The 52,714-nt window shown below is 68.7% G+C and carries 55 protein-coding genes and 6 pseudogenes; 24 read left to right on the top strand and 37 right to left on the bottom strand.

What is annotated here, in order from left to right; translation table 11 throughout:
• Nucleotides 1–38: 38 nt before the first annotated feature.
• The 4 genes from MBELCI_RS07945 to MBELCI_RS07935 form a co-directional block, all read right to left on the bottom strand.
• On the bottom strand, nucleotides 39–656 hold the full coding sequence (locus MBELCI_RS07945; RefSeq protein WP_045319858.1) for a glutathione S-transferase family protein: 618 nt from the start codon (nucleotides 654–656) through the stop codon (nucleotides 39–41).
• A 212-nt stretch (nucleotides 657–868) separates the two neighbouring features.
• Complete coding sequence (locus MBELCI_RS19835; protein WP_021693674.1) at nucleotides 869–1,036, bottom strand: YdcH family protein; 168 nt, start codon at nucleotides 1,034–1,036, stop codon at nucleotides 869–871.
• Nucleotides 1,037–1,163: 127 nt separating this feature from the next.
• Nucleotides 1,164–1,928 carry a tRNA1(Val) (adenine(37)-N6)-methyltransferase gene (locus MBELCI_RS07940; protein ID WP_200861258.1) on the bottom strand — a complete coding sequence of 255 codons (765 nt, stop codon included), beginning with the start codon at nucleotides 1,926–1,928 and terminating at the stop codon, nucleotides 1,164–1,166.
• Nucleotides 1,906–2,121: a putative signal transducing protein gene (locus tag MBELCI_RS07935; protein WP_045319857.1), complete on the bottom strand. Its 216-nt coding sequence runs from the start codon at nucleotides 2,119–2,121 to the stop codon at nucleotides 1,906–1,908. The genes MBELCI_RS07940 and MBELCI_RS07935 overlap by 23 nt, the downstream gene beginning before the upstream one ends.
• Before the next feature lie 50 nt (nucleotides 2,122–2,171).
• Here MBELCI_RS07935 and MBELCI_RS07930 point away from each other — a divergent pair, with 50 nt between their 5' ends.
• Nucleotides 2,172–3,170 carry a polyprenyl synthetase family protein gene (locus MBELCI_RS07930; protein WP_045319856.1) on the top strand — a complete coding sequence of 333 codons (999 nt, stop codon included), beginning with the start codon at nucleotides 2,172–2,174 and terminating at the stop codon, nucleotides 3,168–3,170.
• On the opposite strand, the pseudogene MBELCI_RS22925 reads toward MBELCI_RS07930, so the two are convergent.
• The 3 genes and pseudogenes from MBELCI_RS22925 to MBELCI_RS07915 form a co-directional block, all read right to left on the bottom strand.
• Nucleotides 3,163–4,022 (bottom strand): annotated as a pseudogene (locus MBELCI_RS22925) (4-(cytidine 5'-diphospho)-2-C-methyl-D-erythritol kinase). The gene MBELCI_RS07930 and the pseudogene MBELCI_RS22925 overlap by 8 nt on opposite strands.
• 2 nt (nucleotides 4,023–4,024) lie before the next feature.
• The gene (locus tag MBELCI_RS07920; protein WP_045319855.1) at nucleotides 4,025–5,731 is read right to left on the bottom strand and encodes a tetratricopeptide repeat protein; all 1,707 of its coding nucleotides are present in this window, start codon (nucleotides 5,729–5,731) and stop codon (nucleotides 4,025–4,027) included.
• Between the two features lie 101 nt (nucleotides 5,732–5,832).
• On the bottom strand, nucleotides 5,833–7,503 hold the full coding sequence (locus MBELCI_RS07915; protein WP_045319854.1) for an electron transfer flavoprotein-ubiquinone oxidoreductase: 1,671 nt from the start codon (nucleotides 7,501–7,503) through the stop codon (nucleotides 5,833–5,835).
• Between the two features lie 243 nt (nucleotides 7,504–7,746).
• On the opposite strand from MBELCI_RS07915, the gene greA reads away from it, so the two are divergent.
• Nucleotides 7,747–8,217 carry a transcription elongation factor GreA gene (gene greA, locus MBELCI_RS07910; protein ID WP_021693667.1) on the top strand — a complete coding sequence of 157 codons (471 nt, stop codon included), beginning with the start codon at nucleotides 7,747–7,749 and terminating at the stop codon, nucleotides 8,215–8,217.
• Between the two features lie 28 nt (nucleotides 8,218–8,245).
• Entirely contained in the window at nucleotides 8,246–9,196 is a 951-nt protein-coding gene (locus tag MBELCI_RS07905) for a hypothetical protein (RefSeq protein ID WP_021693666.1), read from the top strand.
• Between the two features lie 4 nt (nucleotides 9,197–9,200).
• Here MBELCI_RS07905 and MBELCI_RS07900 read toward each other — a convergent pair whose 3' ends face one another.
• From MBELCI_RS07900 to MBELCI_RS07885, 5 genes are all read right to left on the bottom strand, one after another.
• Complete coding sequence (locus MBELCI_RS07900; RefSeq protein ID WP_439645922.1) at nucleotides 9,201–9,629, bottom strand: GNAT family N-acetyltransferase; 429 nt, start codon at nucleotides 9,627–9,629, stop codon at nucleotides 9,201–9,203.
• Between the two features lie 148 nt (nucleotides 9,630–9,777).
• A complete protein-coding gene (gene mobA / locus MBELCI_RS07895) occupies nucleotides 9,778–10,380 on the bottom strand; it encodes a molybdenum cofactor guanylyltransferase MobA (protein WP_021693664.1) in 603 nt (200 codons plus the stop codon).
• Between the two features lie 167 nt (nucleotides 10,381–10,547).
• The gene (locus MBELCI_RS07890) at nucleotides 10,548–11,048 is read right to left on the bottom strand and encodes a hypothetical protein (RefSeq protein ID WP_369385399.1); all 501 of its coding nucleotides are present in this window, start codon (nucleotides 11,046–11,048) and stop codon (nucleotides 10,548–10,550) included.
• A gap of 4 nt (nucleotides 11,049–11,052) precedes the next feature.
• On the bottom strand, nucleotides 11,053–11,199 hold the full coding sequence (locus MBELCI_RS19825) for an aa3-type cytochrome c oxidase subunit IV (RefSeq protein ID WP_021693662.1): 147 nt from the start codon (nucleotides 11,197–11,199) through the stop codon (nucleotides 11,053–11,055).
• A gap of 58 nt (nucleotides 11,200–11,257) precedes the next feature.
• Nucleotides 11,258–11,773: a hypothetical protein gene (locus MBELCI_RS07885; protein WP_021693661.1), complete on the bottom strand. Its 516-nt coding sequence runs from the start codon at nucleotides 11,771–11,773 to the stop codon at nucleotides 11,258–11,260.
• 128 nt (nucleotides 11,774–11,901) lie between these two features.
• Between MBELCI_RS07885 and MBELCI_RS07880 the strand changes: the two genes are divergently transcribed.
• Complete coding sequence (locus MBELCI_RS07880; RefSeq protein ID WP_021693660.1) at nucleotides 11,902–12,864, top strand: acetyl-CoA carboxylase carboxyltransferase subunit alpha; 963 nt, start codon at nucleotides 11,902–11,904, stop codon at nucleotides 12,862–12,864.
• A gap of 51 nt (nucleotides 12,865–12,915) precedes the next feature.
• Here MBELCI_RS07880 and MBELCI_RS07875 read toward each other — a convergent pair whose 3' ends face one another.
• The 4 genes from MBELCI_RS07875 to MBELCI_RS07860 are packed head-to-tail and all read right to left on the bottom strand — an operon-like array spanning nucleotide 12,916 to nucleotide 15,849.
• Nucleotides 12,916–13,521: a pyridoxamine 5'-phosphate oxidase family protein gene (locus MBELCI_RS07875; RefSeq protein ID WP_021693659.1), complete on the bottom strand. Its 606-nt coding sequence runs from the start codon at nucleotides 13,519–13,521 to the stop codon at nucleotides 12,916–12,918.
• Nucleotides 13,521–14,273, bottom strand: coding sequence for a lysophospholipid acyltransferase family protein (locus MBELCI_RS07870; RefSeq protein WP_021693658.1), 753 nt, complete (start codon nucleotides 14,271–14,273; stop codon nucleotides 13,521–13,523). The genes MBELCI_RS07875 and MBELCI_RS07870 overlap by 1 nt, the downstream gene beginning before the upstream one ends.
• Nucleotides 14,270–15,178 (bottom strand): cell division protein FtsX, encoded by a 909-nt coding sequence (locus tag MBELCI_RS07865; RefSeq protein WP_021693657.1) that lies wholly within the window; start codon nucleotides 15,176–15,178, stop codon nucleotides 14,270–14,272. Before MBELCI_RS07865 ends, MBELCI_RS07870 begins: the two co-directional genes overlap by 4 nt.
• Entirely contained in the window at nucleotides 15,175–15,849 is a 675-nt protein-coding gene (locus MBELCI_RS07860) for a cell division ATP-binding protein FtsE (protein ID WP_021693656.1), read from the bottom strand. Before MBELCI_RS07860 ends, MBELCI_RS07865 begins: the two co-directional genes overlap by 4 nt.
• Before the next feature lie 166 nt (nucleotides 15,850–16,015).
• Between MBELCI_RS07860 and MBELCI_RS19260 the strand changes: the two genes are divergently transcribed.
• Nucleotides 16,016–17,620, top strand: a complete 1,605-nt coding sequence (locus MBELCI_RS19260; protein ID WP_021693655.1) for a zinc-ribbon domain-containing protein — start codon at nucleotides 16,016–16,018, stop codon at nucleotides 17,618–17,620.
• A gap of 26 nt (nucleotides 17,621–17,646) precedes the next feature.
• Here the strand turns inward: MBELCI_RS19260 and MBELCI_RS07850 are convergent, their stop codons facing one another.
• From MBELCI_RS07850 to argH, 5 genes are all read right to left on the bottom strand, one after another.
• Nucleotides 17,647–20,199 (bottom strand): TIGR02302 family protein, encoded by a 2,553-nt coding sequence (locus MBELCI_RS07850; RefSeq protein ID WP_081698507.1) that lies wholly within the window; start codon nucleotides 20,197–20,199, stop codon nucleotides 17,647–17,649.
• A gap of 70 nt (nucleotides 20,200–20,269) precedes the next feature.
• Nucleotides 20,270–21,535 carry a diaminopimelate decarboxylase gene (gene lysA, locus MBELCI_RS07845; RefSeq protein ID WP_021693653.1) on the bottom strand — a complete coding sequence of 422 codons (1,266 nt, stop codon included), beginning with the start codon at nucleotides 21,533–21,535 and terminating at the stop codon, nucleotides 20,270–20,272.
• A 78-nt stretch (nucleotides 21,536–21,613) separates the two neighbouring features.
• On the bottom strand, nucleotides 21,614–21,919 hold the full coding sequence (locus MBELCI_RS07840) for a DUF2834 domain-containing protein (protein WP_021693652.1): 306 nt from the start codon (nucleotides 21,917–21,919) through the stop codon (nucleotides 21,614–21,616).
• A complete protein-coding gene (locus MBELCI_RS22270; RefSeq protein ID WP_021693651.1) occupies nucleotides 21,916–22,044 on the bottom strand; it encodes a hypothetical protein in 129 nt (42 codons plus the stop codon). The genes MBELCI_RS07840 and MBELCI_RS22270 overlap by 4 nt, the downstream gene beginning before the upstream one ends.
• Nucleotides 22,041–23,429, bottom strand: a complete 1,389-nt coding sequence (argH, locus tag MBELCI_RS07835) for an argininosuccinate lyase (RefSeq protein ID WP_021693650.1) — start codon at nucleotides 23,427–23,429, stop codon at nucleotides 22,041–22,043. Before argH ends, MBELCI_RS22270 begins: the two co-directional genes overlap by 4 nt.
• A 24-nt stretch (nucleotides 23,430–23,453) precedes the next feature.
• Between argH and MBELCI_RS07830 the strand changes: the two genes are divergently transcribed.
• Complete coding sequence (locus tag MBELCI_RS07830) at nucleotides 23,454–24,011, top strand: TlpA family protein disulfide reductase (protein WP_021693649.1); 558 nt, start codon at nucleotides 23,454–23,456, stop codon at nucleotides 24,009–24,011.
• Nucleotides 24,012–24,117: 106 nt separating this feature from the next.
• Here the strand turns inward: MBELCI_RS07830 and MBELCI_RS07825 are convergent.
• Nucleotides 24,118–24,686 (bottom strand): annotated as a pseudogene (locus MBELCI_RS07825) (YqgE/AlgH family protein).
• 117 nt (nucleotides 24,687–24,803) lie between these two features.
• On the opposite strand from MBELCI_RS07825, the gene MBELCI_RS07820 reads away from it, so the two are divergent.
• Entirely contained in the window at nucleotides 24,804–25,598 is a 795-nt protein-coding gene (locus MBELCI_RS07820; protein WP_021693647.1) for a protein-disulfide reductase DsbD domain-containing protein, read from the top strand.
• Between the two features lie 12 nt (nucleotides 25,599–25,610).
• On the opposite strand, the gene moaB is transcribed toward MBELCI_RS07820, so the two are convergent.
• The 7 genes and pseudogenes from moaB to ubiA form a co-directional block, all read right to left on the bottom strand.
• Entirely contained in the window at nucleotides 25,611–26,138 is a 528-nt protein-coding gene (moaB, locus tag MBELCI_RS07815; RefSeq protein ID WP_021693646.1) for a molybdenum cofactor biosynthesis protein B, read from the bottom strand.
• A gap of 2 nt (nucleotides 26,139–26,140) precedes the next feature.
• Nucleotides 26,141–26,761: a LysE family translocator gene (locus MBELCI_RS07810; protein WP_021693645.1), complete on the bottom strand. Its 621-nt coding sequence runs from the start codon at nucleotides 26,759–26,761 to the stop codon at nucleotides 26,141–26,143.
• Nucleotides 26,758–27,545: pseudogene (locus MBELCI_RS07805) on the bottom strand (uracil-DNA glycosylase). Before MBELCI_RS07805 ends, MBELCI_RS07810 begins: the two are co-directional and overlap by 4 nt.
• A gap of 81 nt (nucleotides 27,546–27,626) precedes the next feature.
• A complete protein-coding gene (locus MBELCI_RS07800) occupies nucleotides 27,627–27,953 on the bottom strand; it encodes a hypothetical protein (protein WP_021693643.1) in 327 nt (108 codons plus the stop codon).
• 9 nt (nucleotides 27,954–27,962) lie between these two features.
• Nucleotides 27,963–28,577, bottom strand: a complete 615-nt coding sequence (locus MBELCI_RS21550; RefSeq protein ID WP_235047594.1) for an OmpA family protein — start codon at nucleotides 28,575–28,577, stop codon at nucleotides 27,963–27,965.
• 680 nt (nucleotides 28,578–29,257) lie between these two features.
• Nucleotides 29,258–29,929, bottom strand: coding sequence for a BON domain-containing protein (locus MBELCI_RS21545; protein ID WP_235047593.1), 672 nt, complete (start codon nucleotides 29,927–29,929; stop codon nucleotides 29,258–29,260).
• A gap of 59 nt (nucleotides 29,930–29,988) precedes the next feature.
• Nucleotides 29,989–30,957 carry a 4-hydroxybenzoate octaprenyltransferase gene (gene ubiA / locus MBELCI_RS07790; protein WP_045319853.1) on the bottom strand — a complete coding sequence of 323 codons (969 nt, stop codon included), beginning with the start codon at nucleotides 30,955–30,957 and terminating at the stop codon, nucleotides 29,989–29,991.
• Between the two features lie 12 nt (nucleotides 30,958–30,969).
• Between ubiA and MBELCI_RS07785 the strand changes: the two genes are divergently transcribed.
• From MBELCI_RS07785 to MBELCI_RS07775, 3 genes and pseudogenes are all read left to right on the top strand, one after another.
• Nucleotides 30,970–31,689 carry a 16S rRNA (uracil(1498)-N(3))-methyltransferase gene (locus MBELCI_RS07785; RefSeq protein ID WP_045319860.1) on the top strand — a complete coding sequence of 240 codons (720 nt, stop codon included), beginning with the start codon at nucleotides 30,970–30,972 and terminating at the stop codon, nucleotides 31,687–31,689.
• Nucleotides 31,690–31,758: 69 nt separating this feature from the next.
• A complete protein-coding gene (locus MBELCI_RS07780; RefSeq protein ID WP_021693640.1) occupies nucleotides 31,759–32,274 on the top strand; it encodes a hypothetical protein in 516 nt (171 codons plus the stop codon).
• Between the two features lie 136 nt (nucleotides 32,275–32,410).
• Nucleotides 32,411–33,780, top strand: a pseudogene (locus tag MBELCI_RS07775) (glutamate--cysteine ligase).
• A gap of 34 nt (nucleotides 33,781–33,814) precedes the next feature.
• Here MBELCI_RS07775 and MBELCI_RS07770 read toward each other — a convergent pair.
• From MBELCI_RS07770 to MBELCI_RS07755, 4 genes are all read right to left on the bottom strand, one after another.
• On the bottom strand, nucleotides 33,815–34,126 hold the full coding sequence (locus MBELCI_RS07770) for a TM2 domain-containing protein (RefSeq protein WP_021693637.1): 312 nt from the start codon (nucleotides 34,124–34,126) through the stop codon (nucleotides 33,815–33,817).
• Nucleotides 34,127–34,226: 100 nt separating this feature from the next.
• Nucleotides 34,227–34,832: a glycerol-3-phosphate 1-O-acyltransferase PlsY gene (gene plsY, locus MBELCI_RS07765; protein ID WP_021693636.1), complete on the bottom strand. Its 606-nt coding sequence runs from the start codon at nucleotides 34,830–34,832 to the stop codon at nucleotides 34,227–34,229.
• Entirely contained in the window at nucleotides 34,832–36,106 is a 1,275-nt protein-coding gene (gene pyrC / locus MBELCI_RS07760) for a dihydroorotase (RefSeq protein WP_021693635.1), read from the bottom strand. Before pyrC ends, plsY begins: the two co-directional genes overlap by 1 nt.
• Complete coding sequence (locus tag MBELCI_RS07755) at nucleotides 36,103–37,059, bottom strand: aspartate carbamoyltransferase catalytic subunit (protein WP_021693634.1); 957 nt, start codon at nucleotides 37,057–37,059, stop codon at nucleotides 36,103–36,105. Before MBELCI_RS07755 ends, pyrC begins: the two co-directional genes overlap by 4 nt.
• A gap of 169 nt (nucleotides 37,060–37,228) precedes the next feature.
• Between MBELCI_RS07755 and MBELCI_RS22530 the strand changes: the two genes are divergently transcribed.
• Nucleotides 37,229–37,678: an ion transporter gene (locus tag MBELCI_RS22530; protein WP_021693633.1), complete on the top strand. Its 450-nt coding sequence runs from the start codon at nucleotides 37,229–37,231 to the stop codon at nucleotides 37,676–37,678.
• Nucleotides 37,678–38,001 carry a potassium channel family protein gene (locus tag MBELCI_RS22525; RefSeq protein WP_021693632.1) on the top strand — a complete coding sequence of 108 codons (324 nt, stop codon included), beginning with the start codon at nucleotides 37,678–37,680 and terminating at the stop codon, nucleotides 37,999–38,001. The genes MBELCI_RS22530 and MBELCI_RS22525 overlap by 1 nt, the downstream gene beginning before the upstream one ends.
• A gap of 15 nt (nucleotides 38,002–38,016) precedes the next feature.
• Here MBELCI_RS22525 and MBELCI_RS07745 read toward each other — a convergent pair whose 3' ends face one another.
• Both MBELCI_RS07745 and MBELCI_RS07740 read right to left on the bottom strand, forming a co-directional pair.
• Nucleotides 38,017–38,376: a YigZ family protein gene (locus MBELCI_RS07745; RefSeq protein ID WP_021693631.1), complete on the bottom strand. Its 360-nt coding sequence runs from the start codon at nucleotides 38,374–38,376 to the stop codon at nucleotides 38,017–38,019.
• 53 nt (nucleotides 38,377–38,429) lie between these two features.
• Nucleotides 38,430–39,377, bottom strand: a complete 948-nt coding sequence (locus MBELCI_RS07740) for an L-threonylcarbamoyladenylate synthase (RefSeq protein WP_021693630.1) — start codon at nucleotides 39,375–39,377, stop codon at nucleotides 38,430–38,432.
• Nucleotides 39,378–39,476: 99 nt separating this feature from the next.
• Between MBELCI_RS07740 and MBELCI_RS07735 the strand changes: the two genes are divergently transcribed.
• The 5 genes and pseudogenes from MBELCI_RS07735 (at nucleotide 39,477) to MBELCI_RS07715 (ending at nucleotide 44,540) form a co-directional block, all read left to right on the top strand.
• Entirely contained in the window at nucleotides 39,477–41,174 is a 1,698-nt protein-coding gene (locus MBELCI_RS07735; protein WP_021693629.1) for an acyl-CoA dehydrogenase family protein, read from the top strand.
• A gap of 131 nt (nucleotides 41,175–41,305) precedes the next feature.
• Complete coding sequence (locus MBELCI_RS07730; RefSeq protein ID WP_021693628.1) at nucleotides 41,306–42,328, top strand: MBL fold metallo-hydrolase; 1,023 nt, start codon at nucleotides 41,306–41,308, stop codon at nucleotides 42,326–42,328.
• Entirely contained in the window at nucleotides 42,325–43,287 is a 963-nt protein-coding gene (dgcA, locus tag MBELCI_RS07725; protein WP_021693627.1) for an N-acetyl-D-Glu racemase DgcA, read from the top strand. The genes MBELCI_RS07730 and dgcA overlap by 4 nt, the downstream gene beginning before the upstream one ends.
• Nucleotides 43,288–43,348: 61 nt before the next feature.
• A pseudogene (locus tag MBELCI_RS07720) lies at nucleotides 43,349–44,208 on the top strand (D-amino-acid transaminase).
• A gap of 17 nt (nucleotides 44,209–44,225) precedes the next feature.
• Entirely contained in the window at nucleotides 44,226–44,540 is a 315-nt protein-coding gene (locus MBELCI_RS07715) for a DnaJ family domain-containing protein (protein WP_021693625.1), read from the top strand.
• A 4-nt stretch (nucleotides 44,541–44,544) separates the two neighbouring features.
• Here MBELCI_RS07715 and MBELCI_RS07710 read toward each other — a convergent pair whose 3' ends face one another.
• The gene (locus tag MBELCI_RS07710) at nucleotides 44,545–44,865 is read right to left on the bottom strand and encodes a DUF1244 domain-containing protein (RefSeq protein WP_045319859.1); all 321 of its coding nucleotides are present in this window, start codon (nucleotides 44,863–44,865) and stop codon (nucleotides 44,545–44,547) included.
• Nucleotides 44,866–44,886: 21 nt separating this feature from the next.
• On the bottom strand, nucleotides 44,887–45,630 hold the full coding sequence (locus MBELCI_RS07705; RefSeq protein ID WP_021693623.1) for an N-formylglutamate amidohydrolase: 744 nt from the start codon (nucleotides 45,628–45,630) through the stop codon (nucleotides 44,887–44,889).
• Nucleotides 45,631–45,801: 171 nt separating this feature from the next.
• Between MBELCI_RS07705 and pyk the strand changes: the two are divergent.
• From pyk to mscL, 7 genes and pseudogenes are all read left to right on the top strand, one after another.
• Nucleotides 45,802–47,246 (top strand): annotated as a pseudogene (gene pyk / locus MBELCI_RS07700) (pyruvate kinase).
• Between the two features lie 127 nt (nucleotides 47,247–47,373).
• Nucleotides 47,374–47,574 (top strand): 50S ribosomal protein L35, encoded by a 201-nt coding sequence (gene rpmI, locus MBELCI_RS07695; protein WP_021693619.1) that lies wholly within the window; start codon nucleotides 47,374–47,376, stop codon nucleotides 47,572–47,574.
• A 12-nt stretch (nucleotides 47,575–47,586) separates the two neighbouring features.
• Complete coding sequence (rplT, locus tag MBELCI_RS07690; RefSeq protein ID WP_021693618.1) at nucleotides 47,587–47,949, top strand: 50S ribosomal protein L20; 363 nt, start codon at nucleotides 47,587–47,589, stop codon at nucleotides 47,947–47,949.
• Between the two features lie 114 nt (nucleotides 47,950–48,063).
• Entirely contained in the window at nucleotides 48,064–49,122 is a 1,059-nt protein-coding gene (pheS, locus tag MBELCI_RS07685; RefSeq protein ID WP_021693617.1) for a phenylalanine--tRNA ligase subunit alpha, read from the top strand.
• A gap of 4 nt (nucleotides 49,123–49,126) precedes the next feature.
• A complete protein-coding gene (locus MBELCI_RS20695; protein WP_131505514.1) occupies nucleotides 49,127–49,576 on the top strand; it encodes a hypothetical protein in 450 nt (149 codons plus the stop codon).
• 66 nt (nucleotides 49,577–49,642) lie between these two features.
• On the top strand, nucleotides 49,643–52,036 hold the full coding sequence (gene pheT, locus MBELCI_RS07680; RefSeq protein ID WP_021693616.1) for a phenylalanine--tRNA ligase subunit beta: 2,394 nt from the start codon (nucleotides 49,643–49,645) through the stop codon (nucleotides 52,034–52,036).
• A 157-nt stretch (nucleotides 52,037–52,193) separates the two neighbouring features.
• Nucleotides 52,194–52,631 (top strand): large conductance mechanosensitive channel protein MscL, encoded by a 438-nt coding sequence (gene mscL, locus MBELCI_RS07675; RefSeq protein WP_021693615.1) that lies wholly within the window; start codon nucleotides 52,194–52,196, stop codon nucleotides 52,629–52,631.
• The last annotated feature ends 83 nt before the right edge of the window (nucleotides 52,632–52,714 follow it).

Here is a 52,714-nt window from a genome sequence, read left to right as displayed (position 1 = left end):
GCAGACGGCGCGCCGTCTGCCCGGACCCGCCAAGGGCCTTAGCGGGTCGGAAAGAACGCCTCCGGGCTCCGCATGGCGTCCAGACCCCGCATCCGGCCGAGCCAACCCGCCATCGAAGGCGTCGGCATAACCCCCGCCGCATCGAGCCATTGTGCATAGCCCCAGACCGCGCAGTCGCCCACGCCCGGTCTGTCGCCGTGAAGGAAGGTAGTGTCACCGAGCAGCAGGTCGAACCGCCGGGCATCCGCGGCAAAACGCATGCGCAACCAGTCCAACACGTCGGGGGCGAAAACCTCACCGCCGGGCCTTTGCGCTTCCTTGAGCTGTGGCAGGCACATGCCGATGCGGTTCGCCTCCCAGATCACCAGTTCGCGCGCCCGCCGCATCCCTTCGGCGCTCTCGCCGCCGAGGCAGGCGAATCGGCCGGCGATCTCGAGCAGGATCGCCCCCGACTGAACATGCGCCGCCCCGTCGAGGATAAGGACCGGCACCTCTGCGGCGGGGTTGGCCGCGAGGAACGCGGCCGGGCGCGTCGCGGGGACGGCCCAGATGTCGACGCGGTGGACCCGGTGAGCGAGGCCTGCCAGCCCAAGCGCCAGCGCCACCTTGCAGGCATGTCCCGACTCTGGGTGACCGTAGAGTTCGACATCTGGCATGGTCCGGCTCCCACTGTGCCCGATTCGGGCCGTGATCTGTTGCACGACACGGAGCAGAGCCCACGCGCCGGGGCCAGCAGGAACTCTGTACCGACTTCATGAAAAAGGCGCCTGACGCGGATGCGGCAGACGCCTTGGACGAAGGGGGCACTGTTCTTGACCGTGCCACTTCGGTGGGGAGAGCCGGGATCATGTCCCGGCATCCGTTCCTTCTAATGTGGGCTGAGTCGCGCGATCTCTTCCTTCAGCATGAGCTTACGCTTCTTCATCTGAGCGATTTCGAAGTCGCTGGTGGCGGGCGCCCTTTGCGCCATCTCCACCTCCTGCGAGAGCGACTGGTGTTTCCTGCGCAGTTCTTCCAGATGCGATGTCAGGCTCATAGGCTGTCTCCTGTGTCTGGTTGCGACGAGTTCAGTCGAGCACGGTTTTACAATTCTGTCACCTGAGAGATGCGACGCATTCGTCCTTTTTGCACAGTATCGGCGAAATCTTGCGCCGCTAGTTGTGCTAGATGCGCAATTTTCCTCCATGACGGAAAATGACCTCTGCCTCCGGGGTGAAATCGCCTGCATCCGACAGGTGCCGCTCGCCCTCATGAAGCACCAATGGCGCGGCGAGTCGAAAGGCGGCCCGCCCGCTCTGGCGCGCGGTGACGATCACCCTCTCGGCGTCGCGTCCCTTGCGCGACACCAGCGGCTGCACCGCGAGGCCGCCCATGCGCCCATGCAGCGCCGCGACGATCTCGGGCAGGCGGTCGGCCTTCTGGATCAGGGTCAGCCGTCCCAACGGCGCGACCCGTCGCGCCATGGCGTCGATCCAAAGCGCCAGCGACCCGGGCGCGCCGAAAGCGGTCTCCTTAGCCGGGTCAGGGGCGGGGCGTGACCGGGCCCGATCGAAATAGGGCGGATTGGCGATGACGTGATCGAAACGGCGCGCCTTGATCTCGGGCGGCAGGGCGCGAAGGTCGGCGGTGTGGACCGTGACGCGGGCGTCGTTCAGCCCGGCATTGCGACGTGCCAGATCGGCATAGCCGGGTTGGATCTCCACCCCCCACAGATCGAGGCCCGGCACCCGCGCGGCAAGACAGAGCATCGCCGCCCCCGCGCCGCATCCAAGTTCGAGCACGCTCTGGCCCGGCTCGGCCTCGACCGAGGCGGCGAGCAGGACGGGGTCGGTGCCCGCCCGATAGCCGCGCCGAGGCTGCAACAGCGTCACCCGCCCGCCGAGAAAGGCGTCGCGGGTCAGGTCGTCATCGGCCCAGATCAATGTCATTGTCGCGCATCGCACGTTCGGCGGCGGCATGATCCGCGTCGCGCACCATCAGGCGGCGAGGCAGGATGCCGATCGATCCTTCGAGGATGCTCGTGTTTACGTCCCACTCGAAGCAGTCTATACCCTCGCCGTTCAGAAGGGCGGTGGCAAAGGCGAAGACCGTCGGGTCATTGCTGCGCAAAAGCTCTTTCATCCGCAACCTGCTAGGGCGTTTCGGCGCCCTTGTCGAGAAGACCGCCGCCCATGGATCTTGCCACTTCCACCGCCAAGCCGCACGATCGCCTCGCGCAGGCCCTTTCGGGCGACATGCAGGCCGTGAACGCGATGATCCGCGAGCGCATGGCCTCGGAGCACGCGCCGCGCATCCCGGAGGTGACGGCGCATCTGGTCGAGGCGGGCGGCAAGCGGCTGCGCCCGATGCTGACCCTCGCCGCGGCACGGCTATGCGGCTATGACGGACCTTACCACGTGCATCTTGCCGCGACGGTGGAGTTCATCCACACCGCGACATTGCTGCATGACGACGTGGTCGACGACAGCAAGCAGCGGCGCGGCCGTCCGACGGCGAACCTGCTGTGGGACAATACCTCATCGGTGCTGGTCGGCGACTATCTCTTCGCGCGCTCGTTCCAAGTGATGGTCGAGACCGGCTCGTTGCGGGTGCTGGGCATCCTCGCCAACGCCTCGGCCACCATCGCCGAGGGCGAGGTGCTGCAGCTCACGGCGGCGCGCAACCTCGCAACCACTGAGGCAACCTATCTGCGGGTGGTGCGCGGCAAGACCGCGGCGCTGTTCTCGGCGGCGACCGAGGTGGGCGGCATCATCGCCGGCGCGCCAGAGCCGCATGTCGCGGCGCTGCGCGCCTATGGCGACGCGCTCGGCATCGCCTTCCAGATCGTCGACGACCTGCTCGATTACGGCGGCACGGCGGCGATCGGCAAGGCGCTTGGCGACGACCTGCGCGAGGGCAAGCTGACGCTGCCGGTGATCCGGGCGCTGGCGCAGGCCGACGTCGACGAGCGCGCCTTCTGGGCCCGCACCATCGGCAAGGGCCGCGTCGAGGACGGCGATCTGGAGCAGGCGCAGGCGATCCTTTCGCGGCACGGCGCGTTGGAAAGCACGCGCCAGACCGCGCTCGACTGGGCCGAGCGGGCGCGCCAGAGCCTGCGCGAACTGCCGCGCCATCCCTTGGGCGACATGCTCGAGGATCTGGCGAGCTACGTGGTCGAACGGATCAGCTGAGCAGCGGCGCAGGCGCGACCCACCAGCCCATTTCCGACAGCTGGATCGCGCGGGCGACCTGCCGCGCGCGGCCCATGTCGCGGGTCAGGCCGATGCAGGTCGCGCCAGAGCCCGACATCAGCGCGAGATCGACGCCGGGCATGGCGCGCAGCCGCTTGAGTGCGCGGGCGATCTCCGGCGCGATCGCCTCGGCCGGAGCCTGCAGATCGTTGCGCTGGGTTCGGAGCCATTCGAGGAACCCCTCGTAATCGAGGCGGTCCGGCAGTTCCGCCATGCCCGGATTGTCCGAACGCTCCAGCTTGTCGAAGACCCGGCCCGTCGGCACCTCGACGCCGGGATTGACCAGCACCAGACCGCAGGAGGGCAGGGCGGGCACCGCCGTCAGGGTCTCGCCGATGCCGGTCATCCGAGTCGGCAGAGGCGCGTTCAGGCAGACCGGCACATCCGCGCCCAACTCCAGCACCTCGGCGTCGCCGGGGGCGAAATTCTCGACCCCCCAGACTGCGACAGCAGCCGCAGCGCCGCGGCCGCGTCGGAGGAGCCGCTGCCGATCCCGGCGGCATGGGGCAGTGTCTTGGTGAGCTTGATTCGCGCGCCCTGCGTGACGCCACGCGCCGCCTGCAGCGCCCGGGCCGCGCGCAGCACGGTGTTGCTCTCATCCACCGGCACGCCGGAAGAAAACGGCCCCGTTACCTCGAGCGTCAGATCTGTGGCGGGTAGGGCGGTGAGCTGATCTCCGACGCCGGCGAACGCCACGAGGCTGTCGAGCAGGTGATAGCCCCCCGCCCGAAGCCCGGTGACATGCAATGCGAAATTGATCTTGGCCGGGGCCAATCCCTTGTCGAGCGCCATGATCAGTCGCCCTGCGCGACCTGCCGGAGCGGCGTTCCACCCTCGTCGGTGATCACCGCGTCGAGTCCTTTTTCAAGCTTGGCACGGATCCGCTCGGCCTCATCCGGTGCGGGATCGAAGGACAAGGCGCGCTGCCACTGGAACCGCGCCTCGATGAACCGCCCCACCGCCCAGTAGCCGTCGCCCAGATGGTCGTTGACGATCGGGTCCACCGGCTCCAGCTCGGCGGCGCGTTCGAGATGTCCTACCGCCTCCTCGTAGCGGCCAAGCTTGAACTGGGCCCAGCCGAGGCTGTCGACGATGGCGCCGTTGGCAGGCTGGGCGCGCACCGCCCGCTCGATCATGTCGAGCGCCTCGTCCAGCGCTTCGCTCCGCTCGACCAGCGAATAGCCGAGGAAGTTGAGCACTTCGGCGCGGTCGGGATCGACCACGAGGGCGTCGCGGAAATCGGCCTCGGCTCCGGGCCAGTCGTTCTGTGCGTGCCGCGCGATGCCGCGCATGTAGTAGAGCCACCAGGCGGCGTTTTCCCCGGTGAGACGGATCGCCTCGCCATAGGCGGTCTCGGCGGCGGCATCCTCACCCTGTGCCCGGTGCAGATCACCGATCGCGATCCGCACGCCCGGCAGGTCGGGGGCCGTGCGCGTCAGCTGTTCGAGCACCTCGAGCGCGCGAGCCGGCTCACCGGACCGGCGCAGCACCTCGGCGCGGCCCAACTCGGCGGAGACATATGCGGGATCGTCCTTGGGCACGCGCGCATAGGCCGCCTGCGCCAGATCGAGCCGCCCGGTCTGTTCCAGAAGATTGGCCGTCGTCAGCAACCCCTCGACCCGGTCGGGGTCGAGCGCCAGCGCCGCGCGGGCGTAAAGCAGCGCGAAGGAGCCGGGCAGCTCGTCACCCAGAGCGCCCGCGACGGTGATGTAGAGATCCGCGAGGCCCTCGACGGCATTGGTGACGAAGCTCCATTCCGGCTGCGGCGTCGTCGCGATCCGGGCACGCAGCGCCTCGAGGATCGGATCACCCCGTCCGGCCTGATCGAGAAGCGCCAGCGCATCCTCGTGCCGGTCGAGCTGTTGCAAAATTTGCGCGTGGGCGGTGACGACCGGGCGGGTGACCGGCAGGCCGTTGCTCGGTGCGGCCCCAAAGATGTCGTCGGCGGCGGCGAAATCGCCCGCCACGGCCAAGGCCAGCGCCTTGTGATAGAGGCCGAAGCCGCGCAGGCCGGGGGTTTCGATCACCTCGTCGAAAGCCGAGAGCGCGAGGTCCATGCGACCCTCTCCGAGCCGGGCCCAAGCGCGGGTCAGCCCGTCGATCAGCGGCCCGACGCCGCGACCTTCCTCCAGAAGCGCGAAGATCATGTCCCAATCGCCGCGCCGGGCCGCGTCGATCTGCAGCACCATGTCGGCGATCTGGCTGCGCGTCTCGATCTCGCGCAGACGCTCGGCCAATGGAAGGGCTTCGTTGATTTCTCCAGTGGCGAGAAGCCCGGCGATCGCGCCTTCGAGCAGATCCGGATTGCGCGGATCTGCTCCGAGAGCGGTCTGAAACCAGTCGACGGCGGCCTCGTAATCCTGTGCGGCGGCGGCGGCGCGAGCGGCGAGATAAGGTCCCGCATCGGTCTGTCGGCTCTGTGCGGTTGCCGACACGGGGCCCAAATGGACCGCGACGAGTCCGGCCATAACGGCCAAGACCCGCAGGTTTCGAGTCACCATCGTTCTGCTCCTGCCGTTCCGGTCATCACATTGGCGGGCACGCTAGTGAACGCAACGTGATCGCGCAACTTGGGTTCCCGACGGCAGGCGGATATCCGCGATCACATATTTGGGTAGTTCGGCCCGTCACCGCCCTGCGGCACCGTCCAGACGATGTTCTGGCTGGGGTCCTTGATGTCGCAGGTCTTGCAGTGAACGCAGTTCTGGAAGTTGATCACGAATTCCGGCCCGTCATCCTTCTCGACCACCTCGTAGACCCCTGCCGGGCAGTAGCGCTGCGCCGGCTCGGCATAGACCGGCAGGTTGCGGTCGATGGGGATGCTCGGGTCCTTGAGCTTGAGATGGCAGGGCTGGCTTTCCTCGTGATTGGTTCCCGAGAAGCTGACGCTGGTCAGCCGGTCGAAGCTCAGCACGCCGTCGGGCTTGGGATAGACGATCTCGGCGTGATCCTTCGCCGGTTCCGTCGCCTCGGCGTCGGATTTTCCATGGCCCAGCGTGCCCAGAAGCGAGAAGCCCAAGGTGTTGGTCCACATGTCGAAGCCGCCCAGCGCCATTGAGGCGGTCAGCCCCCAGCGCGACCAGATCGGCTTCACGTTGCGCACCTTCTTGAGGTCTCGACCGATCGCGCCCTCGCGTACCGCCGCGTCATAGCTTTCGAGGACGTCACCCGTGCGGCCTGCGGACATCGCCTCATGGGCGGCCTCGGCGGCGTGGATGCCCGACAGCATGGCGTTGTGGTTGCCCTTGATGCGCGGCACGTTGACCATGCCCGCCGCGCAGCCCAGAAGCGCGCCGCCCGGGAAGGCGGTCTTCGGAAGCGACTGCCAGCCGCCCTCGGTGATCGCACGCGCGCCGTAGGCCACGCGTTTGCCACCCTTGAGCAGCTCGGCCACCATGGGATGGTGCTTGAAGCGCTGGAACTCCTGATAGGGGCGCAGATAAGGGTTGGCGTAGCCCAGATGCACAACGAAACCGACATAGACCTGATTGTTGTCGAGGTGGTAGATGAACGACCCGCCGCCCGCGTTCTTCTCGAGAGGCCAGCCCATGGTGTGCACGACGCGGCCTTCGGAATGCTTGGCCGGGTCGATCTCCCAGATCTCCTTCATGCCGAGGCCGTATTTCTGCGGCTCGCGGCCTTCCGAGAGGGCGAAGCGTTCGATCACCTGCTTGGACAGCGACCCGCGCACACCCTCGCCGAGGAAAACGTATTTGCCCAAAAGCTCCATGCCCGGCTCGTAGCCCGGCCCCGGCGTGCCGTCGGGGTTGCGGCCGAACTCACCCGCGACCACGCCCGCGACGCAGCCATCCTCGCCCCAGACGATCTCGGAGCACGACATGCCCGGGAACACCTCGACGCCCAGCTCCTCGGCCTTTTCGGCCATCCACCGACAGACATTGCCCAGCGAGACGATGTAGTTGCCATGGTTGTTCATCAGCGGCGGCATCGCGATGTTGGGGATGCGGACCGATCCGCCTTCGCCCAGCATGTAGAAGCGATCCTCGCGCACGGGCACGGTGATCGGCGCGCCCATCTCGCGCCAGTCGGGCAGCAGCCGGTCGAGGCCGCACGGGTCGAGAACGGCGCCCGACAGGATGTGGGCGCCGACCTCGGAGCCCTTCTCCAGCACCACCACCGAGATCTCGGGGTCGAGCTGCTTTAGGCGGATCGCCGCCGAGAGGCCCGCCGGCCCCGCGCCGACGATCACCACGTCGTATTCCATCGCCTCGCGCTCGGGCTTGTCCTGAATCTGGCTCGCGGTGTCGGTCATGTCGGATCCCTGCTGGCTCTCCTGCTCCGGACCAATGGCTATCGCATGCGCCGCGCACGCACAATTGCGACCCCGCGCCACGCTCCCCGAAGCGGCCCTGACGACGATTGCCCGCGCGCCGACGCGATCGCGCATTGCCTCGCGGCGGCGCGGGCGCTCGGGGGCGGGCTTGACTTCGGGCCGCCCCACGGGGTTAGAACGTCCGGTGTTGCACGGCCCCGCACGGGGGAAAGGCTAGAGAATATGGAAAAGATCCCGCTGACGCGCGCCGGTTTCACCAAGATCGACGCGGAGCTCAAGCACCTGAAATCGGTCGAGCGCCCGGCGATCATCGCGGCGATTTCGGAGGCGCGCGCGCATGGCGACCTCTCGGAGAACGCCGAGTATCATTCCGCCAAGGAAAAGCAGAGCTTCATCGAGGGCCGGATCAAGGAACTCGAGGGGGTGATCGGCCTTGCCGACGTGATCGACCCGTCGAAGATGAAGGGCTCCATCAAGTTCGGGGCCACGGTCAAGCTCGTCGACGAGGACACCGACGAGGAAAAGACCTATCAGATCGTCGGCGAATACGAGGCCGACATCGAGGCGGGACGTCTCAACATCAAGTCGCCGCTGGCGCGCGCGTTGATCGGCAAGGATGAAGGCGACAGCGTCGAGGTGCGCACGCCGGGTGGCGAGAAGTCCTACGAGATCCTGAGCGTCAGCTATTCTTGAGGCCGCAGGCGCGGCAAGGGCGGACGGCATGAGCGACGATTCCGACATCATCCCGGAGGTCCCCGAGGCCCGGCCGGAGCCCGCTGGCGCGCCGTGGGAGCTGATGGGCCGGGCCGAGCGTATCGCCGCCGGGGCGAGCCTCGGCTGGGCGGTGATCGCGGGGCTGGCCATGGCGCTTGGCGGCCAATCGCTGGTGGGGCCGGTGCTGGTCGTCGTGGTGCCGGTGGCGCTGATCTGGATCGGGCTGTTCGCGAGCCACGCATCGCGCAGCGCGCGCGAGGAATCGCACCGCCTCAGGGCCGAGATCCAGACCTTGCAGCGCAGCCTGCGCACGCAGGCGCGCGGCGGCGGCCTGCCCGCCGAGCTTGACCGCCGCCTCGCGGGGATCGAACGCGCCGCGCGGCAGACCGAAACGGCGCTGGCGGGGTTCGGTGTGATGCGCCCCGAGCCTGCGCCCGAAGCCGAGGCCGAGGTGCGCGAGCCCACCCCCGCACCGCCGCCGCCCATGCTGGGCCGGGCCGAGATGGCGCGGGCGCTGAACTTTCCCGACAGCGATCAGGATCTCGAAGGCTTCGCCGCCCTGCGCGCGGCGCTGCGCGACACCCGCGCGCGCCAGCTCATCCAGGCGAGCCAGGACGTGCTGACGCTTCTGAGCCAGGACGGCATCTACATGGACGATCTCGCGCCGCCGCCCGCGCCGGCGGAGGCCTGGCGCGCGCTGGCGCGCGGCGAGAGAGGGGAGCCGCTCGCTCCGCTGGCGATCGGGCTCGACGCCGACGGCATGGCCGAGGTCGCGGCGGCGCGGATGGGCGAGGACACGATCTTTCGCGACACGTCGCAGCATTTCCTGCGGCTGTTCGACCGGATGCTCGACGACTATTGCGACGGCGCGCAGGACGAGGAGATCGCGCTTCTGGCCGAGACCCGCACCGGGCGCGCCTTCCGGCTGCTCGGGGCGGCGGCAGGCAACTTTTCCTAAAGGATCAGCCGAGGCGACGGATCATCGTCGTCGCCGCGCGAAACCCGAAGACGATGCGCAGCACCCCGAGCGGCCGACGGCCCACGGCACGAAAGCCGCGCCGCTCGTAGAGCGCGCGGGCGCGCAGGTTCTCGTCGATCACCTCCAGCCGGATCTCGCGGTAGCCGCCGGAACGTGCCTCCTGCGCCAGCGCCTCGATCAGCCGCGAGCCGACGCCGCGCCCGCGCGCTTCGGGTGCCACGAAGATCCCGTCGATAAGAAAGCGGCGGTTGTCCACGTCACTGTCGAGCAGCGCCAGCAGCCCGCCGCGCCACGCCGCGCCCAAAATGCCGTAGGCCGCGCGCATCTCACGCCGCCCGCCCAGGACCAGCGCCCCGCGCGCGGTCTTGAACCCGGCCACCCCGAGCAGCGTGCCATCGGCGCGCGCGCGCAAAGTGCATGGGCCGGATCGAGAGCGGCCGCGATGAAGCGCTGCGCGTGGGGGCGCGGCCCAAGAACCCGACCGAGTTTGGCTCCGAACGCTTCCCAGTAGAGCGCCGCGATCTGCGCGCGTTCGCTCTCCGAGAAGCCATGGGAGATCTTCACCCCACCGCTCCGGGCGGATCGAAATCGGCGGGAGTATTGAGATTGGCGAAGGGGTCAGGAGACCCGGCCGGAAATTCTGCCCGCGCCGCACCTTGCGACAGCGCCCAGTCGCCGATCCGCCGCGCCCCGGCCGCAAGATCGGTAGCGAGCGTTGCGCGCAGCCGTACCGGCCAGAGCCCGCAGACCGGATGCAGCCGACCACCGGAGGCGGCCACGGCGAAGCCCTCCGTGGCCTCGCCCGCGAGGATCAGTCTCGGCACGAGATCGCCCGGCAGCCAAGGCGTGTCGCCGGGCACGGTGATCACCCAAGGCGCGCCGCCCGCTTCGGCCCAGCCCATCGCCGCCAGCACCCCGGCCAGCGGACCGGGGTGGCCCGGCACCGGGTCCGGCACGACCTCGATGCCGAACCGCGCGAATCGGGCCGGATCGCCATTGGCGTTGAGCGCGATGGCAGGAAGCTGCGGCGCCATCCGGTCGATGACATGCGAAAGAAGCGGCCGGCCCGCGAAGGGCACAAGGCCCTTGTCGCCGCCGCCCATCCGGCGCGACAGCCCGCCCGCGAGGATCATCCCCGGTGGCGCATCGAAGGGATCGGGCATCGGTTCGGCTCCCGCCGGGTTCGGGTCTCGCATGGCGCCCGCCGTCGCGGCAGGGCCTCAGCCTTCCAGTTGACGCGCAACGGCGCGGCTGGCGTCGCGCAGGCTGTCGCTGTCGTTCTCATTGTGCTCTGTCGTCACCACGCCGGGCAGCGTGCCGAACCGGGCCATCAGCTTGTCGGGAAACCATGTCGTCCCGAGGCCTCGAAGCCGGGCAGCTGCCCCAGAAGCCGCGAGGTGGCGCGGGTGCAGTAGGCCTGCGCCGTGGGGCCCGCCGCCAGTGCCAGCCGCAGCGCCGTCTCGGCGGTGGCGGCGCGCACTTCGAGATATTGCTCAACCGTCACGTAGGAGGCGCGCGAGTGATAGGAGACGTAGCTCGCCACCACCTGCGGGGTCATCCCGAACAGCACGTCGTTGCGCTCGGGGATCGACGGGTGGGCATAGCTTCCGGCCGGATCGAACAGCACCCTTTGGCTGGCATTGATCAACAGCGCGGTATGCGCGCCGTTGCCGGTGCCGAGGTTGTTGACCGTGAACAGCGTGAGGGCAGGCGGACCTTCATGCCGATAGCGGGCCCGAAGCACGTCGGCTTCCGGCGCCCAGACAGCTTCGCCGCTGCCGCAGCCTGCCAGCGCCAGCGGCGCGGCCATGAGAAACGCGCGCCGCTGCATATGATCAGGCGTTGACCAGAGCGAGCAGGATCAGGGCGACGATGATCGCGATCACCGCGCGGATCGTCAACTTGACGAAGCCCTCATAGGTTCTTTCCTGATCGGTGATGTCCATGGTTCCGGGAACATGGTGGTGCTGATCGTCGGCCATCTGGGGCTCCTCGCATCTGGCGTATCGGGCCGGGAGTTAGCCCGAATCCCGCCCCTTGTCACGATGTCTCGGGCGCGGCATCGGGTCCCTGTGGCGTCATCTCCTCCCCGCTCTCGATTTCGTCCTCCTCCAGCTCCCGCGCAAGCTGGAAGCCGATGCGTTCGGGCGGCGTTTCGGGGCGCGGCCGGGGCAGGGCGCGCAAGATCACCGAAAGCTGGGTGACGTGCTGGATCAGCTGCGTCTTGGCCCCGCTTGGGTCAGTGCCATAGAAGGTCACGATGTCGGGATCGAAATAGCCCATGCCCTGAATGCGCAGCACGCCCGAATGCCCGCCGGTCATCGCCATCGCGACCTCCTCGCCCGGCGCAAGCCCGTCCTCGAAGCGCTTGATGTAGTGGATCAGCCGCTCATAGGCCCAGCGCGCCGGGCTCTTGCCCTGCGCGGGTTTGCGCAGCGCGGGCGGCAGCACCTGCGCGTCGGTCTGCGCGCCTTCGCCCGCATGGACCTCGCGCAGCCGGGGCAGGGCCTCGGCCTCCAGCGCCTCGGCGGCGGTGGCGATGATGTCGTCGGCCATGACAGTCCTTTCCTCTGGGCGGAAGCCGTAGGGTGGCACGCCCGCGCCCCGCGTCAAGCGGCGGCGAGTTGCACGGGGCCTCCCGACGCGTCATATACGCACCGACGCGCAACCGCAGGGGCCTTCGCATGACCATCTATCTCGAATTCGAAAAGCCGCTCGCCGAGATCGAGGGCCAGGCCGAGGAACTGCGGGCTCTGGCGCGGCGCAGCCCCGAGATGGATGTCGAGAAGGAGGCCGCGGCGCTCGACCGCAAGGGCCACGACATGCTGGTCCAGCTTTATGGCAACCTGACGCCCTGGCGGAAATGCCAGGTCGCGCGCCATCCCGAGCGGCCGCATTGCAAGGATTACATCGAGCGCCTCTTCACCGAGTACACGCCGCTCGCGGGCGATCGCAACTTTGCCGACGATCATTCGGTGATGGGCGGTCTGGCGCGCCTCGACGGCCGCCCGGTGGTGGTGATCGGCCACGAGAAGGGTCATGACACCAAGAGCCGGATCGAGCGCAATTTCGGCATGGCCCGCCCCGAGGGCTATCGCAAGGCGATCCGCCTGATGGACCTCGCGCATCGCTTCGGCCTGCCGGTGGTGACGCTCGTGGACACGCCCGGCGCCTATCCCGGCAAGGGTGCCGAGGAGCGCGGCCAGTCCGAGGCGATCGCACGCTCGACCGAGAAATGCCTGCAACTCGAGGTGCCGCTGGTCTCCGTGATCATCGGCGAGGGCGGCTCTGGTGGCGCGGTGGCCTTCGCCACGGCCAACCGCGTGGCGATGCTGGAGCATTCGATCTACTCGGTGATCTCGCCCGAGGGCTGCGCCTCGATCCTGTGGAAGGACGCCGAGAAGATGCGCGAGGCCGCCGAGGCGCTGCGCCTGACCGCGCAGGAGCTCAAGGAGCTGGGCGTCTGCGACCGGATCGTCGCCGAGCCGCTGGGCGGCGCGCATCGCGACGTGGACTCGGCGATCGACGCCGTGGGCCGCGAGATCGGCAAGATGCTCGATGAGCTCAAGGGCATGGACGGCAAGGCGATCCGCGCCGACCGCCGCAAGAAATACCTCGATCTCGGCTCCAAGGGGCTGGCGGCCTGAGGCACGCCGCCTAGCGCAAGAACGCCCGAGGCCCGGCCGGAACGCCGGGCCTTACCACATGGTCGTCTTCGCCCGCTCCGGCCACTCGGTGTCATAGGCCGCGCCGTCGAACCCCGCCTTGGCCTCGGCCACCAGCTCGCCGACGCTGGGCAGCGCGCCGCTCTCGTCGCCGCGGGTCCACAGACCCGCGCGCAGCACCGCGCGGGCGCATTGCGGATAGACCTCGTTCACCGTCACCACGATCACCGAACGCGGATGCGTGTCGCCTTGGGCAAAGCGCCCGGTGATCGCGTCGTCGCAGCTTAGCACGGCGCGGCCATTGACGCGCATGACGCTGGTGGCGCCGGGGACGAGGAACATCAGGCTTACCCGGCCGTCGCGGATGATGTTGCGCAGCGAATCCATACGGTTGTTGCCGCGCCAGTCGGGCAGCAGCAGCGTCTGGCTGTCCATGATCTGCACCACCGGGCCGTCGTCGCCGCGCGGGCTGGCGTCGGTGCCTTCGGGGCCCACGGTGCTGAGGATGCAGAACCGCGACGCGGCGATCCATGCCGACTGGCCCGGTGTCAGCCGGTCGGTCACCTTGTCGAGGGCGGCCCCCGAGGGCTTGCGCTCGTAAAGGGCTTCGAGTGCCTCGATGCTTTCGACGATGCGCATCATGCCTCCTTCACCGAGAGGGGAAACCCGGCCTCGGCCATGAGCGCGTTCGAGCGCGGCTCGATCACGGCCTCGAGCTGCTTCATGAATGCGGAGGGCGGCAGTCCCGGCGGGATCTCGGGCAGGAACTCGATGATGGCGGTGCCGGGGCGGCGCAGCACACCGCGCCGGGGCCAGAACAGGCCGACATTGCAGGCCACCGGTACGCAGGGCTGGCCCAGCTCGCGGTAGATGGCGGCGGTGCCCGTCTTGTAGGGCGCGTCGACCCCCGGCAGCACGCGGGTGCCCTGCGGGTAGATGATGAGCTGGCCCGGATCGGCGCGGCCCGCGCGCACCTCGGCCATCATCTGCTTCATCGCGGCGCCACGGCGGCCCCGGTCGACCGGCACGCAGCCCATGCGCAGCGCAATCTGGCCCAGCACCGGCGTGTAGACCAGCTCCTTCTTCATGATGAAGCGCCCGCGCGGCACCGCGCCGTAGATCAGGATGATGTCGAGAAAGCTCTGATGTTTCGCGGCGATCATCACCTCGCCCGTGGGCGGCGTGCCGCGCACCTCGCAGCGCAGCCCGACGAGCACCCGCGCCAGCCAGACGACGAAACGGCACCACAGATGCGCCGCCGCCACCGCGCCGTCGCGGCTCCGGATCGCCCAAGGGGTATAGGCCAGCCCGATCGGCAGCATCGCGGCATAGATCAGGCCGTTGAACAGCAGGCTGCGCAGCCAGCGCCAGCCATAAGCCAGCCCGCTCATGACTGACGCTCCAGCATGCGGCGGGCGGCACCGCGCGTGGCGGCGAAGGCCACGGCGGCGGTCAGCGGCGGGATCAGCACGAGCCAGAGCCAGTCGCCCCCCGAAAAACCGATGCCGGTCAGGAAGCTGTCGCCGCCTTGCGCGCCGCCGGGAAGCAGTGCCACCAGCACTGCACCCAGAAGCGTGCCCACCGCCGCACCCGACAGGGCGCGCAGGGTGAAGCGACGCACGAAGGCGCGTGCGATGTAGCTGTCGCGCGCGCCGACCAGCCGCAGAACCCGGATCACCTGCGCGTTGGCCGAGAGCGCCGATTGCGCCGCCAGCGTGATCATCGCCGCCGTCGAGGCGCCGATCAGCATGATCGCGAGCGCCCCGAGGCCCCGCAGCTTGCCGGCGGCGGCGACAAGCGGTTCGCGCCAGCGGGTATGATCGTCGAGCACGGCGCCTGGCACCTCGGCCTGCAGCCGGGCGCGCAGCCCGGTGGCGTCATAGCCGCCGCCCTGTTCGTTGATCTCGATCAGCTGGGGGATCGGCAGCGCGCCGAGCGGCAGGTCCGGTCCGAACCATGGGGTGAGCAAGGCCTGTTCCTCTTCCTGGGTGAGTGCCCGGGCCGAGGCGATGCCCGGCGTGGTGCGCAGCACCTCGAGCGCCGCGGCGGTCTGCGCGGCCATCTGTTCGGCCGGGGCCGAGATCCTGAGCGTCGAGCTTTGCGCCAGATCGTCGGACCAGCGCGCGGCGAGCCGCGCGCTCGCCAGAGACAGCGACAGCGCGAAGACCGCCAGCAGCGCCATGGCGGCGGCGGTGAACAGCGTCAGCCGCGCGGTGAAACCGGTGGGCGGTACGCTGCGATCGGCCTGCACGTCACCTGCCAGAAACGACAGCGCGGTCCAGAACGCGCGCTTCACAGTTCGGCCCCCGCAGCGAGAAGCTGGCGATCCTTGAGCCTGAGCGTGCGCACCGCGACCTGCGCCTTGGCGGCGCGGATCAGGTTCATGTCATGCGTGGCGACCAGCACCGCCTTGCCCATGCGATTGAGTTCGACCAGAAGCGCCAGCAGGCGTTGCGACATCTCCCAGTCGATGTTGCCGGTGGGCTCGTCGGCGATGATCACCTCGGGCGACATGATCACGGCCCGCGCCAGCGCCGCGCGCTGCCGCTCGCCGCCTGAAAGCTCGGGCGGACGGCGGTTCGCATGGCGCGTCAGCCCGACCCAACCGAGCAGATCGGGCAGGTAGGCCTCGGCCTCGTGGTGGCGTCCCGCGACGGTGAGTGGCAGCGCCACGTTGTCGCGCAACGGAAGATGGTCGAGGAACTGACAATCCTGATGCACCACGCCGATGCGGCGGCGGTTGAGCGCCAGCGCGTCGCGCGCCATGCCCGTCGTGGCCTCATCCCACAGCGCGACCTCGCCCGAGGTGGGCACCAGATCGCCGTAGCACAGCTTCAGGAGCGTCGTCTTGCCCGCGCCGGAGGGCCCGGTGAGGAAGTGGAACGACCCCGGCGCAAGCGAGAGCGACAGGCCGGAGAACAACTCTCCGCCGCCATAACTATAGGCCACGTCCCGAAGCTCGATCACCTGCTGCCCCCTGTTGCGTCCCCCTTCTGCCCGACCGGGGCCGGGGTTGCAATTGCAGCGCTGCATCAGCCGCGCCGCCTGCGCATCGCGCGTTCTTGGCGCGACGGCGGCGGGCCGCTAGGTTGGCCCGGCAGTGGCCCTGCCCGGGCGCGAGGGGATGAGACGGATGCGATTGACCTGCCCGAATTGCGGAGCCCAGTACGAGGTGGCCCGCGACGCCGTCCCGACCGAGGGGCGCGACGTGCAGTGCTCGAATTGCGGGCTCACATGGCTCGCCACACCACAGCCCGAGAGCGAGGCCGATACCGGGGCCGCCGCACCCTCGCCTCGCAGCACGATCACCCCGGAGATCGCCGAGATCCTGCGTGCCGAGGCCGAGCGCGAGGCCGCGGCGCGCCGCCGGGAAGGGGCCGCGGAGCCGGAATCCGCGGAAGCCGCTGCCGATGCGCCCAGCGTGCCGTTCGAACCGGATCGAGAAACCGATACGGAACAAGACGATCCAGCGGCGGTCATGGAGGCCGAAGCGGGGCGGGATCTTCGCGAGGCGGGGGAACTGCCCGATGAAGATGACGAGGATGACCCGCAGGCCGAGGCTCCTCATATCGCCGAAGGGACGAAGGAGGGCGCGCCGGACAATTTCGACCGGCATCTGGATGAGGTCACCGAGGCTCTGCGCGCGTCTGACGCCCCCGACGACGCGACGCCCCCGGAGGCCGAGCCACGCTTCGACCCCTTCGACGAGGCGGAGGACGAAGAGGAGATCGACTTTGCCGCGGTCCTGTCGGCAAGCGCGTCTGCGGCCCCCGTTCCATCGCGCATCGACAGCCGCGATCTATGGGAGGAAGACGACGAGATCGACCTGACGCAAATCGCCCACGAGGACCTGCCCGATCCCACGCCCGCCGCATCCCGCCCGGACGAAGCGCAGGAGCGCGACGCCGAAGGTGCGGATGTCGGGGACAAGGATGATGACATCGGCGAGGGCGACGCGCCGGCCGATCCTGTCCCGGACGACTTGACGGAGCAGGGGGAGCCCGGCCTCCGCGATGAGCCGGTCGTGGTTCGAGGCGAAGCCCTGGGCGGGCCGGATGAGGATGACGAGGACTCCGAGCACGGCTTTGCGCGCGAGCGCGGGTATGAGCACGAGTTCGACGACGAAGACGGGTACGAAGACGCGGGGGACGAGGACGACCGGGCGAACGAGGAGGAAGAGGATCTCGCCGATCCGACCCTGATGGCCAGCCTCTCCGCCGAAGATCTGGAAGAGGTCGGCGTGTCGGACCCCCATCGCCCGGACCTGCCTTTGCAGGGTGACGTTGCGCATGGGGCTTTCGATGACGAGGATCGCGAGAATCACGGCGATCTCGCTGATACGACGGAGGCGCCCACGCCCCCAGCTCCGGTTACCGCGCATGAGACCGCGCGGGAGCGCGCAAGCATGGCCGCCGCCTCGACCGGGGCGGTGACGCGGCGCGACCTGCTGCCCGACATCGAGGAGATCAACTCCAGCCTGCGCAGCACCGCGATGCGAAGCGGTCCGCCCCGGTCGACCGAAAATACCGACGTGCAGCGCGGTCGCGGGTTCCGGCTGGGGTTCGGCACGGTGCTGCTGATCGCAGTGGGTCTGGCGCTGATCTATGGCCATGCCGGGCGCATCGGCGCTGCGCTGCCGCCGCTCGAAGGCCCGCTCGAAAGCTATGCCATGGCGGTCGACGGGTTGCGCGGCCGGCTCGACACGTGGCTGCGCGGCCTGCTCGACACGATCGGCTAAGGCACGCCGGGTCGAGGCGTGTGCGATCAGAACAGGTCGAGCAGCCGTTCGAGGTAATCGCGCTCGGCCTGCGAGCGTTCGCGCTCGGCGGCGCGGCGGCGGATCTCGCCCAGAAGCTCCTCGGCCCGGCGGGCCGGATCGGTCCCGTCGAGCATGTCCTCCTGGGAGCCGACGCCGCCGCGGTCGGCGGTGTCACGGCCCAGCGGGTCGCGGCCGCCCGCGCCGTCGCCCGGCTGCGCGCCCTGTCCCGGCTGATCCGGTGTCTCGCTGTCGCCGCGGGCCAGCGCCTCGCCCAGTTCGCGCGCCGCGCCGCGCAGCGCCTCGGTGGCCTCGGCCTGCCGGTCGATTGCGCGGGCCAGATCGTCGGCACGCAGCGCCTCCTCGGCCTCGTCCATGGCGCGGCCCGCCCGGTCGAGCGCCGCGCCCGCCCGTTCGCCCGCCTCGCCACCAAGCCGCGGCAAAGCCCCGCGCTGGCGCGCCAGCTCGTCGCGCAGTGCCTGCTGGCGGTCCGCGAGGCTGCCCTTGCCGCCGGGCTGCTGGTTCTGGCCTTCACCGGGTTGGCCCTGGCCGGGCTGTCCTTGACCAGGTTGACCCGGCGGCTGACCGGATTGCTGCCCCGGTTGCCCCTGACCCTGCTGTTGCCCCGGATCACGGCCGTTGAAGCGGTCCTGCAGCTGGCGGAAGGCCTCGTCCGACAACTCCTGCTGGTCACGCAAGCTGTCCTGAAGCTCCTGCATCGAACGCTGGCCCGGCGTCGGCGGGCCCGAGCCGCCTTCGCCCTGTGCGACCTGCAGGTTCTCCATCATCCGGTTGAGCTGCTCCATCAGCTCCGCCGCCTCGGCCATGCGGCCCTCTTCCATCAGCTCCTGGATCCGGTCCATCAGCGCTTGCAGCTCGTCCTGCGTGACCTGCATGCTCTCGCCTTGGCTGGCCTGCGGCTCGTCGGTGCCGTCCTCGGGGGGCTGCGCGTTCTGGGCCAGCATGGCGAGGTAATCTTCGGTCGCGGCGCGCAGCTCGTCCATCAGCTCGGCGATCTCGTCGGCGCTGGCCCCGTCGCGCATCGCCTGCGCCAGACGTTCCTGCGCGCGCTGCAGGCGCGCCCGGGCATCCGCCAGCGTGCCGTCCTCGAGCTGCACGGCGAGATCCCACAGCGCCTGCGCGATCTCCTCCTGCGTCTCGGCCGACAGACCCTCGGGTGCCCGGTGGGCCCGGTCGAGACGGCGCAGTGCCACGCGCAGCCGCAGATAGGTGGCGCGGTCGGGAAACACCTCGTCGGGGCGATGCGACACGGCGCGCAGCAGGTCGACGACGCGGCCCGCATTGGCGCGCGACCACAAGAGATCGCGCCGCTGCTCGGCCACGGCGCGGGCCACCGGCTGAAAGAAGCGGCGACCGGGCAGGGTGGTCGGATAGGGCTCCGACGCGCCGGTCTGGCCTGCCGCGTCGGTCACATCGAGGGTGATCCGCACGGGCAGGTTGGCGAAGGGATGCTCAGAGAAATCGCCCGTGAGGATTTCCTCGAATTCGGCGCGGTCGCCAGTATAGGGCATCGGCAGATCGACGGTCAGCGCGGGGCGTGGGTCCGGGGCGGTGCTCAGCCCGTGGCGGCGCTCGACCCCTTGGGCGTCGAGCGTGATCGTGGCGCTGCCCGAGACGACGCCATGATCGTCGTTCGCCCGGAAAGGTAGAGTCATCTGCCCCAGCCCGGCGGTCTCGACCGGGCCCGCGACCGAGACCCGCGGCGTCGCGTCGGGGATCGCGCGAAGCTGCCACTCCGCGCCGCCCGGTCCGTTGACACGGATCTCTCCGTCGCGTGCCACAACAAAGCTCTGGGCCGGGTCGGAGGCGGCCGGAACCTCGCCGGTGCGCCCCGAGACGGTCTCGGACAGGGTCAGCGCCCCGACCTGCCCGTAAAGCCGCAAGGTGATGGTGCTGCCCACCGGGACCGCGAGCGGTCCGGGTGGCTGGTCGGGCAGGTAGAGCACCGGCTGGCCGGTATGGGCGGGCGGTTCGATCCAGCCTTCCCAGACCGGGCCCTGCGCCAAGGCATCACCGCCGCCCGGGGTAAGGCTGCCGACGCTGCCCAGCCGCCAGACCGAGCCGAACAGCAGCGCCACCACGAGAAACAGCAGCGCGATATAGCGCAGGCCGAAGGGATCGCGCGCGGCGAGGCGCAGATCCGGGCGGGCGGCGGGCGCGTCTTCGCTGCGCGCGCGCATCCGCGCCAGATGCGCGGCCCAAAGCGCCTCCGCGCCCACATCGCCGCGCCCGGTCGCCTGCGCATCGGTCAGGGCCGAGACCGGGCGGCCCGGCAAGCTGCGGTCGAGCCGGTCGATGGCGGCGGCGCGCGAGGGCCAGCGAAACCGCCATAGCCCCCAGCCCAGCCCCCCGAGCGCGCCCAAGATCGCCAGCACCCCCCAGCCCCAGAACGCCTCGACCGGCAGCCGATCCTGCCAGCCCGCGATCAGCGGCGCCAGCGCGAGGGCGATCACCGTCCAGAGCGGCCAGAAGGCGCGCAGCAGGCGTTCGGCAACCATCCCGGCGCGGGTGAGCGCGACGGGGCGTTTCAGATGCGACAGGGGATCGCGTGTCTCGGTCAGGGTGCCGGTGCTCCGTGTGGCGCGTCGAGGCGCGGTGGGTCCGTCTCCATCATAGCCATTCGGGAATGCTATCGCGCGCGATCATTTCCTCATAGCTCGGACGGCGGCGAATAACCGCGAATTGATCGCCCTGCACCAGCACCTCGGGCACCAGCGGTCGGGCGTTGTATTCGCTCGCCATGGCCGAGCCGTAGGCCCCGGCGGAGCGGAACGCCACCAGATCGCCTTCGCCCACAGGTGGCAGCTCGCGGCCCCGCGCGAAGGTGTCGCCGGTCTCGCAGACGGGGCCGACGATGTCCCATGGCCTGGTCTCGGCCCCGGCCTCGGGTTCGATCACCGGCACGATGTCGTGATGCGCCTCGTACATCGCGGGGCGGATGAGGTCGTTCATCGCGGCGTCGAGAATGAGAAAATCGCGGCCTTCGCCGGACTTGGCATAGGTGACACGGCTCACCAAAAGGCCCGCGTTCCCCGCCACGAGGCGCCCCGGCTCGATCTCGATCTCGCAACCCAGATGCCCGACGGTGCGCCGGATCAGTGCGCCATAATCGAAGGGCAGCGGCGGCGCCTCGTTCACTCGCTCGTAGGGGATGCCGAGGCCACCGCCGAGATCGAGGCGGCGGATGTCATGCCCGTCGGCGCGCAGCGTTTCGGTCAGCTCGGCCACCTTGGTGAAGGCCGCCTCGAAGGGCGCGAGCTCGGTCAGTTGGCTGCCGATATGCACGTCGATGCCGATCACCTCGATGCCCGGCAGCTTTGCTGCCATGGCATAGACCTCGCGGGCGCGGGCGATCGGGATGCCGAACTTGTTCTCGGATTTGCCGGTGGCGATCTTGGCGTGGGTTTTCGCATCGACGTCGGGGTTCACGCGGATGGTGATGGGCGCGGTCCGGCCCAGCGCGCTGGCCACGTCCGAGAGCGCCAGAAGCTCGGGCTCGCTCTCGACGTTGAACTGGCGGATGCCGCCCTCCAGCGCCATGCGCATCTCGTCGCGGGTCTTGCCGACGCCCGAGAACACGATGCGCTCGCCCGGCACGCCGGCGGCACGGGCGCGGGCGTATTCGCCGCCCGAGACGATGTCCATCCCGGCCCCGGCCTCGCCCAGAAGCTTGAGCACCGCGACATTGCCGAGCGACTTGACCGCGAAGCACACCAGATGCGGCATCCCGTCGAGCGCGTCCTCGAAGAGCTTCAGGTGCCGCAGCAGGGTGGCCGAGGAATAGACATAGACCGGCGTGCCGACCGAGGCCGCGATCTCGGAAATGGCGACGTCCTCGGCCATGAGCTGGCCGTTGCGATAGAGGAAATGGTCCAAGGTCTCGGCTCCGCTGGAATGGGTCCGCCGCGTCTTAGCAGATCGTGCCGCGATCCCAAGCCCCGCGATGGAGCCGGATCAGAGCGGCCGGGTGCGCAGGAACAGGTAGAGCGGCAGGCCGCAGCCCACGCCGATCAGCAGCGTCGCCGGGATCGCCAGCAGCGCTTCCCAGTTGCGGCGTACGCGCACCTCCGACAGGACCCACAGGACGAGCGCCACGGCGGCGATGGTCGCGTCCCACAGCAGCCCCGTGGTGGCCGGGTTAGCCCGCCACGCGGAAAAGAGCCCGGACAGGGAGTAGCCGTTCTGAGCGACCCAGACGATGAACCAGCGCAGCGGGTGCAGCGCGCCCCAGACCGCCAGCGCCAGCCAGACCCACCTCACGGCGCGACCCCGAGGCGACGGCCGGTGTCGGTCTCGCCATACTCCAGCACCGCGCCCGGTGCCTCGGGCGCGCCGCCCGCGCCGCAGCCCGCCAGCAGCGCCAGCGCCAGAAGCGCCAGCCTCACTTCAGCGCGTCCCGCCAGCGCGCGATCTGGGCGCGGACATTGGCGGGTGCGGTGCCGCCATAGGCGGTGCGCGAGGCGACCGAGTTCTCGACTGTCAGCACGCCGAACACCTCATCGGTGATGCCGTCATGCACGGCCTTCATGTCATCGAGCGTGAGGTCGGGAAGGTCGCAGCCCTTTTCCTCGGCCCGCGCCACCAGCGATCCGGTGACGTGATGCGCGTCGCGGAAGGGCAGGCCCAGCGCCCGCACCAGCCAGTCGGCGAGGTCGGTGGCGGTGGAAAAGCCCGAGGCCGCGGCGGCGCGCAGATTGTCGGGCTGCGCGGTCATGTCGGCGATCATCCCGGTCATCGCGGCGAGCGACAGCATCAGGTTGTCGGCGGCGTCGAAGACCTGCTCCTTGTCCTCCTGCATGTCCTTGCCATAGGCGAGCGGCAGCCCCTTCATCACCGTGAGCAGCGCGACATTGGCGCCGAGGATGCGGCCGATCTTGGCGCGGATCAACTCGGCGGCGTCGGGGTTGCGCTTTTGCGGCATGATCGAGGAGCCGGTGGACCAGCGGTCGGACATGGCGACGAAGCGGAACTGCGCCGAGGACCAGATCACCAGCTCCTCGGCGAGGCGCGACAGGTGCATGGCGCAGATCGTCGCCGAGGACAGGAATTCGAGCGCGAAGTCGCGGTCCGACACGGCATCGAGGCTGTTGGCCATGGGCCGGTCGAAGCCGAGCGCCTGCGCCGTCGCCTCGCGGTCGATCGGAAAGGAGGTCCCGGCGAGAGCCGCAGCCCCGAGGGGGCTTTCGTTCATCAGCGCGCGCGCATTGGCGAAACGGGTTCGATCGCGGCCGAACATCTCGACATAAGCCATCATGTGATGGCCCCAGGTGACGGGCTGCGCGGTCTGCAGATGGGTGAAGCCGGGCATCACCCAATCGGCCCCGGCCTCGGCCTGTCCGAGCAGCGCCTCGATCAGCGCGGTGAGCGCGTCCTGCGCGGTGTCGCATTGATCGCGCACCCAGAGCCGCAGGTCGGTCGCGACCTGATCGTTGCGCGACCGCGCCGTGTGCAGGCGCCCCGCAGGCTCGCCGATCAACTGCTTGAGCCGCGCCTCGACATTCATGTGGATGTCCTCGAGCGCGGTCGAGAATTCGAAACTGCCGGCTTCGATCTCTGACAAGACCGTGAGAAGGCCTTCCCTGATCGTTTCCGCATCCTTAGGCTCGATGATGCCCTGCGCCGCGAGCATCGCGGCATGGGCCCGGGATCCTTCGATGTCCTGCGGCGCAAGACGCCGGTCGTAGCCGATCGAGGCGTTGATCGCCTCCATGATCGCGTCCGGCCCGGCGGCGAAACGGCCGCCCCACATCGCGTTGGAGCTCTCGGTCATTCTATCGTCCTTGAAGGAAGTCACATGCGCAGCGTCGTTCTCATCGGTCTTTACATGGCGGCAACGAGCCTTGCAAACGCCGCCCCCGCCGACATCGAGGCCCTGCGCAAGGGCGACATGCGCAAGCTCGCGGTGCATGCCGAACCGCAGCGCGGCTCGGACGTGCCTTTCGAGAGCGAGGATGGCGGTGAGATCACGCTCGCCGATTACGAGGGCAAGCCGGTGCTGGTGAACTTTTGGGCCACGTGGTGCGCGCCCTGCCGGATCGAGATGCCGCAGCTCGCGGCGTTGCAGGACGAATATGGCGGCGCGGATTTCGAGGTCGTCACCATCGCCACGGGCCGTAATGATGCGGCCGGGATGGAGCGGTTCCTCACTGAAATCGGCGCCGAGGCCCTGCCGCGCCACAAGGACCCGCGGCAGGCGCTGGCGCGCGACATGGGTGTGCTGGGCCTTCCGGTGACGCTTCTTCTGGATGCCGGAGGGCAGGAGATCGGGCGGCTTCAGGGCGAGGCCGACTGGTCCTCCGACAGCGCGCGCGCCATCGTCGAGGCGCTGATTGCCCAAGGGCAGGACGGTTGAGGCGCCGAGGTCGAGTATTGCTGGAGTGAAGTGGCCCGAGGTCGCGGCCACTCCGCTCTGAAAATACTCATGGCGACCAAGCCGGGCCAGTCGCGCCGGTCGCTACTCAGGCGGTGCCCGAGGTGGGTGACAAGCTCAGCGGGTCTATGCCGAGCCCTTTGAGCGCGGCGGACCACTTGTGCTCGTTGGCGCGGCCGAAGACCACCGCGTGCTGCGCCTCGCCGATGAGCCAGCCGTTCTGCGCCAGCTCGTCCTCGAGCTGACCCGGCCCCCAGCCGCGTAACCCAGCGCCAGAAGCGAGGATTTGGGCCCACGCCCATGCGCGATGTCCTCCAGCACGTCGAGCGTCGCCGTCATCGCCGTGCCCTCGTCGACCTGCAGCGTGCCTTGGTCCGAGGAATAGTCGGTCGTGTGCAGCACGAAGCCGCGGCTCTCCTCGACCGGGCCGCCGATATGCACGCGGATGTCGCGTATGCCGGGATCGGAGGCGATTTCCAGCTGCTCCAGCAGATCCGAGAATCGCACCTCGGTTGCGGGCTTGTTGACGATGAGCCCCATCGCGCCTTCGTCGGAATGGGCGCAGATGAAGATCACCGCGTGATCGAAACGCGGATCGGCCATGCCGGGCATTGCGATGAGGAGCTTGCCGCTCAGATCGGGGTTCAGGGCTTCCATGCTTTCAGAATGCGGTGCGCGGGCAGCACGATCAAGGGGGTGCGCACGCGGCTCTCGCAGCGACGTGACTTTCCTTCGCTCCGCACCGGGGGCATCAATGCGCCCATGACCTGTCGCATGCCCCTTGCCCCGCTCGCCATCCTGCTTGCCCTCGCCACGCCCGTCGCAGCTCTTGCCGGTCCGGTGGACGACATCGTGCGGCTCGACATGCTGCCGGGCTGGCGGGCCGAGGATGGCACGCAGATGGCCGGGTTCCGGATCACCCTCGCGCCGGGCTGGAAGACCTACTGGCGCGCGCCGGGCGAGGCGGGAATTCCGCCACAGATAAACTGGAGCGGTTCCGAGAACGTCGCGGGGGCGGCGTTTCATTGGCCGGTGCCCGAGATCTTTCATATCGGCGGCTACGAGACCTATGGCTACTCCGATCAGGTGGTGCTGCCGGTCGCGATCGCGCCTGCGCGGACGGGGGCCCCGATGCGGATCGCGGGCCAACTCGAGATCGGCGTGTGTCAGGATGTCTGCGTGCCGGTGACGCTCGATTTCTCGGCCGATCTTCCGACCGGGGCGCGCCGCGATCCGGCCTTGGCGCTGGCGTTGGCCGACCGGGCGAAGACGCCTGCCGAAGCGGGGCTCGATCCGGCGCGCTGCGCCTTCGCCCCCGGTGCCGACGGCCTGTCGCTCACCGCGACGCTTCCCGCCGGGGCCGACGCCGAGGCGGTGGTGATCGAGACAGGCGATCCGTCGCTCTGGGCCGCGCCGGTGCAGTTGCGCCGCGAGGGCGGCGCCATCGTCGCCAGCACGCGCATTTCGCATATCGCCCGCGCCCCGGTGGCGATCGACCGCTCGGCCCTCGTCCTCACGGCGATCGGCGGTGGCAAGGCGGTCGAGTTCCGAGGTTGCGCGCCCGCCTGAGGGCGGGCCGCCTCACTTGCGCCGCAAATGCTCGTCGAGGCGGGGCAGGATCTCTACGAAATTGCAGGGCTTGTGGCGGTAGTCGAGCTGGCGTTCGAGGATATTGTCCCAGGCGTCGCGGCAGGCGCCGGGGCTGCCGGGCAGGGCGAAGAGATAGGTGCCGTTCGCGACACCACCGGTGGCGCGGCTCTGCACGGCCGAGGTGCCTATCTTGTTCATCGAGACGATGGTGAAGACCGTGCCGAAAGCGTCGATCTCCTTTTCGTAGACGTCGCGATGCGCCTCGACCGTCACGTCGCGGCCCGTCAGGCCGGTGCCGCCGGTGGAAATGACCACGTCGATGGCCGGGTCGGCGCACCAGTCCCGGAGCTTGGCGGCGATGGCGGCGCGGTCGTCGCGCAGGAGGTCGCGCGCGGCGAGGATGTGCCCGGCGGCCGTCAGCCGCTCCACCAGCGTGTTGCCGGAGCGGTCGTCGGCGGCGTCGCGGGTGTCGCTCACCGTGAGGATGGCGATGCGGATGGGGAGAAAATCACGGTCCATGGTCAGGCCTTGTTCAGGAGAGCGAGCCGTAGCGCCAGCCCGGCGAAGATCGAGGCCGAGACGCGTCCCAGCCAGCGGTTGAACGCCGCCGAGCCGGCAAGGCGGCGGCCGACGCCGCCCGCGAAGACGCCCACCGCGCCATTGACGATGAGCCCGCCCAGCGACAGCACAGCACCGAGAGCGAGGAACTGCGGCAGTACGGGGCGCGCGGCGTCGGTGAACTGTGGCAGGAAGGCCAGCACGAAGAGGATCACCTTGGGGTTGGTGAGGTTGACGACGAAACCCTGCCGGAAGGCGCGCGAGGGGCGCATGGTGCCAAGATCCTGCTGCGCCGCGTGGCCGCCGCGCAGCGTGGCGAAGGCAAGCCAGCCCAGATAGGTCACCCCGATCCAGCGGATCGTATCGAAAAGCCATGGCATTGCCGCCACGGCGGCCCCGAGACCCAGGCCCGCCAGCGTCACATGCCCAAGGACCGCCACCGCGATGCCCGCATCGGCGGCAAGCGCCACGCGCGGCCCACCACGCAGGCCCTGCCCGAGGCAGAACATCATGTCGGCCCCGGGGGTGAGGTTGAGCGCCAGCGCCGCCGGGACGAAAGCCAGAAGCACGAGGGGGTCGATCATCGCGCCTCTCCGTCGAGCAGGGACCTTAGCAGCAGAAGGTCCGCCCAGGCCTCGCGCTTGGCGAGCGGGTTGGCCATCAGATGCGCGGGAGAGAAGATCGGTAGGGCGGGTCGGCCCAGCACCTTGTCCCAGCGGCCCCGCAGCCGGTGCAGCCCGCCGCCCTTCATCAACGCCGCGCAGGCGACCGATCCCATCACCACGAGGATCTCCGGGCCGGCCAGCTCGATGTGCCGATCGAGAAAGGGCCGCATCATCGCGAGATCCTTGGGGTCGGGCGCGCGGTCGCCGGGGCTGCGCCATGGCAGGACCGGGGCCATGTAGACCGCGCTGTCGGTATCTGGCGCCTCGACGGAGAGGCCGATGGCGCCGAGCATCCGCTCGAGCAGCACAGCGGCGGGGCCCGCCACGGGCACGCCCGCGCGGTCCTCCTCGCGGTGCGGCGGATCAAGGAGCAGCATGACGCGGGCCTGCACTCGCCCGCCCGCGAAGACAAAGCTGCGCGCGCCGCGCCCGAGATCGCAGAACTCGAACCTTCCATCGCGTCGGCGAGCGCCTCGAGATCGGGCGCGGCGTCGGCGGCGGCGCGGGCGATGGCCACGGGATCGGGCTCTTCGAGCCGCGGGGGCGCGTGAGGGGCCGCTTGCTTGGTCGCGGCCATGGCGGGGCGCGCATCGGTGAGCGTATAGCGGTCGAGGGGCGCGTCGAGCATCGCCTCATCCGCGCCCATCTCGATCTGCCAGTCGAGCAGCGCCCGCGCGCTCCAGTAGTCCAGTGCCGATTCCATGCCGCGCAGGCTATGCCGGATCGCGGCGGGATGGCAGGGGGCTGTTGCGTCCCGGCGCGAGCGCGGCCCCGCGAGGACGCATCAGGCGTCGTTGTGCCGTTCGATCCAGCCGCGCAGGTCCTCGGCCTCGTGGCGCGCCTCGCGCAGCGCCTCCATCGCAGCGCGCAGTTCCGCCTCGGACTGGCGCAACTGGCCGGTCAGCTCGGCCTCGCGCTCCTCGACATAGGAGATCGCCTGATCGCGGGTCTCCTCCGCCTCGTGCAGCGATTGCGCCATGCGGTCCAGCTCGCCGATATCGGCGCGGGTGACGCGGGTGAAACGGTTCACCAGCCAGCTGGCGAACCAGCCGAGCGCGAAGGCGGCAAAGAGGATGACCGCCGTGGCGATGATGAACTCGGTTCTGTTCACGTCCTGTCCTTATTCGTCTGAAGCGTCGGACGGCCGCGCCCTCGGGCCGGTCGCGGGCCTGTCCATGACCTGCGGCGCGTCGGCGTCGGCGGTCTCGGGCTCGGGCTCGGGTCTCGTTTCGCCCTCCGGGGCATCCTCGTCGTCGTTCGACGCGGTCTCGTCCTCGCTCTGCGCACCGCTGAGCCGGAACTCGATCCGGCGGTTGGCCTCGCGGCCCGCCGAGGTGTCGTTGTCGTCGATCGGATCGGCTTCGCCGTATCCCACGGGGGTGAAGCCCGCCACCGGCACGCGGGCGCGGCGCAACGCCTCGACCACCGCGTCGGCGCGCTTCTGGCTCAGTTCGAGGTTCATCTCGTCGCGGCCCTGGCTGTCGGTATAGCCCGCCACCTCGATCTCCAGCTCCGGGCAGCGGCGCACGATCTCGGCGATGTCGTCGACCACGGGACGCGCCTCGGCGGTGATCGAGGCCGAGCCCGCATCGAAGGTGATCTTGGTATCGGCGGTGACGAAGGCGATCTGGCGCAGGCATTCCTCGGGGCTGGGCAGCCCCGCGATCGGGTCGAGCGATTCGCGATACGCCACGTCGATGTCGAAGCTGGCCCCTTGGCCCAGCTTGTCGGCCATCAGCCGCGCGATGTCGGCGCTCGCGGTCTTGCGTCCGGTGAGACCGGTGAGCGACACGCTGTCGGGGCCGACCGCGAGCTCGCCCTCGGCCAGAAGCGACAGCGCCTCGAGCCCGGTCAGCACCCGCACCGACCAGTCTCCCGGCAGGCCGCCGGTGACGCGCGTCGCCATCACGAGACCGTCGCCGCCGAACCGGGCACGGGCGAAATTCTCGACCGTGGTGTTAGCGAGCTGGTCGGCCAGCCGCCCCGACAGGCGCAGCTGCTTGTCCTTGGCAAGGGTGGCGGCGAACTCGGGCGCGCCCTCGGGACGGGCCTCGGGGGCCTCGGGCAGCACCGCTTCGAGCGCGAAGAGATCGGGCAGATCGTTCTCAAGCCGCCCCGCGATGCGCTCGAACGCCGCGGCGTCGGTGCCCTGCGCCGCGACGAGGGAGACATCCGCATCCGAGAAGGTGACGCTGCCCGCGCCAAGCTCGGCCAGCGCGGCAATGCCGCGCGCGACCGCCTCACCCCATTGGCCCGATGGCACGCCGAGCCCGAGGGTGCAGTCGATCTCGGCCTCGGCGCCCGCCGCCTCGGCAGCGCCGGTGATGCGGCCCATCGCCTCGGCTGTGTCGGCCGAGCAGGCGTCGAAGCGCGCGCCGGCTTCGTCGATCACGAAGCGCGCGGTGAACGGCGTGATCACCGGGCGCGGCGCGCTGATCCTGAGCGCGAGCCGCACCGTGTCTGGCTTGAGCCGCGCCAGCTCGGTTTCGAGCTTGCGCTGCGCCTCGGGGCTGTCGGAGATCGCTTCGATGCGGACCCGGCCGGGCCGCACCGAGAGCTTGGAATGCGGCAGTGCCTGAAGCGCGCGCCCGCGTAGCGCAGCGCCGCGGGCCATTTTTCGGGCACGGGATGGTCGGACACGTCGAGAAGATCCGACACGGGCAGGCCGCCGGCCGCCTCTTCCACCATCTCGATCAGCGCGGCGCGGTCGGTTGCGGCCGGGATCAGCCCGATCAGCGACACGCCGCTGTCGTTGCGCAGGATCTCGATCGCGAAATCGGGCGGCGGCGGGGTCTCGGCCTCGACCACCTGCATGTTGTCGATCACCCGGCTGGCATCGACGATGCCGCTCGCCGCCGAAATGGCGCGGAACCGCACCGCTTCGGTCGGGGCCGCGCCTTCGAGGATCACCTGCAGCCCGTCGGCCTGCACCTTTGCCCAGTCATGGCCCTGCGCGGCGAGGGCGTCGCGCACCTGCTCGACCGAGACATCCTCGATCACGACGACGGCGGTGCGGGCGGCGATGGCCGACACCCCGCCGGCAAGGGCGAAGGCGGCGATGGCGGCGGCGAGGGGTGGGAGGCGCATCCGGGCTCCGGAAACTGTTGCGACCCGCGCCTTCTAGGGCGCGGGGGCGGCCAGATCAATCACAGTGCCAGAGCGGCGGCGGAAAACAGCACGGGCAGCAGCCCCGCATCGCGATTCGAACGAAACAGCCGTAGCAGCCCCGCATTGTCCGATGCATCGAATCGCGACAACTGCCATGACATGTGCCAGCCGATCGCCCAAGGCCCGCCCAGCGCCACCACCAGCGACAGCATCGAGCGGTCGCGCGCCGCCAGCAGAACCGCGAAACCCATCAGCAGCACGGTCGCCACGAGAAAACCGCGCAACCATGTCTTCGTGCGGTCGCCGAACAGCCGCGCGGTGGATTTCACGCCGATCAGCGCGTCGTCCTCGGCGTCCTGATGGGCATAGATCGTGTCGTAGAACAGCGTCCACGCGATGCCTGAGAGATAAAGAACGAGCGGCGCGAGGGAGAGCGAGCCGGCCAGTGCCGCCCAGGCCAGCAGCGCGCCCCAGTTGAAGGCGAGGCCGAGGAACACCTGCGGCCACCATGTGAACCGCTTGGCGAAGGGATAGATCGCCACGGGGACCAGCGAGGCGACGCCGAGCCAGATCGCGGCCCAATCGAAGGTGAGCAGGATGACCAGCGAGACCAGCGACTGCGCCGCCATCCAGATCAGCGCCTGCACCACCCGCACCTGTCCCGCGGGGATGGGCCGCGAGCGGGTCCGCGCGACCGCGCCGTCGATATGCCGATCGGTCACGTCGTTCCATGTGCAGCCCGCACCACGCATCAGGAACGCGCCAAGCGCGCATCCAAGGGCAATCCATGCTCCCTCCCAACCGAACCGCCCGGTGGCGAGCGCGGCCAGCGCGAGACCCCACCAGCAGGGCAGCAGCAGCAGCCATGTGCCGATCGGCCTGTCGGCCCGGCTCAGCCGCAGATAGGGCCGCGCGGCGCGCGGGGCCCACCGGTCCACCCAGTTGCCCTGCACCGCATCCGCGACGGCTCCGCTTTCGGCCTCTGGCATCCGATCCGCCGGTTTCATATGGTCCGCCCCATGGCATCAAAAGTCCGGCTGTTTGTAGATCACCCTCTGGCCGAAGGGCAAACCGTTCCGCTGGAGGCGGCGCAGGCGCACTACCTCTCGGGGGTGATGCGACTTCCGATGGGGAGCGTCATCTCGGTCTTTGACGGGCGATCGGGCGAATTCGACGCCACGCTCGCGCAGGCCAACAAGCGCGGCGGCAGCCTCGAGATCGGCGCGAAGACCAAGGCGTTCATGCCGCCGCCCGACCTGTGGCTGTGTTTCGCGCCGATCAAGAAGGCACGCACCGACTTCATCGTCGAGAAGGCCGCCGAGATGGGCGCGTCGCGTATCGTCCCGGTGCTGACCGAATTCACCAATTCCGAGAGGGTGCGCACCGACCGGCTGCAGGCCCATGCGATCGAGGCCGCCGAGCAATGCGGCGGCACCTATGTGCCGCAGGTGGCCGAGCCGGTGAAGCTGGCCAAGCTGCTCGACGGCTGGCCCGAGGGACGTCGCCTGATGTTCTGCGACGAGGCGCTGGTGGGCGAGAGCGGCGCGCTGCCCGACGCGCCGGGGCCATGGGCGGTGCTGATCGGGCCGGAGGGCGGGTTCTCGGACACCGAGCGCAGCCGGCTGCGCCGCCTCGATCATGCGCATCCCGTGAGCTTGGGCCCGCGCATCCTGCGCGCCGATACCGCCGCCGTGGCGGCGCTGACGCTGTGGCAGATGCGCTTGGGGGACTGGCAGTGACACGTTCTGAGCCGAAGCGCGCGGCCTTGGCCGGGCATGAGTATTTCAAGTGTAAAGTCGGGCGGGGCGATGGCCGATCTGTTGCGCCCTGAGGCCCGCGCGGCGCTGTGGCGCGGGCGCGAGGTGATTGCGGGTCTGGCCGTGCTGGGCCTCGGGCTGTGGTGGGCGCTCACGAGCTTTGGCATCCTGCAATGGCTGGGCTGGGGCCTTGCCGCGCTGGGCGCAGGGTTGATGGTGGGCGGCGTGCAGCGCTGGCGCTTTCGGCAGGAAGGGCGGGGGCCGGGCCTTCTCAGGATCGATGAGGGGCGCGTGGCCTATATGGGGCCGCTCACCGGTGGCACGATGGATCTCGACGCGGTGCGCCGCCTCAGGCTCGATCGGCGCGCCAAGCCCGCGCATTGGCTTTTGGAGAGCGGGAGCGAGGTGCTGGCGATTCCGGTGACCGCCGATGGGGCCGAGACGCTGTTCGATGCCTTCGCGGCGCTGCCGGGGCTCAGGCATGGTCGCATGATCGAGCTTCTCAATGGCGAGACGCCGGACGTGGTGACGGTCTGGACCCGGCCCGCCCGGCTCACCGTCGTCTGAGGATCGCGGGCGATCGATGGGGGATTCTGTGCGGGGGCGCAAAGACCCCGCGCGCGAAACCGCGCGGCCTCTCCATTGACTTATGGCCCCATGCGCGACACCTGTAGCCCCGCCTCGCACGATAGGAGCCAGCGCCATGTCCATCCCTCAATCCGGCGGCGGGCCGATCGAGCACCATTCCCAACTCGCCGAATATCTCGCCTCCGGCTGCAAGCCCGAGAGCGATTGGCGCATCGGCACCGAGCACGAGAAGTTCGGCTATTGCCGCGACAGCCTGAAGCCGCTGCCCTATGAGGGGCCACGCTCGATCCGCGCCATGCTCGAAGGGATGCGCGACCGCTTCGGCTGGTCGCCGGTCGAGGAGCAGGGCAAGCTGATCGGGTTGGAGCGCAACGGCGCCAATATAAGCCTCGAGCCGGGCGGGCAGTTCGAGCTGTCGGGCGCGCCGCTCGAGACGATTCACCAGACCTGCGACGAGGTGAATAGCCACCTCGCCGAGGTGAAGGAGATCGCCGACGAAATCGGCGTCGGCTTCATCGGGCTGGGTGCCGCGCCCCAGTGGTCCGAAGACCAGATGCCGATGATGCCGAAAGGCCGCTACCGGCTGATGACCGATTACATGGACCGCGTCGGCACCCATGGAAAACAGATGATGTACCGCACCTGCACGGTGCAGGTGAATCTCGACTTTTCCTCCGAGGCGGACATGGTCAAGAAACTGCGCGTGGCGCTGGCGTTGCAGCCGGTGGCGACCGCGCTTTTCGCCAACTCGCCCTTCTTCGACGGCAAGCCCAACGGCATGAAATCCTGGCGCTCGCGGATCTGGCGGGGCCTGGACGATTCGCGCACCGGGATGCTGCCCTTCGCCTTCGAGGAGGGCATGGGCTTCGAGCGCTATGTCGATTGGGTGCTCGATGTCCCGATGTATTTCGTCTACCGCGACGGGAAATACATCGACGCGCTGGGCCAATCCTTCCGCGACTTCCTCAAGGGCGAGCTTCCGGCGCTGCCGGGTGAAAAGCCGACGCTCTCGGACTGGGCCGATCACCTGACCACGGTGTTCCCAGAGGCGCGGGTCAAGAAGTTCATCGAAATGCGCGGCGCCGATGGCGGTCCGTGGCGCCGGCTCTGCGCGCTGCCCGCCTTCTGGGTCGGGCTGACCTATGATCAGGGCGCGCTCGACGCGGCGTGGGACATGGTCAAGGGCTGGGACGCCGAGACCCGCGAGGCGCTGCGCGTGGCGGCCGCCGAGCAGGGGCTTCAGGCGCGGGTGAACGGCCTGTCCATGCATGATCTGGCGCGGCAGGCGGTCGAGATCGCCGAGGCCGGTCTCAAGGCGCGGGCCCGGCCCGGCGCGGGCGGCTGGTGCCCGACGAGACGCATTTCCTGAACGCGCTCAAGGAAAGCATCGAGACGGGCCGCACGCCCGCGGATGAACTGCTTGAGGAATACCATGGCGCATGGGGCGGCGATCTGGACCGCATCTATGCCGCGCATTCCTACTGAGAGATCCGCGGCCCGTTCCGGCGGGCCGCGCGCTTCAGTTCAGGCGCGGAAAGCCGTGGGTTTCGGAGCGGTGGTCGAGCATGCGCCGCCGGTCGATCGCCGCGTTGTGGCGGCGGATCATCACCGGCAGCCGCGGCAGGTCGATCAAAAGCCACAGCACGGTCACCGCCAACCCCACGACGGTGACGGCCAGCATCAGCATCATCGCGCCTGACCCGGTCCGGCCCATGTAGAATCGATGCGCGCCCAGCGGCCCGAGAAAAATTGCCAGCAGCATGGCAGTGGTGAGGTTCTTGTGCCGCTGCGGCTCCTCTGCCGGGGGAGGCTGTTTCCAGTCCTTGGACATTGCTGGCAAACTCGTGACTATCGTTACCTGTCGTGCGTATGAACGACCTCAGGATCATCCCCCCTTTGCCGGGGAGAGGCAACGCGGCAAGGGTATAGGTCTATTTCCTGCCGATGCGCGGCTCGGTGCCGGCGCGCAGCCGCGCGATGTTGGGGGCGTGCCGGGCGTAGAGGATCAGCGCCAGCACGAGGCTGAGCAGCACAATCCGCCCATCTCCGAAGAGCAGCGAATAGAGCGGCGCGAAACCCGCAGCCAGAAGCGCCGCGAGCGAGGAGTAGCGGAACGCGAAGGCGGCGGCGAGCCACGTGGCGCAGGCCGCGAGGCCCACGGGCCAGCTCAGCGCGATCAGCAGGCCGAGGATCGTCGCCACCCCCTTGCCGCCGCGAAACCGCAGCCAGATCGGGTAGCAATGACCGGCGAAGGCCGCGGCCCCCGCGATCTGCGCCGCGTCTTCGGCGGCGAGGATCCGCGCGAGGATGACGGCGGCGATCGCCTTGCCCGCGTCGAGCAGCAGCGTCGCGATGGCAGCAGCTTTCGAGCCGGTGCGCAGCACGTTGGTGGCGCCGATATTGCCCGATCCGATGGCGCGCACGTCGCCCAGTCCCATGGCACGGGTGATGATGAGGCCGAAGGGGATGGAGCCCAGAAGGTAGCCGATCACCGCCCAGAGGATCAGCAGGGCGGTCGTGGTCTCCATCACGGGCATCAGCAGGTCTCCGTCACGCTCCGACCTGCAACCCAGGTCCCGAGGACCTTGCCCTCCAGCCGGGCCCCGTCAAAGGGGGTGTTGCGCGATTTCGAGCGGAGTGTGGCCCGATCGAGCACGAAGGGCGCGTCGGGGTCGAACCAGACCAGATCGGCGGGCGCGCCCGCGGTCAGCCGACCCGTCTCCAGCCCCAGCCGCCTCGACGGGTTGAGCGATAGCGCCCGGAACAGGCCGGGCAGGTCGATCACCCCGCCATGCACCAGCCGCATCGAGGCGGGCAGGAGGGTTTCGAGGCCCACCGCGCCCGAGGCCGCCTCCTCGAAGGGCAGACGCTTGCTTTCCTCGTCCTGCGGCGTGTGCATGGAGCACAGGATGTCGATGAGGCCCGAGGCCAGCGCCTCGCCCACCGCCATGCGGTCCTCCTCGGCACGCAGCGGCGGCTTGAGCTTGGAGAAGCTGCGGTAGTCGGCGACGTCGAGCTCGTTCAGCGTCAGGTGATGCACCGACACCCCCGCCGTGATGTCGAGACCGTTGTTCTTGGCCCGCTCCAGCGCCGGAAGCGCCCGCGCCGTGGTGATCTGGTCGGCGTGATAGCGCGCGCCCGTCATCTCCAGAAGCGCGATGTCACGGTCGAGCGCCATGCGCTCGGCCATGGGCGACACGCCCGGCAGGCCGCGCAGCGAGGCGAACTTGCCCGAGGTGACGACGGCGCCCTTCGACAGGCCCGGCTCCTGCACATGCGCCATCACCAGCGCATCGAGCGAGCGGGCATAGGCTAGCGCGCGGGAAAACACCTTGGTGTCGGTGACGACGCGGTCGCAATCTGTGAAGGCCACCGCGCCCGCGTCGCGCAAAAACCCGATCTCGGTCATCTCGCGCCCTTCGCGGCCCTTGGTCAGCGCCGCCATCGGCAGCACCCGGACCGGGCTGTCCTCGCGGGCACGGCGCACCACGAATTCGAGCGTTTCAGGCGTGTCGATGCTGGGCAGCGTGTCGGGGCGGGTGACGATGGTGGTGACGCCGCCGGCGGCGGCGGCGCGCCCGGCAGAGGCAAAGCTCTCCTTGTGCCGCTCGCCCGGCTCGGACACCTTGACCCCGAGATCGACGATCCCCGGCGCGAGGCATTTGCCCCGGCAGTCGATCACCTTCTCCGCCTGTGGCAGATCACCGCTCTCGATCACGGCCTTGATACGGCCATCCTCGACCAGCAGCGCGCCGCGCGTCTCGCCGCACTCGGGGTCGATCAGCCGGGCATTGGTGAAAAGAATGCTCATGCCATCACTCCGGTCTCGGTCCGCGCCGCGCGCGCGTTGCGCGCCAGAAGGTCCATCGCCGCCATGCGCACGGCGACGCCCATCTCGACCTGCTCCTGGATCACGGAGCGGTTGATGTCGTCGGCGATGGTGCCGTCGATCTCGACGCCCCGGTTCATCGGCCCGGGATGCATCACGATGGCGTCGGGCTTGGCATGGGCCAGCTTCGCGGCATCGAGGCCGTAGCGGTGGAAATACTCGCGCTCCGACGGGATGAAGCCGCCATCCATCCGTTCTTTCTGCAGCCTGAGCATCATCACCACGTCGACGTCGCGAAGGCCCTCTTCCATGTCGTCGAACACCTCGACGCCGAACTCGGCCACGCCCGAGGGCATCAGGGTCGGCGGTGCGATGAGGCGGATGCGGTTTTCCATCTTGCCCAGGAGCATGATGTTCGAGCGCGCGACGCGGCTATGCGCGATGTCGCCGCAGATCGCGATGGAAAGCCGGTGCAGCCGCCCCTTGGCCCGGCGGATGGTAAGCCCGTCGAGCAGCGCCTGCGTCGGGTGCTCGTGCCGCCCGTCGCCCGCGTTGAGCACCGAGCAGTTGACCTTCTGCGCCAGCAGGTCGACCGCGCCGGAGTTCGGGTGCCGCACGACCAGCAGGTCGGGGCGCATCGCGTTGAGCGTCAGCGCCGTGTCGATCAGCGTCTCACCCTTCTTCACCGAACTGGCCTGCATCGCCATGTTCATCACGTCCGCCCCGAGCCGCTTGCCCGCGATCTCGAAGCTGGCCTGCGTGCGGGTCGAATTCTCGAAGAACATGTTGATCTGGGTCAGCCCCGCCAACACGTCGCGCGGCGCGCAGCCCTGCCGGTTCAGCTCGGCGTAATGCTGGGCGGTGTCGAGAAGCTCGGTGATCTCGGTTGGGTGCAGGGGCTCGATCCCGAGCAGGTGGCGGGCACGGAAGGTCATGGGCAAGGCTCCGGGATGCTGCGCGCGCCTTATAGGGCCGGGGCGGGCGCCGCGTAAAGCGGCGGGGCCGCACTGGGGGGGCGATGCGCGCCAGCGGATCGACAGCATGATCCGCGCGTGCGAGACCTGCGCCGCACCGGGATGGAGCCGGACGGCAAGGGAGACATCGATGCGAGGCAGCCTCAAGACAACGCTGCGGGAGCTTTACGAGGGTGAGACCTCGCGGGCGCATAGCTTTCGCTACTGGCTTCTGGGCTTCGATCTCATGGCGATCCTCTTTGTCGTCGTCACCTCCTTCACGTCTTACGGGCCTTGGATTCAGGTGGTCGATATCGCCTTCGGTCTGGTGATCATCGTCGATCTGGCCGCCCGCGTCTGGCTGGCCCCGCGGCCGTGGCGGTTCCTCGTCTATCCCACGACCCTCGCCGATCTGGTAAGTGCGGTTTCCTTCTTTGCGCCGCTCGCAGGCGAGGGTTTTGCCTTTCTGCGGGTGGTGCGGATGCTGCGGCTCTTGCACATGTACCAGATGCGGGACCGGCTACGGCAGGATTTCCGCTTCTTTCGTGAAAACGAGCAGGCGTTGGTCGCGGCGACCAATCTCGCGTCTTCATCTTCGTGATGTCGGGCCTCGTCTTCGCCACGCAGCACCGCACCAGCCCCGATATCGGCAATTACGCCGACGCGCTCTATTTCACGGTGACGGCGCTAACGACGACGGGCTTCGGCGACATCACCCTTCAGGGCACTTGGGGGCGGATGATCTCGATCGCCATCATGATCTGCGGCGTCACGCTGTTTTTGCGGCTGGCGCAGGTGCTGTTTCGCCCGCTCAAGGTGCGCGAACCATGCCAGACCTGCGGCCTCGTGCTGCACGATGCGGACGCGGTGCATTGCAAGCATTGCGGCACCAACATCCACATCGAGACCGAAGGCGAGATCTGAGGCCGGGTCCCACCGTCAGGGCGTGAGGCCGGTGCGCGACAGGTAAACCCGCACCGCTTCCTGCACATGGCGGAACCGGTCGCCGCCCAGATGCTTGCCGCCATACCAGCGGGTCACGACGATGATGTGCCCCTCCACCGTGTCGCGCTCCAGCATGCGCAGAATCACCATCCCTGCGCCGCTTTCGCCGTCATCGCCCTTGAGCGGGCCATCCGCCGTCAGCAGCCCCCAGCTGTTATGGGTGGCCTTGGCGAACTTCTTGCGGCGCTGCAGCTCCTTGAGAAACCCCTTGGCCTCGGCCTCCGAGGCGCAAGGGCCGCCGGAAACCGCGTATTTCGAGCCGCGATCGCTGATGATGTTCTCGAACACATGCATGGTGCCGGCCTAGAGGCCGGGCGGGCTTGGATCAAGCGAAGGCAGGGCGGTCTTCAGTCGCGCGGGGCCGCCGCGCGCCGAAGCCGGTCGTTGATCGCGCGGCCCAGCCCGTGGTCGGGGATGGGGGCCACGGCGATCCGCTCAGCCCCCATCGTGTCGAGCCGGTGCAGGCAATCGAAGAGATTGGCCGCCGCCTCTACAAGGTCGCCCGAGCGCGACAGGTTCATGTCCGCCCCGAGCGGGCCGAAGCCGAGATAGGTCTCGCCCGGCTCGGTTTCGGTCGCATCGAGCCGCACCGTGCCGCGCGGCGCGTAATGCGACACGAGCTGCCCGGGGGCGGTGGGCGCGGTGGCGGGTGCCACGGGGCCGAGCGCCAAGGATGCGCCGAGGCAGGCCTCGATCGCCTCCGCCGGGAGCCCACCCGCGCGCAGCAGCACCGGTGCCTCCCCGATGCAGTCGAGGATCGTGGATTCGAGGCCGACGCCGCAGGGTCCGCCATCGAGCACCGCGTCGATCCGGCCCGCCAGCCCCGCCAGCACGTGCGCGGCGGTGGTCGGGCTGATGCGGCCCGACGGGTTGGCCGACGGGGCCGCCACCGGCAGCGCCGCCTCGCGCAAAAGCGCCTGCGCCAGCGGGTGATCGGGCACCCGCACCGCCAGCGTGTCGAGCCCCGCCGTCACCAGTTTCGAGATCCCGGCATAGGGCCGGATCGGCAGCACCAGCGTCAGCGCGCCGGGCCAGAAGGCGGCGGCGAGACGGCGCGCGGTGTCGTCCAGCACGCAATAGGCCTCGACCGCCTCGGCGTCGGGCAGATGCACGATCAGCGGGTTGAAGCTGGGCCGCCCCTTGGCTTGATAGATCCGCGCCACGGCGGCATCGTCGCTTGCGTCGCCGCCAAGCCCGTAGACCGTCTCGGTCGGAAAGGAGACGAGCCCGCCACGGCGCAGCATTTCGGCGGCACGCTTGAGGCCGGTCTCGTCGGGATCGAGGTGTCGGGTCATGACGTGGCGTCCTGGTTGCGAGGTCGGGGGGCGACGTATCAGTCTGCGTTTGCATCGGTATCCGACCCCCGGAATGCCATGCGCCAGAGGAAGCCCGCAATGCCCTTTCATGCCCCAGTCGAGGATTTCCGGTTCATTCTGGAGCACGTGATCGGCTTTTCCGACGTGGCCGCGACCGCGTGCCACGCCGAAATGACCTCCGACGTGACCGACGCGATCCTGACCGAGGCGGCGCGGATGTGCGACGATATCCTCGCGCCGCTCAACCGGGCGGGCGATCTGTCGGGCGCGCGGCTCGAAAACGGCGTGGTGCGCACCTCCCCGGGCTATGCCGAAGGTTACCGCGCCATCGCCTCGGGTGGCTGGGTCGGCATGGCCGCCGACCCCGAGCATGGCGGCATGGGCCTGCCGATGGCGCTGGCCACCTGCGTCAACGAGATGATGGGCGGGGCCTGCCTTGCGCTGCAGCTCAACCCGCTGATGACGCAGGCCGAGATCGAGGCGCTGGAGCACCATGCCAGCCCCGATCTTCAGGCGCTCTATCTGCCCAAGCTGATCTCCGGCGAATGGTGCGGCACCATGAACCTGACCGAACCGCAGGCCGGGTCGGATGTGGGCGCGCTCAGGACCCGGGCCGAGCCGGATGGCGAAGGGACCTACCGGATCACCGGGCAGAAGATCTACATCACCTGGGCCGACAACGACTTTTCCGACAACGTAGCGCATATGGTGCTGGCGCGGCTTCCCGATGGCGCGGCGGGAACCAAAGGAATCTCGCTGTTTCTCGTGCCCAAGCTCATCCCGGATGCGGGTGGCAGGCCCGGCGAGGCCAATTCCTTGCGCGTGGTCAGCCTCGAGCACAAGCTCGGCATCCACGGCTCGCCCACGGCGGTGATGGAATACGACGGGGCCAAGGGCTGGCTGGTGGGCGAACCCCATGCCGGAATGGCCGCGATGTTCACCATGATGAACACCGCCCGGCTCGGCGTCGGCAGCCAGGCCGTGGGCGTGGCCGAGGCAGCGACGCAGGCGGCTTTGGCCTACGCGATGGATCGCAAGCAGGGTCGGGCCGGCGGCTCGGGCGCGATCGTCGAGCATGCCGATGTGCGCGCGATGCTGGCGCGCATGCGGGCCGAGACCTTTGCCGCCCGCGCGATCACGCTGGCCTGCGCCAAGGCGATCGACCTTGGTCGCGAAGGGCGTGCCGCCGAGACGGCGCGCGCGGCGCTGCTGACGCCGATCGCCAAGACCTTCGGCACGGAGACCGGGATCAACGTCGCGGATCTGGGCATCCAGGTGCATGGCGGCATGGGCTTCATCGAGGAGACAGGGGCCGCGCAGTTCCTGCGAGACGCGCGGATCACCGCGATCTACGAGGGCACCAACGGCATTCAGGCGATGGACCTCGTGGGCCGCAAGATGATGGATGGCGGCGAGGCGGCCTTCAGGCTCTTCGATGAGATCGAGGCAGGGGCCGAGGCCGCGCGCGAAATGGTGCCCGATCTGGCCGAGCCGGTGTGGCAGGCCGCCGAGCAGATGCGTGAGGCGACCGAATGGCTCGTGGCGCGCGAGGTGTCTGCGCGTTTCGCCGGTGCGATGCCTTACCTGCGCGCCTTCGCCCGGCTCTTGGGCGCGCATTATCACCTGCAGGCGGCACGGGCCGGCAATGGCAAACGCAAGCGGCTCGCCGCCTTCTACATCCAGCGAATGCTGCCCGAACTGTCGGCGCATCTGGCGGCGCTTCGGGCCGGAGAAGGCTGCGTGATGGCATTGGGGGCCGAAGACCTGACCCCATGAGGCGTCGAAACTCCGGCTCCACCCAGGGCATTGGAACATGAGGCCGCCCAAGGCATCGAGCCGCTGACCCCGCTTGAGCCGTCTGGACGCCGCGGGCGCGCTGCGCCATCACGGGGGGCATGACACAGAACATGCGCGCCCGAACCCCGTTCGACGAACCTCCCGTCCCCGGCACCGCGACCGAGGTCGCCCCCGGCGTGCTGTGGATGCAGCTGCCGCTGCCTTGGGCGCTCAACCACGTGAATGTCTATGCGCTCGACGACGGCGATGGCTGGACCGTGATCGACACGGGTCTCGACACCACGAAGATCCGCGAGGTCTGGGAGGCGCTGCTCTCGGGTCCCTTGGGCGGTCGTCCGCTGCGGCGGGTGGTGGTGACGCATCACCACCCCGATCACGTGGGCCTCGCGGGGTGGCTCGCCGCACGCGGGGCAGAACTGGTGATGCCGCGCACCGGCTACCTGCTGTCGCGGATGCTCCGGGGCGAGGAGCAGAGCCTGCCGCCCAAACCGGTGGTGGCGTTCTGGAAGCGCGCGGGCATGGATGCCGAGCTTCTGGCGCAGCGCCGCACCGAGCGGCCCTTCAACTTCACCGACTGGGTGGCGCCGCTGCCGCTCTCCTACGCCCGCATCCGCGAGGGTGATCGGCTCCGCATCGGCGGGCGCGACTGGCTGATCCGCATGGGCGAGGGCCATGCGCCGGAGCACGCGACCTTCTGGCAGGAGAGGGGCGATCTGGTGATCGGCGGCGACCAGCTGCTGCCGGGCATCAGCCCCAATCTCGGCGTGCAGCCGACCGAACCCGAGAACGACCCCGTCACCGACTGGATCGAGGCCTGCGAGCGGCTGGCCGCCTTCGCCCGGCCCGATCAACTCGTGCTGCCCGGCCACAAGAAGCCCTATAGCGGCCTGCCCGAGCGGCTGGCGCAGATGGCGCAGGGACATCGCGACGCGCTTGACCGGCTGGCGGGCCACCTCGCCGTGCCGCGCACCGGCGGCGACTGCTTCGCGCCGCTGTTTCGCCGCTCGGTGACGCGCGACAGCTACGGCCTCGCGCTGGCCGAGGCGCTGGGCCACCTGAACGCTTTGGTGGCGCAAGGCCGGGCCCAACGCGAGATGGGCGATGACGGGGCGTGGCGCTGGAGGGCTGTATGATCGAGAACTTCGATGAGAGCTTTCCGCTCGCCCGTGCCTTCACGATCAGCCGTGGCAGCCGCAGCGCGGCGCAAGTGCTGAGCGTGCGGATTTGCCGCGAAGGGTTCGAAGGGCGGGGGGAGGCTGTGCCGTACGCGCGCTATGGCGAGAGCCTCGCCAGCGTTCGGGCGCAGGTGGAAGCGCTGCCGGAGGGGGTGTCGCGACAGGAATTGCAGGAGGCCCTGCCACCGGGAGCCGCGCGCAACGCAGTGGATTGCGCGCTGTGGGATCTGGAGGCGAAGCGGACGGGCGTTCCGGTCTGGCGGCTCGCCGGACTGGCGCGGCCGGAGCCGGTCGTCACCGCCTATACGCTCTCGCTCGACACGGCCGAGGCGATGGAGGCCCGCGCCCGCGAGGAGGCGCATCGCCCGATCCTCAAGATCAAGCTCGGCACACCCGACGACATGCCCCGGCTCGAAGCCGTGCGGCGCGGCGCGCCCCGCGCCACCATCATCGTCGATGCCAACGAGGGCTGGAGCGCCGGGATCTATGCCGACCTCGCGCCGCATCTGCAGCGGCTCGGCGTGGCTATGGTCGAGCAGCCGCTGCCTGCGGGGGAGGACGCGGCGCTGATCGGTCTCGCGCGTCCGGTGCCGGTCTGCGCGGATGAAAGCTGCCATGACCGCGCCTCGCTGCCGGGACTGGCTGGCAAGTACGACATGGCCAACATCAAGCTCGACAAGACCGGCGGGCTGACCGAGGCGCTCGCCTTGCGCGATGCGGCGCGGGCGGCGGGGTATGACATCATGGTCGGCTGCATGGTCGGCTCATCGCTGGCGATGGCGCCCGCGCATCTGGTGGCGCAGGGTGTCTCGGTCGTCGATCTCGACGGGCCGCTGCTGCTGGCGCGCGACCGCGAGCCGGCGATGCGGCACGACGCGCAAGGGCTGCACCCGGCCGAGCCCGCGCTCTGGGGCTGATCCCTCTGGCATCGCGCCTCCCCCTGCGGCAGAAGGGGGCGAGAGCCAACAGGAGAGCGCCATGACCCGCACCGTCTATGTCAACGGAGAGTACCTGCCCGAGCACGAGGCCAAAGTGTCCGTCTTCGACCGCGGTTTCCTGATGGCCGACGGGGTCTACGAGGTGACGAGCGTGCTTGGCGGCAAGCTGATCGATTTCGAGGGCCATGCGAAGCGGCTCGCGCGCTCACTCTCCGAGTTGCAGATCCGCAAGCCGATGGAGGACGAGGCGCTTCTCGATATTCATCGCGAGCTGGTGGCGCGCAATGACATCGATGAGGGGCTGATCTATCTCCAGATCACCCGCGGTGCGCCGAATGACCGTGATTTCATCTTCCCACCCAAAGACACCGAGCCGACCGTGGTATTGTTCACCCAGTCCAAGCCCGGCCTCGCCGATAGCCCGGCGGCCAGGACCGGTCTCAAGGTGATCTCGATCCCCGACATCCGCTGGGGCCGCCGCGACATCAAGACGGTGCAGCTTCTCTACCCCTCGATGGGCAAGATGATGGCCAAGGCGGCGGGCGCCGATGACGCGTGGATGGTCGAGGAGGGCGCGGTGACCGAGGGCACCTCGAACAACGCCTATATCGTCAAGGGCAACACCATCGTCACCCGGCATCTGGGCAACGAGATCCTGCACGGCATCACCCGCGCCGCCGTGCTGCGTTTTGCCCGCGAGGCGCAGATGCAGGTCGAGGAGCGCGCTTTCACCATCGAGGAGGCGCAGGACGCGACGAGGCGTTCATCACCTCGGCTTCGACCTTCGTGATGCCGGTGGTGGAGATCGACGGGGCGCAGATCGGTGCGGGCACGCCCGGCCGGGTGGCGAGCCGCCTGCGCGAGATCTATATCGAGGAAAGCCGCAAGGCGGCGCTCTGACACCGGGGGAGGCCCGCATGGACCATCCGCTGATCGATCATATCAGCCGCGTCATCGCCAAGGCGGAAAGGGACGGGGCCTTCGACAACCTGCCCGGTGCGGGCAGGCCGATCGCCGATCTGCACGCGCCCGGTGACGCGGTGCTCGACCGGTTGATGCGCGAATCGGGCGCCAGGCCAAAGGGCGTCACGCTCAGCCGCGAGATCGCCGAGGCGAAGGCGCGGTTGGCGGAGTTGACCGGCGAGGATGCGCGGCATGAGGAAATGCGTCGCCTCGCCGATCTGGAAATGCGGCTCGCCCTTGAGATGGAGGCGATGCGCCGCCATGGCTGATGGCTCAGCCCTCGCTCGCCTCGTGCTTTTGCGCCGCGTCGAAGGCGGCGCGGGTCGCCTCCGTCGTCTCGGTCTGGTGCCGGGCGCGCCAGTCGTCATAGGGCATGCCGTAATAGGCCTCGCGCGCCTCGTCCTTCGACAGATCAAGGCCGCGCTCGGCCGCCGCCTCCTGCGTCCAGCGCGAAAGGCAGTTGCGGCAGAATCCGGCCATGTTCATCAGATCGATGTTCTGCACGTCAGGGCGCTCCTCCATCAGGTGCTTTCGCAGCCTGCGGAACGCCGCTGCCTCGATCTCGGTGCGGGTCGTCTCGTCGATCTCGTCCATCCGGCTCATGATCGGTCTCCCTTATAGTCCCGTCTCGCGAAGTATGTCGCGCAGCGCCGGTGCCAAGCGTTCGGCCCATGCGATCTGCCCCGCCTCTTCCTCGATCAGGTCGTTGCGCACCTCGATCAGGACGTTGGGGCGGCCCTTGGAGAGGGCGTGACGGTCGATGGAATCGCCCGGCAGATGGCCCGAATAGGGTTCGTTGTCGCCCACCATCAGCTCCGCGTCCTCGCGCAGCCGCGCGATCAGCGGATCGGCAAGGCGCGAATCGAGATGGCTGTGCAGGATGGCGACCTGCCAGGGGCGGAACGGACGGCCCCGAAGCTGCGAAACATAGCTGTGGATCGCCACCACCACCGTGTCGTCGCGCCGTGTGGCCAGCGCCTCGTAGGCCTCATGGTAGGGCCGGTGCAGCCGCGCCAGCCGCTCTTCGGTATCTTGGGGTCCCGCATGGCGGTTGCCGGGGATGATCGAGCCGTCATAGAGCTTCATCAGCAGGGTGGGGTCGTCCTCGCCCCGGTTGGGATCGATCACCAGCCGCGAGAATTTCGACAGGATCGCCGGTGCGTCGAGCCGTTCGGCCAGCGCCTCGGCCAGACCTGCGGCCCCGACATCCCAAGCGATGTGGCGCGCCATGTCCGAGGCAGGCAGGCCCAGATCGCCGCCTGAAACCCAAGGCGGCACGTGGTTGCTGGCGTGGTCGCAGGTGACGAGCCAGCGGGAGCGGCGCTTCTCGCCGAGAATGTGATAGGCTTCCGAGGTCATGAAATCCGGTGTACTCCGCTGTCGTTCGCTCTGGTGTCGCACGGGCAGTTGTGACGCGGGCCGATTTGCGCAATAACGGCGCCGAACCGGCACTGGTAGCGGTAACGGATATTTCCGCTGCCCGGTCGAACACTTATCGCGTCCATTGGGACAGTCGAGAGGATCCTATCGATGAAGCGCCATCGCAATGTGAAAATCGTGGCCACGCTGGGACCGGCGTCGAGCACCTACGAGGTGATCCGCGCCCTGGTCGAGGCTGGCGCCGACGTGTTCCGTCTCAACATGAGCCATGGCGCGCATGACGAGATCCGCGCGCGCCATGCGATCATCCGTCAGGTCGAAGAAGACCTCGACACGCCGATCGGCATTCTCGCGGACCTTCAGGGCCCCAAGCTGCGCGTCGGCGCCTTCGCCAATGGCGAGGAAGAGCTGGTGCCCGGCGCCGATTTCCGGCTCGACCTCGACGAGGCCGAGGGCGACGTGACCCGCGTGCGGCTGCCGCACAAGGAGATCTTCGACGCGCTGGAGCCCGGCGCCTCGCTTCTGGTCAACGACGGCAAGATCCGTCTCAGGGTCAAGGATTGCGGCGCCGACTTCGCCAATTGCGAAGTGGTCGTCGGCGGCACCATTTCGAACCGCAAGGGCGTGAACGTCCCCGACGTGGTGCTGCCGCTGGCGGCGCTGTCGGAAAAGGACCGCAAGGATCTCGAATTCGTCTGCGACCTCGGCGTCGACTGGCTGGCGCTCAGCTTCGTGCAGCGCGCCGCCGACGTGGAGGAGGCGCGCGAGCTGTGCCGCGGCCGCGCCGCGATCCTGTCCAAGATCGAAAAGCCCGCCGCCGTGAAGGCCTTCAACGAGATCCTGAGCGTCTCCGACGGCATCATGGTCGCGCGCGGCGATCTGGGCGTGGAGCTTCCGGTCCAGAACGTGCCGCCGATCCAGAAGCGCCTCGTGCGCCGCTGCCGCGCCGCCGCCAAGCCGGTGATCGTCGCGACGCAGATGCTCGAATCGATGATCGAAAGCCCGATGCGACCCGCGCCGAGGTCTCGGACGTCGCCACCGCGATCTACGAGGGCGCCGACGCGATCATGCTCTCGGCCGAATCAGCCGCCGGGCAGTATCCGATCGAGGCGGTCGCGACGATGGACAACGTCGCCCACGAGGTCGAGACCGACAGCACCTACCGCGAGATCATCGAAAGCTCGCGCAAGGTCGCGCACAACTCGGTCGCCGACGGCATCGTCGCCGCCGCGCGCGAGATCGCCGAGACCACCAACGTCAAGGCGATCTGCTGCTTCTCGCAATCGGGCACCACGGCGTCGCTGGTGGCGCGCGAGCGTCCGCGCGTGCCGATCCTCGCGCTGACCTCGATCCGCAGCACGGCGCGCCGCCTGTGCCTGACATGGGGCACCAACTGCGTTGTCACCGGCGAGGTCGACCGCTTCAAGATGGCCGTGGTCAACGCCGCGCGCTGCGCGCGCGAGCAGGGGCTCGCCACCGAGAAGGACCTGATCGTGGTGACGGCGGGCGTGCCCTTCAACACGCCTGGCACCACCAACATCCTGCGCGTCGCACCCTGCGACGAGCGGCTGATCTTCAACGCCGATCCCGAATGAGGCAGGGGGCAAACCCCCCTTGCCTTGATCTCGCGCGCCACCTATACGGCGCGCTCACCCCGTTCGTCCGGCCTTCTTGGCATGCCGAGGCGAACGGTCCCACCACCGTTCCGGAAGGGAGATGGAAATGCCCAAGATGAAGACGAAGTCGAGCTGCAAAAAGCGGTTCAAGGTGACGGCCTCGGGCCGGATCAAGGCCGGTCAGGCAGGCAAGCGCCACGGCATGATCAAGCGCAGCACGAAGTTCATCCGTGACGCACGTGGAACCACTGTTCTGGCCAAGGCTGATGAGAAGATCATCAAGCCGATGATGCCCTACGCGCGCTAAGGAGACCCGGATATGAGCCGCACCAAAGGTGGAACCGTCACCCATCGCCGTCACAAGAAGATCCTGGATCAGGCGAAGGGCTATTACGATCGCCGCTCCAAGACCTTCAAGGTGGCCAAGCAGGCCGTCGACAAGGCGAACCAGTACGCGACCCGTGACCGCAAGAACCGCAAGCGCAACTTCCGCGCCCTGTGGATCCAGCGGATCAACGCCGGTGTCCGTTCGTTCGACGAGCAGATGACCTATTCGCGCTTCATCAACGGCCTGTCGCTCGCCGGGATCGAGGTGGACCGCAAGGTTCTCGCCGATCTCGCGGTGCACGAGCCCGAGGCGTTCAACGCGATCGTCGACAAGGCGCGCGCCGCTCTGGCCTGATCGGCCGTTCGAGAGCGAAAGAATTCGAAGCCGCGCCACCCCCGACGGGGTCGCGCGGCTTCTTGCGTTTCGGGACGGGGCTGCTAGTCCGGACCGGCAGAAAAGGGTGACGACATGGACGATCTTCGAGACAGGTATCTGGGGCTGATCGCCGAGGCCGGCGACGAGGCGGGCATCGAGGATCTGCGCGTGCGCGCGCTGGGCAAGAAGGGCGAGATCTCGGGCCTGATGAAGACGCTGGGCGGCATGACCCCCGAGGAGCGTCAGGAGAAGGGGCCGAGGCTCAACGCGCTCAAGACCGAGATCGCCGACGCGCTCTCGGCACGCAAGGCCTCTCTCGCGGACGCGGCGCTGGAGGCGCGGCTCAAGACCGAATGGCTCGACGTGACGCTGCCCACTCGCCCCGCGCGCCAAGGCACGATCCACCCGATCAGCCAGGTGACCGAGGAGGTCGTCGCGATCTTCGCCGACATGGGCTTCTCGGTGGCCGAAGGCCCGCAGATCGAGAGCGACTGGTACAATTTCGACGCGCTCAACATCCCCGGCCATCACCCGGCTCGCGCCGAGATGGACACCTTCTACACGCACCGTGCCCCGGGCGATCACCGTCCCCCGCACGTGCTGCGCACCCACACCTCGCCGGTGCAGATCCGCTCGATGGAAGAGAACGGTGCGCCCATTCGCATCATTTGTCCGGGCCGCGTTTACCGCGCCGATTACGACCAGACCCACACCCCGATGTTCCATCAGGTCGAGGGCCTCGCCATCGGCACCGACATCACCATGGCGAACCTCAAATGGGTGCTGGAGGAGTTCCTTTCAGCCTTCTTCGGCAAGCCGGTCAAGACCCGCTTCCGCGCCTCGCACTTCCCCTTCACCGAGCCTTCGGCCGAGGTGGACATCCAATGCTCGTGGCAGGACGGCACCGTGAAGGTGGGCGAGGGCGACGACTGGCTCGAAGTGCTCGGCTCCGGCATGGTGCACCCCAAGGTGCTGCGCAACGCCAAGATCGATCCGGAAAAGTATCAGGGCTTCGCCTTCGGCCTCGGCATCGACCGTCTGGCGATGCTGAAATACGGCATCCCCGACCTGCGCGCCTTCTTCGAGAGCGACCTGCGCTGGCTGAAGCATTACGGCTTCGCGGCGCTGGATGTGCCGACGCTGAGGGGGTGAGGAAGTGTCGATTGGCGCGATAGTTGCGGCAACATTTGCAGCGCTGACTAGTGTGATAGTCTACGCTTATCAGAAACACCAAGACCGTGTCTTTTCAATCATGGCCGAGCGTCGGATTGTGTACACAGAGTTTGTTGAGGCAGTGGCCCCCTCCATGTATATGCGGGTACTGGTGAATTTGCCTGAGCATCACGAGAGATTGCGTCTTTTGAATAAAGCCGGGGGCAAGCTGCAAGTCATCGCCCCACCATCCGTCAACGACAAGGCATCTGAACTTATTGGGTACCTGCGTTCCAAAATTGCAAACCGCCACGATGATGAAATACCAGACTTCTTCGATGAAAAGGCTGGAAAGCTTTTTGACGATATATTGAATGAAGGAAATGCGGGCAGATACTTTGCCGCAGAAAATGCAGTGAGACCAACGCAGGCCCCGGTGTTCCGTGGTGCCTAACAAATGTTCATCTGTTGCTTTTCAGGTAGTGTCGATGGCATTTAAGTTTCGGAAGGCGTAACTAAAATGAAATTCACCCTCTCCTGGCTCAAGGACCATCTCGACACCACGGCGACCGTGGACGAGATCGCCGAGGCGCTGACCGATCTCGGGCTCGAGGTCGAAGGCATCGAGAACCCTGCCGCCGCCCTCAAGAACTTCGTGCTCGGCAAGGTCGTGGCCGCCGAGAAGCACCCCGATGCCGACAAGCTGCAGATCTGCCGCGTCGAGCTTCCGGGCGGCGAGGACCAGATCATCTGCGGCGCGCCGAATGCGCGGCAGGGCATCACCGTGGTCGTCGCCCGCCCCGGCACCTATGTGCCCGGCCCCGACTTCACCATCGGCGTCGGCAAGATCCGCGGCGTCGAGAGCCACGGCATGATGTGCTCCGAGCGTGAGCTGGGCCTCGGCGACGCGCATGAGGGCATTATCGAGCTGCCCTCGGGCGAGGTGGGCCAGAGCTTTGCCGACTGGCTGGCCGAGAACGATCCCGCCAAGGTCGATCCGGTGATCGAGATCGCGATCACGCCGAACCGCGGCGATGCGCTCGGCATCCGCGGCATCGCGCGCGATCTTTCGGCGCGCGGGATCGGCAAGCTGAAGCCGCTCGAGGTCAACGCGGTGCCGGGCGGCTATGACTGCCCCATCGACGTCGAGATCGCGCCCGACACGCGCGATGGCTGCCCGATCTTCGCGGGCCGCCTGATCCGTGGCGTGAAGAACGGCCCCTCGCCCGAATGGATGCAGGACCGTCTGCGCGCCATCGGCCTGCGCCCGATCAGCTTTCTCGTCGATGTCACCAACTATGTCACCTATGACCTGAACCGCCCGCTGCACGTCTTCGACGCCGACAAGGTCGCGGGCAACCTGCGGGTGCACCGCGCGATGGGCGGTGAAAGTTTCCCGGCGCTCGACGACAAGACTTACACGCTCGACCACGGCATGATCGTCATCTCCGACGACAACGGCGTCGAGAGCCTCGCGGGCATCATGGGTGGGGCCGATACCGGCGTCACCGAAGAGACGACAAATGTCTTCGTTGAAAGCGCGCTGTGGAACCCGGTGCAGATCGCGCTCACGGGTCGGACGCTGCGTATCCATTCGGACGCGCGCCAGCGGTTCGAGCGCGGCATCGACACGGATTTCGTCACCACCGGCCTGCAGATCGCGGTGCGGATGATCGTCGATCACGCGGGCGGCGAGGCGTCGAAGATGGCGATCGCGGGCGCGACCCCCGACACCGGCCGCGCCTACCGCTTCGATCCCAAGGCGGTGACGAAGATCGTCGGCATGGACATCCCCGTGAAAGAGCAGCGCCAGACGCTTGACCGGCTGGGCTTCCGGCTCGATGACGGCATGGCGCATGTGCCGGCCTGGCGTTCCGACATTCAGGGCGAGGCCGATCTGGTCGAGGAGGTCGTGCGCGTGGCCTCTCTGTCCAAGCTCAAGGGCGTGCCGCTGCCACGTCCCGAGGGTGTGGCCAAGCCGGTGCTGACGCCGATGCAGGCGCGGCTGACCAAGGCGCGGCGCACCACCGCGGCGCTCGGCTACGACGAATGCGTCACCTACAGCTTCATCGACGCCGAAGCCGCGGCGCTGTTCGGCGGCGGCTCGGACGCGACCCGGCTCGAAAACCCGATTTCGTCGGAGATGAGCCACATGCGCCCCGATCTGCTGCCGGGCCTCTTGCGCGCCGCCGCGCGCAATCAGGCGCGCGGGCAGGGCGATCTGGCGCTGTTCGAGGCAGGTCACGTGTTCTGGGGCGGCGAGCCGGGCGAGCAGCGGCTGGCGGTGGCGGGCCTTTTGACCGGCAAGACCGGGCCCAAGGACGTGCATAACGCGTCGCGCCCCGTGGACCTCTTCGACGCCAAGGCCGATGCCGAGGCGGTGCTGGCTTCGATGGGTGCGCCTGCCAAGGTGCAGATCCTGCGCGGGGGCGAGGGCTGGTGGCATCCGGGCCGTCACGGGTGGATCTGCCTCGGGCCCAAGAAGGTGCTCGGCGTCTTTGGCGAGCTGCACCCCAAGATGCTTGCCACGCTCGACGTGAAGGGCCCGGCGGTCGCCTTCGTGCTGTTCCCCGAGGAGGTGCCGCTGCCGCGCCAGAACGGCAACGCGCGCCCGGCCTTCACGCCGCCATCACTGCAGCCGGTCGAGCGCGACTTCGCCTTCGTGGTCGATGCGCAGGTCGAGGCGCTGACGCTGGTGAACGCGGCTCAGGGTGCTGACAAGGCGTTGATCTCGGATGTGCGGGTCTTCGACCAGTTTCAGGGCGGCTCGCTTGGCGAGGGGCGCAAATCCATTGCCATCACGGTGCGGCTGCAGCCCATCGAGGCGACGCTCACCGAGAAGGAGATCGAAGCAGCGGGCGCGAAGATCGTCGACAAGGTGGCCAAGGCCACGGGCGGCGAGCTGCGCGGCTGATCGTCGGCGACCGATAGGACGGAACGGGGGGCGGACCGACGGGCCGCCCCCTTTTTCGTGGCGCAAGGGCCGCGTCCTGCCCGCCTTCGCGCCCCAAAAGATGCGCCGCGCTTCCGCGCTGCGCTAGGTAGGGGCCAAACCCATACAGGAGACACCGATGATCAAGGAATTCCGCAACTTCATCGCCAAGGGCAACGTGATGGACCTCGCGGTCGGCATCATCATCGGCGCGGCCTTCACTGCCATTGTCCAGAGCCTCGTGAACGATCTGATCAACCCGGTGATCGGCCTGATCCTTGGCGGCATCGACTTCACCTCGATGTATGTCGTGCTCTCGGGCGACGTGGCCTCCGGCACCTCTCTGGAACTGGCGCGCGAAAGCGGGGCCGCGATCTTCGCCTATGGCGCCTTTTTGACCGCCTGCATCAACTTCCTGATCATTGCCTGGGTGGTGTTCCTGCTGGTCAAGGGCGTGAACCGGATCAAGGACGCCGCCGTCGAAAAGGGCGAGCCGGTACCCGCGGCGCCGAAAGGACCGACGCAGGAGGAGTTGCTCACCGATATCCGCGAATTGCTGAAGACGCGAAGCGCCTGAGCCAAAATCATGCAAGCGATGTGCGTGGATGCGGAGTTCCCTGGAAGAGGGTACGCCCTTACGTAGTTCGCCCTGAGCAACTC

This window comes from Limimaricola cinnabarinus LL-001, from assembly GCF_000466965.1.
GTDB classification, from domain to species: Bacteria; Pseudomonadota; Alphaproteobacteria; order Rhodobacterales; family Rhodobacteraceae; genus Limimaricola; species Limimaricola cinnabarinus.
This window is presented reverse-complemented; position numbering and strand designations above follow the sequence as displayed.

Excerpts from the sequence above, each read along its gene's own strand:
- MBELCI_RS07905 (WP_021693666.1), top strand. The coding sequence starts at position 8,246 with ATGAGCGACGATTCCGACATCATCCCGGAGGTCCCCGAGGCCCGGCCG.
- MBELCI_RS07735 (WP_021693629.1), top strand. The coding sequence starts at position 39,477 with ATGCCCTTTCATGCCCCAGTCGAGGATTTCCGGTTCATTCTGGAGCAC.
- MBELCI_RS22525 (WP_021693632.1), top strand. The coding sequence starts at position 37,678 with ATGTCGGGCCTCGTCTTCGCCACGCAGCACCGCACCAGCCCCGATATC.
- ubiA (WP_045319853.1), bottom strand. The coding sequence starts at position 30,957 with ATGAAACCGGCGGATCGGATGCCAGAGGCCGAAAGCGGAGCCGTCGCG.
- dgcA (WP_021693627.1), top strand. The coding sequence starts at position 42,325 with ATGATCGAGAACTTCGATGAGAGCTTTCCGCTCGCCCGTGCCTTCACG.
- mscL (WP_021693615.1), top strand. The coding sequence starts at position 52,194 with ATGATCAAGGAATTCCGCAACTTCATCGCCAAGGGCAACGTGATGGAC.
- MBELCI_RS07915 (WP_045319854.1), bottom strand. The coding sequence starts at position 7,503 with ATGACCGACACCGCGAGCCAGATTCAGGACAAGCCCGAGCGCGAGGCG.
- MBELCI_RS07755 (WP_021693634.1), bottom strand. The coding sequence starts at position 37,059 with ATGACCTTCCGTGCCCGCCACCTGCTCGGGATCGAGCCCCTGCACCCA.
- MBELCI_RS07940 (WP_200861258.1), bottom strand. The coding sequence starts at position 1,928 with ATGACATTGATCTGGGCCGATGACGACCTGACCCGCGACGCCTTTCTC.
- pheT (WP_021693616.1), top strand. The coding sequence starts at position 49,643 with ATGAAATTCACCCTCTCCTGGCTCAAGGACCATCTCGACACCACGGCG.
- MBELCI_RS07885 (WP_021693661.1), bottom strand. The coding sequence starts at position 11,773 with ATGGCCGACGACATCATCGCCACCGCCGCCGAGGCGCTGGAGGCCGAG.
- MBELCI_RS07710 (WP_045319859.1), bottom strand. The coding sequence starts at position 44,865 with ATGGACGAGATCGACGAGACGACCCGCACCGAGATCGAGGCAGCGGCG.
- MBELCI_RS07930 (WP_045319856.1), top strand. The coding sequence starts at position 2,172 with ATGGATCTTGCCACTTCCACCGCCAAGCCGCACGATCGCCTCGCGCAG.
- MBELCI_RS07810 (WP_021693645.1), bottom strand. The coding sequence starts at position 26,761 with ATGATCGACCCCCTCGTGCTTCTGGCTTTCGTCCCGGCGGCGCTGGCG.
- MBELCI_RS07830 (WP_021693649.1), top strand. The coding sequence starts at position 23,454 with ATGCGCAGCGTCGTTCTCATCGGTCTTTACATGGCGGCAACGAGCCTT.
- MBELCI_RS07715 (WP_021693625.1), top strand. The coding sequence starts at position 44,226 with ATGGACCATCCGCTGATCGATCATATCAGCCGCGTCATCGCCAAGGCG.
- MBELCI_RS19835 (WP_021693674.1), bottom strand. The coding sequence starts at position 1,036 with ATGAGCCTGACATCGCATCTGGAAGAACTGCGCAGGAAACACCAGTCG.
- moaB (WP_021693646.1), bottom strand. The coding sequence starts at position 26,138 with ATGGACCGTGATTTTCTCCCCATCCGCATCGCCATCCTCACGGTGAGC.
- plsY (WP_021693636.1), bottom strand. The coding sequence starts at position 34,832 with ATGCCCGTGATGGAGACCACGACCGCCCTGCTGATCCTCTGGGCGGTG.
- MBELCI_RS21545 (WP_235047593.1), bottom strand. The coding sequence starts at position 29,929 with ATGCGCCTCCCACCCCTCGCCGCCGCCATCGCCGCCTTCGCCCTTGCC.
- MBELCI_RS07945 (WP_045319858.1), bottom strand. The coding sequence starts at position 656 with ATGCCAGATGTCGAACTCTACGGTCACCCAGAGTCGGGACATGCCTGC.
- MBELCI_RS07730 (WP_021693628.1), top strand. The coding sequence starts at position 41,306 with ATGCGCGCCCGAACCCCGTTCGACGAACCTCCCGTCCCCGGCACCGCG.
- rplT (WP_021693618.1), top strand. The coding sequence starts at position 47,587 with ATGAGCCGCACCAAAGGTGGAACCGTCACCCATCGCCGTCACAAGAAG.
- MBELCI_RS22530 (WP_021693633.1), top strand. The coding sequence starts at position 37,229 with ATGCGAGGCAGCCTCAAGACAACGCTGCGGGAGCTTTACGAGGGTGAG.
- MBELCI_RS07705 (WP_021693623.1), bottom strand. The coding sequence starts at position 45,630 with ATGACCTCGGAAGCCTATCACATTCTCGGCGAGAAGCGCCGCTCCCGC.
- mobA (WP_021693664.1), bottom strand. The coding sequence starts at position 10,380 with ATGCCCGATCCCTTCGATGCGCCACCGGGGATGATCCTCGCGGGCGGG.
- MBELCI_RS07740 (WP_021693630.1), bottom strand. The coding sequence starts at position 39,377 with ATGACCCGACACCTCGATCCCGACGAGACCGGCCTCAAGCGTGCCGCC.
- MBELCI_RS07920 (WP_045319855.1), bottom strand. The coding sequence starts at position 5,731 with ATGGTGACTCGAAACCTGCGGGTCTTGGCCGTTATGGCCGGACTCGTC.
- MBELCI_RS07890 (WP_369385399.1), bottom strand. The coding sequence starts at position 11,048 with ATGCAGCGGCGCGCGTTTCTCATGGCCGCGCCGCTGGCGCTGGCAGGC.
- greA (WP_021693667.1), top strand. The coding sequence starts at position 7,747 with ATGGAAAAGATCCCGCTGACGCGCGCCGGTTTCACCAAGATCGACGCG.
- rpmI (WP_021693619.1), top strand. The coding sequence starts at position 47,374 with ATGCCCAAGATGAAGACGAAGTCGAGCTGCAAAAAGCGGTTCAAGGTG.
- pheS (WP_021693617.1), top strand. The coding sequence starts at position 48,064 with ATGGACGATCTTCGAGACAGGTATCTGGGGCTGATCGCCGAGGCCGGC.
- MBELCI_RS07785 (WP_045319860.1), top strand. The coding sequence starts at position 30,970 with ATGGCATCAAAAGTCCGGCTGTTTGTAGATCACCCTCTGGCCGAAGGG.
- pyrC (WP_021693635.1), bottom strand. The coding sequence starts at position 36,106 with ATGAGCATTCTTTTCACCAATGCCCGGCTGATCGACCCCGAGTGCGGC.
- MBELCI_RS07880 (WP_021693660.1), top strand. The coding sequence starts at position 11,902 with ATGACCATCTATCTCGAATTCGAAAAGCCGCTCGCCGAGATCGAGGGC.
- MBELCI_RS07745 (WP_021693631.1), bottom strand. The coding sequence starts at position 38,376 with ATGCATGTGTTCGAGAACATCATCAGCGATCGCGGCTCGAAATACGCG.
- MBELCI_RS07770 (WP_021693637.1), bottom strand. The coding sequence starts at position 34,126 with ATGTCCAAGGACTGGAAACAGCCTCCCCCGGCAGAGGAGCCGCAGCGG.
- MBELCI_RS07875 (WP_021693659.1), bottom strand. The coding sequence starts at position 13,521 with ATGCGCATCGTCGAAAGCATCGAGGCACTCGAAGCCCTTTACGAGCGC.
- MBELCI_RS07820 (WP_021693647.1), top strand. The coding sequence starts at position 24,804 with ATGCCCCTTGCCCCGCTCGCCATCCTGCTTGCCCTCGCCACGCCCGTC.
- MBELCI_RS21550 (WP_235047594.1), bottom strand. The coding sequence starts at position 28,577 with ATGGCCGACAAGCTGGGCCAAGGGGCCAGCTTCGACATCGACGTGGCG.
- MBELCI_RS07780 (WP_021693640.1), top strand. The coding sequence starts at position 31,759 with ATGGCCGATCTGTTGCGCCCTGAGGCCCGCGCGGCGCTGTGGCGCGGG.
- MBELCI_RS19825 (WP_021693662.1), bottom strand. The coding sequence starts at position 11,199 with ATGGCCGACGATCAGCACCACCATGTTCCCGGAACCATGGACATCACC.
- MBELCI_RS07870 (WP_021693658.1), bottom strand. The coding sequence starts at position 14,273 with ATGAGCGGGCTGGCTTATGGCTGGCGCTGGCTGCGCAGCCTGCTGTTC.
- MBELCI_RS19260 (WP_021693655.1), top strand. The coding sequence starts at position 16,016 with ATGCGATTGACCTGCCCGAATTGCGGAGCCCAGTACGAGGTGGCCCGC.
- MBELCI_RS07935 (WP_045319857.1), bottom strand. The coding sequence starts at position 2,121 with ATGAAAGAGCTTTTGCGCAGCAATGACCCGACGGTCTTCGCCTTTGCC.
- argH (WP_021693650.1), bottom strand. The coding sequence starts at position 23,429 with ATGACCGAGAGCTCCAACGCGATGTGGGGCGGCCGTTTCGCCGCCGGG.